Genomic DNA, 54,642 nt, shown 5'->3' on the forward strand with positions numbered 1-54,642 from the left:
ATGGTTGATGAAAAATGTTTGGTGCTGGGCATCGAGTCCTCGTGTGATGAAACCGGTGTGGCCCTGGTCCAATGGCAGGGTCAGGCCATGCCCACCTTGTTGTCACACGCGCTGTACAGCCAGATCGACATGCACCAGGCATTTGGCGGTGTGGTGCCCGAATTGGCCAGCCGCGACCACATCCGCCGGGTATTGCCGCTGACCAACGAGGTGCTGGAAGCCAGTGGTCGGACACTGGCCGATGTGGACATCGTGGCATACACCCGTGGTCCGGGGTTGGCCGGTGCCCTGTTGGTGGGGGCCGGTGTGGCGTGTGCATTGGGCGCGGCTCTGGACAAACCAGTGCTTGGTGTGCACCACCTGGAAGGGCATTTGTTGTCGCCTTTTCTCAGCGCAGACCCGCCGCAGTTTCCGTTTGTGGCCCTGCTGGTGTCTGGCGGGCATACACAACTGATGCGGGTGGATGGGGTAGGGCGTTACGAACTCTTGGGCGAGACGATTGACGATGCGGCGGGTGAGGCTTTCGACAAGTCCGCCAAGCTGATGGGCTTGGGGTATCCGGGTGGGCCGGCTCTGGCCAAAATGGCGGAGCAGGGTGACCCCACGGCCTACAAACTGCCGCGACCCTTGTTGCACAGTGGCAATCTGGATTTTTCGTTCGCGGGGCTCAAGACTGCGGTGTTAGTCCAGGCGCAACGTATGGTGGCGTCGGAGGCGGCCTTGGCGGCCGGTCTGCCCGCACCCAGTGCCCAGCCCAATGGTGGCAGCACCGAAGGTTTTGGGGCCTTGCCCTTGCAGCAGCGCAATGACTTGGCAGCATCTACACAGGCTGCCATCGTCGAAGTGCTGGTGAAAAAATCCCTGGCGGCGCTGAAACAAACCGGTTTGCAGCGTTTGGTGGTGGCCGGTGGTGTGGGAGCTAACCGCAGCCTGCGCGAGCAGCTGAATGCGGCCTGCGCCAAACGCCATGTGCGGGTGCATTACCCGGAGCTGCATTTGTGCACCGACAACGGTGCCATGATTGCCATGGCCGCTGCCATGCGCCTGCAAAGTGGCCTGCAGCAGGCTACCAGGACCTATGCGTTTGATGTCAAACCGCGTTGGCCGCTGGATAGCCTGTAAACAGTTTTACTGGATCGCCAGTTCAGCGGCGTTGCTGACGGGAACTTTCTTGACCAGCTTCAGGGTCAACACGCCGTGTTCCAGCTTGGCTTCGCTGGTGGCGGTGTCGATGTCCAGTGGCAATTCATACGCGGCGTTGTAACGGCGGGGTGCGCCTTCCTTGCTGCTGATGCGTACCACAGCGCCTTCGATGGCGATGCTCAGTTGGTCCTTGGCAATGCCGGGCACGTCCAGGGTCAGTGTGAAACTGGTTTCGTCTTGGGTGTAAGTTGCCGCTTTGTTGGTATTGGCGCGCAGTGCTTCGTCCATGAAACGCTCCAGCGTGCGACCGGTGTTGGCGTAGGCGTGGCGGTTCAGTTGGGGGCGGGCGGTGGTAGCGAAAAACATGGTGGGTACTCCTAGTACACTGCGCGGCTCTCACAGCGAGCGCCGCATGGATCTAAGCTGCGACTCTTCTTCCATTTTTCAAGAAAAAAATCAGATGTTTATTCTTAACCGTTGGGTCTTGAAAACCGTATCGGTGGCGCTATGTGCCCTGCCTTTTGCGATGGGTGCAGCCTCTGCGCAAGCGCCGGCTGCGTCCCCTATCAAACTGGCCATGGTCGAGGCCCTGACTGGGCCAAACGCCAATGCGGGTGAAGCCGTGTTTCGCAACCTGGCCTGGGCGGTGGAGCGTGTGAATGCGCGTGGTGGGGTGAAACTGCCTGCCGCTGCCGGTGGCAACCAGATGCTGGTGCTGGAGCGCTACGACAGCAAGGGCCAGAACGAAGAAGCCTTGTCGGTGCTTCGATCGGCCATCGACAACGGCGCGCGGATTGTGCTGCAAGGCAACTCGTCTGCCAATGCAGCGGCCTTGATTGACGCCATCAACAAGCACAACGAACGCGATCCGGCGCGCCGTGTGGTGTTCCTGAACTACTCCGCAGTGGACCCGGTGCTGACGAATGAGAAGTGCAGCTATTGGCATTTCCGTTTTGATGCCCATGCCGACATGCGAATGGCCGCCCTGATGGACGTCATCAAGGACGACAAGGCACTTAAGGGTGTGTACCTGATTGGCCAGGACTACAGCTTCGGTCAGTCTGTGTTGCGCGAGGCGCGCCGCCAGTTGGGCGTGCAGCGGCCGGATGTGGCCATTGTTGGTGAGGAGTTGCACCCCATGGCGCGGGTGAAGGACTTCCTGCCCTATGCCAACAAGATCAAGGCCAGTGGGGCAGGGGCCGTTATCACCGGCAATTGGGGCAATGACCTGACATTGTTGATCAAGGCCGCCAAGGATGTGGGTTTTGAAGGCAAGTTCTACACCTTTTATGGCAATGCACTCGGTGCGCCAGCCGCCATTGGCGAGGCTGGTATTGGCAAGGTGGTGGCCGTAGCCGACTGGTTGCCCAATGTGCAAACCGCCGGCAGCGAAGCCTTTTACAAGTCGTTCCGCGTGCGTTACCCCTTGGCAGCGGACGATTACGTCCACATGCGGATGCAGTTGCTGGTCGAAGCCCTGGCGCAGTCCTTGGAGGCTGCGGGCAGTACCGATATCGCAGCGGTTGCGGCGCAACTCGAAAAGGTCAAAGTGAGTCTGGGCGGCCAATCAGGCAGCATGCGCGCTGCGGACCACCAGTTCCAGCAGCCACTGGTGGTGGGGGTCATGGAGCGCCAGGGGACGCCGGGCGTCAAATTCGATGTAGAAGGCTCCGGCTACGGATTCCGGGTGGTCAAGACCCTGGCGCCCGAGGCAGCCGAGCTGCCCACCACCTGCAAGATGCAGCGGCCCTGAGCCTTGTGGGCACGGGACTGTGGACGGTTTGTACACAGTTTTCCGTATCGGGCTATAATCGACAGGCTTTGCATTCGGCAAGGCGCACGCCAGGAGCAGTTCCAGCACCTGGCGCAAGTTCAGAAACCAGGGACTCGCGGCTAATCAATGGTCAGCAGAGGTCCCGACATGACAGGAAATATAGCCATGATCGCATCCAGCATCAAAGCCGCTGTTGTCAAAGACAACGCCCGCAGCCCATCCGATACCGGCAGCCCAGAAGTGCAAGTTGCATTGCTGACCGCCCGCATCAACGAACTCATGCCCCACTTCAAGACCCACGCCAAGGACCACCACGGTCGTCGCGGCCTGGTTCGCATGGTTAACACACGTAAGAGCCTGTTGGCCTACCTGAACCGCGTAGACCACGACCGTTATGTTGCTCTGATCGCCAAGTTGGGTCTGCGTAAGTAAGCTGCGTATATTTAGCGCTGCATCAAATGACAGACGCCTGAGTTAGTTCACTAGCTCAGGCGTTTTTTACTTCGGAGACGGCAAAAACAGAGCGAAGCTGTGTCATTCCACGGAAATTGGCGGTTTTTTTGAACCGCAATGTGAGTTTCTCTGGAATGGCATCGTGTTCTGCGTTGTTGCCTCCGGGCTTGGCAGGTGGCCTTTACCTGCCAGCGGGTTCCCGCACTATCAGGAGATAAAACAATGAGCATTTTCAACAAAGTCACCAAGACCTTCCAATGGGGTCAACACACCGTCACGATGGAAACCGGCGAAATCGCGCGGCAATCCACCGGCGCCGTATTGTTGGACATGGACGGCACCGTCGTTTTGGCCACCGTGGTTGCCAAGACCGAAGGCAAGCCCGGCCAGGATTTTTTCCCCCTGACCGTTGATTACCTGGAAAAGAGCTACGCCGCAGGCAAGATCCCCGGCAGCTTCTTTAAACGTGAAGGCCGCCCCAGCGAATTTGAAACGCTGACCAGCCGCCTGATTGATCGCCCCATTCGCCCCCTGTTCCCCGAAGGTTTCTTCAACGAAGTGCACGTGGTGATCCACACAGTGTCGTTGAACCCTGAAGTGGACGCTGACATCGCTGCGATGATCGCAGTGAGCGCAGCTCTGTCCATCTCTGGCGTGCCGTTCAACGGCCCCATCGGCGCAGCCCGCGTCGGTTACGTCAATGGCGAATACGTGTTGAACCCTGGCCAGACCCAGCGCAAAGACTCCATCATGGATCTGGTCGTTGCCGGTACCGAAGCCGCTGTGCTGATGGTCGAGTCCGAAGCACAACAGCTGTCCGAAGAAATCATGCTCGGTGGTGTGGTTTACGGCCACGAACAAAGCGCGATCGCCATCAACGCGATCCACGAACTGGTGCGTGACGCTGGCAAGCCGGTCTGGGACTGGAAAGCTCCTGCCAAGGACGAAGCCCTGATCGCCAAGATCGACGGTCTGGCCAAAGCCAAGCTGGAAGCTGCTTACCAAATCCGCAACAAGCAAGCCCGTACGCAAGCTTGCCGCGCTGCCTACTCCGAAGTCATGGCTGCCCTGAAGGCCGACGGCGCTTCTTTCGACGCAGTGGCCATCGAAGGTCTGCTGTTTGAAATCGAAGCCAAGATCGTTCGCGGCCAGATTCTGGCGGGCGAGCCCCGTATCGACGGCCGCGACACACGCACTGTGCGCGCTATCGAAATCCGCAACAGCGTGCTGCCCCGTACCCACGGTTCCGCCCTGTTCACCCGTGGTGAAACACAGGCGCTGGTGGTGACCACCCTGGGCACCGAACGTGATGCACAGCGTATCGACGCACTCTCCGGCGAATACGAAGACCGCTTCATGCTGCACTACAACATGCCTCCGTTCGCCACTGGCGAAACCGGCCGTGTCGGTACCCCTAAGCGCCGCGAAATCGGCCACGGCCGTCTGGCCAAGCGCGCGCTGGCAGCCGTGTTGCCCTCCAAGGAAGACTTCCCGTACACCATGCGTGTGGTTTCCGAAATCACCGAATCCAACGGCTCTTCGTCGATGGCTTCCGTTTGCGGCGGCTGCCTGTCGCTGATGGACGCTGGTGTGCCTATGAAAGCCCACGTGGCTGGTATCGCCATGGGTCTGATCAAGGAAGACAACCGCTTCGCGGTGTTGACCGACATTCTGGGTGACGAAGATCACCTGGGTGATATGGACTTCAAGGTCGCCGGCACCACCAACGGTATTACCGCGCTGCAGATGGACATCAAAATCCAGGGCATCACCAAGGAAATCATGCAAGTCGCTTTGGCCCAAGCCAAGGAAGCGCGCATGCACATTCTGGGCAAGATGCAAGAAGCGATGGCTGAAGCCAAGACCGAAGTGTCCAACTTCGCACCGCGTCTGTTCACCATGAAGATCAACCCCGAGAAGATCCGTGACGTGATCGGCAAGGGCGGTTCCGTGATCCGTGCGCTGACCGAAGAAACCGGCACGCAAATCAACATCGACGAAGACGGCACCATCACCATCGCATCGGCTGATCCCGCCAAGGCAGAAGAAGCCAAACGCCGCATCGAGCAGATCACGGCTGAAGTCGAAATCGGCAAGGTCTACGAAGGCCCCATCACCAAGCTGCTGGACTTCGGTGCCCTGGTGAATCTGCTGCCCGGCAAAGACGGCCTGTTGCACATCAGCCAGATCGCACACGAGCGTGTGGAGAAGGTGTCCGACTACCTGACCGAAGGCCAGATCATCAAGGTCAAGGTCATGGAAACCGACGAGAAGGGCCGCATCAAGCTGTCCATGAAGGCCCTGTTGGACCGTCCAGTCCAAACTGCAGACCAAGGCTAAATCAACGATCTGCTAGCAATTCGATAGCTCCTCAGGTAATACCGACGGGGGCTATCGGTTGAAATGGCTATGAGAGTTATTGAAATTCCATCCTTTGGCGGCCCGGACGTTCTGCGTCTGGGGGATCGTCCGTTGCCGGTTGCCGGTGCGGGCGAGGTGCTGGTGCGCGTACGCGCGAGCGGCATCAACCGGCCAGACGTCTTGCAGCGTGCGGGCATGTACCCTGCGCCTGCCGGTGCGTCTGACATTCCAGGGTTGGAAATTGCTGGCGTCATCGAAGGCGGCGATGCTGAGGCCATGGCGCAAGCCGGCCTGAGCGTGGGCGACCGCGTGTGTGCCTTGGTGGCAGGTGGTGGTTACGCAGAATACTGCGTGGCGCCCATTGGCCAGTGTCTGCCGGTGCCCCGGGGGTTGAGTGATGTCGAGGCGGCTTCGCTGCCCGAGACATTCTTCACCGTGTGGAGCAATGTGTTTGACCGTGGTGGCTTGCAAGCCGGTGAAACCCTGCTGGTGCAGGGCGGCACCAGCGGCATTGGTGTCACGGCCATCCAGATCGCCAAGGCCTTGGGTGCCAAGGTGATTGCCACGGCTGGCAGCGACAAAAAATGTGCCGCCTGCCTGGCGCTGGGCGCGGACCATGCCGTCAACTACAAGACCCAGGATTTCCAGTCTGAGGCCTTGCGCCTGACCGAAGGCCGTGGTGTCGACGTGGTGCTGGACATGGTGGCTGGCAGTTATGTTGCCAAAGAGGTGCAATGCCTGGCTGAAGATGGCCGTCTGGTCATCATCGCCGTGCAGGGCGGTGTGCAGGCTGAATTCAATTCTGCCTTGGTGATGCGCAAGCGTCTGACCATCACCGGCTCGACTTTGCGTGCGCGCCCGGTGGCGTTCAAAGCTGCGATTGCCAAGGCCTGTTTGCAGCAGGTCTGGCCTTTGCTGGCTGCGGGACGCGTCAAGCCGGTGGTGCACAGCGTGTTTCCGGCGGTGGATGCAGAGCACACCAGCGGCAGTGGTGCGTCACGGGCGCATGCCCTGATGGAATCCAACCAGCATGTGGGCAAGATTGTTTTGACTTGGGAAGTACAAGCATGAAAAAACAGCTGATTGCAGGTAACTGGAAGATGAACGGCTCGTTGCAGTCCAACGCGGCCCTGGTGGCAGCGCTGGCGGCGGGGGCTGGCAGCGCCCAGTGTCTGGTCGCAGTCTGTGTGCCTGCGCCATATCTGGCACAGGTGCAACTGCTGGTAGCCGGAACCCGTATCGACCTGGGTGCGCAAGACGTGTCCCAGCATGAGTCGGGTGCCTTTACCGGCGAAATGTCGGCCGGCATGTTGCGTGAATTTGCGACCCGTTATTGCCTGGTAGGCCACTCGGAGCGCCGCCAATACCATGGTGAAACCGACGCCCTGGTTGCAACCAAGGCGCAGCGTGCGCTGGCCGCTGGCATCACGCCGATTGTGTGTGTGGGCGAGACGCTGGCCGAGCGTGATGCAGGGCGTACCGAAGAAGTGGTCAAACGCCAGTTGGCGGCGGTGATCCATACCAACGGCCATTGCATCAGTGAGATCGTTGTGGCGTACGAGCCGGTGTGGGCGATTGGTACCGGCAAGACCGCCAGCCCGGAAGAAGCCCAACAGGTGCACGCCGTGTTGCGCGCACAACTGCAGGCAGCAACCGCGCACGCGGACCGGGTGCACATTTTGTACGGCGGCAGCATGAACGCGGCCAATGCCGCGCAACTGCTGTCGCAGCCAGACATCGACGGCGGACTGGTCGGGGGCGCGTCCCTCAAGCCCGCAGACTTTTTATCCATCATTGCCGCAGCGCGCTGAACCAGCGCCTGCAGCGAATTTCCCGTTTTTAGGAGTAGAGAATGAATGTTGTATTGACGATTATTTTGACGGTTCAGATGTTGTCCGCCTTGGCCATGATCGGTTTGATCCTGGTGCAGCACGGCAAAGGTGCTGATATGGGTGCTGCATTTGGAAGCGGTGGTTCGGGTAGCCTGTTTGGCGCCAGCGGCAGTGCCAATTTTCTGTCGCGGACAACGGCTGTGGCGGCCACGGTCTTCTTTGTGTGCACATTGGCCTTGGCCTACTTTGGCAACCTGCGTCCGGCGACATCCTCCAGTGTTCTGGAGAGTGCTGCTGTTGTGGCTCCTGCCACCGCTGAGGCGGCTTCGGCACCTGCAGTTGCGGCCTCTGGCGTTGGCCAAATCCCTGCAAAATAATCACAGAGCAATCCCTGTTTTAATTGCCTTGTCCCCGGAGGGCGAGGGGTAAATTCAGGGTAAACTCTATGCTTGTCTGAAATGCAAAACACCTTCGGGTTCCTCACGCTACGCAGACAAAAAAAGCCGCCGTCGTGGTGAAATTGGTAGACACGCTATCTTGAGGGGGTAGTGGCGAGAGCTGTGCGAGTTCGAGTCTCGCCGACGGCACCAAATGGTATTTGACCTGCTTCGCACGTGAGCAGGCCTGAAATGGTGATAAGAAACGCACAAGATGAACCTCGATCAATATCTTCCTGCTCTCTTGTTCATCTTAGTAGGCGTCGCCATCGGCATCGCGCCACAAGCCATTGGCTACATCCTAGGCCCCAATAAGCCGGATGACGCAAAAAACTCCCCCTACGAATGCGGCTTCGAGGCGTTTGAAGACGCCCGCATGAAGTTTGACGTTCGTTACTACCTTGTTGCTATCCTTTTTATTCTGTTCGACTTGGAAACTGCGTTTCTGTTTCCGTGGGCTGTTGCGCTCAAGGAGCTGGGGTTGTTCGGTTTTCTGATCGGTTTGGAGTTTGTGGCTGTGCTGACCATTGGCTTTGTGTACATGTGGAAAAAAGGTGCCCTGGACTGGGAGTAACAAATGATTGAAGGTGTACTAAAAGAAGGCTTTGTCACCACCAGTTACGACTCGGTGATGAATTGGGCCCGGACCGGTTCGGTGTGGCCCATGACCTTTGGTTTGGCTTGCTGCGCCGTGGAGATGATGCACTCCGCCACAGCGCGTTACGACTTGGCCCGCTTTGGTGCCGAAGTGTTCCGTGCCAGTCCGCGCCAGTCCGATCTGATGATTGTGGCGGGCACGTTGACCAACAAGATGGCGCCAGCGTTTCGCAAGGTCTATGACCAGATGTCGGAGCCACGCCGCGTGATCAGCATGGGGTCGTGCGCCAATGGCGGTGGTTATTACCACTACAGTTATTCTGTTGTGCGCGGCTGCGACCGCATCGTGCCCGTGGATGTATACGTGCCCGGCTGCCCACCAACAGCGGAGGCGCTGATCTACGGCATCATGCAATTGCAACTCAAGATTCGCCGCACAGAAACCATCGCGCGGGCCTGAAGGGGTTTATGACAACATTTTCCGTAACGCCTGAGACCATTCAGGCGGCCATTGTTGCGGCCTTGGGTGACAAGTTGCAACGTACATCCATTGCACTGGGTGAGGTTGAAGCCGTGGTGTCTGCGGACAACTACCATGCTGCTGCGCAAATTTTGCGAGATGACTCTGGTTGCAAGTTTGAGCAGCTGATCGACTTGTGTGGCGTGGACTATTCCGAATACAAAGGCGGCGCCTACGAGGGTCCGCGTTTTTGTGTGGTCCTTCAGCTCTTGTCCGTCAGCCTGAACCAGCGTTTGCGCCTAAAGGTGTTTGCGACCGATGACGCCATGCCGCTGCTGCAGTCCGTTACCAATGTTTGGGCCGCTGCAGACTGGTATGAACGTGAAGCCTTTGACCTGTTTGGCATCATGTTTGATGGCCACAATGACTTGCGCCGCATCCTGACGGATTATGGTTTCATCGGCCATCCCTTCCGCAAAGACTTCCCCACTACGGGTTATGTGGAGATGCGTTATGACGCCGAGCAGGCGCGCGTCGTGTATCAGCCCGTCACCATTGAGGCGCGCGAAATTACGCCGCGCATCATCCGTGAAGACAACTATGGGGGCCTGCACTAAGCGCTTTGAACCATGGCTGAAATAAAGAACTACACCCTCAATTTCGGACCCCAGCACCCGGCAGCACACGGCGTGTTGCGCCTGGTGCTGGAGCTCGATGGCGAAGTGATCCAGCGGGCCGATCCGCATATCGGCAATTTGCACCGCGCCACCGAAAAACTGGCCGAGACCAAGACCTATATCCAGAGCCTGCCCTACATGGACCGTCTGGACTATGTGTCCATGATGTGCAGTGAGCATGCCTACTGCCTGGCCCTGGAGCGCATGCTGGGCATTGAAGTGCCGATCCGTGCGCAATACATCCGCGTGATGTATGCCGAGATCACGCGTCTGCTGAACCACCTGATGTACCTGGGTTCCCACGGCAACGATTGTGGTAGCTCCACCATCCTGATCTACACCTTCCGCGAGCGCGAAGACCTTTTCGACATGTACGAAGCGGCCAGTGGTGCCCGCATGCATGCGGCCTACATCCGTCCGGGTGGTGTGTACCGCGACCTGCCGGACACCATGAACCAGCACAAGGCAAGCAAGGTGCGCAACGCCAAGGCAGTTGAAGAACTCAACCGCAACCGCAAGGGTTCGTTGCTGGACTTCATTGATGACTTCACGCAGCGCTTCCCCAAGTGCCTGGAGGAATACCACACCCTGCTGACAGAAAACCGCATCTGGAAACAACGCTGTGTTGGCATCAGCCCGGTAACCCCCGAGCGTGCCTTGAACCTGGGTTTCACCGGTGCCATGTTGCGTGCCACTGGACAGGCCTGGGATTTGCGCAAGCAGCAGCCCTACGACGTGTACGACAAGCTGGACTTTGACATTCCAGTGGGTAGTACAGGTGATGTCTACGACCGCTACCTCGTCCGTATGGAAGAGATGAAGCAGTCCAACCGCATCATCAAACAGTGCGTCGATTGGCTGCGGGTCAACCCCGGTCCGGTCATCACCGATAACCACAAGGTTGCGCCGCCTTCGCGCGAATCCATGAAGACCAGCATGGAAGAGTTGATCCACCACTTCAAGCTCTTCACCGAGGGTTTCCACGTGCCCGAGGGCGAGGCCTATGCAGCGGTGGAACACCCCAAGGGCGAGTTTGGCGTCTATATCGTCAGCGAAGGTGCCAACAAGCCCTACCGCCTGAAGATCCGTGCGCCCGGTTTTCCGCACCTGGCGGGTCTCAATGAATTGGCCAAGGGCCACATGATTGCCGATGTGGTCTCCATCATCGGTACCCTGGATATCGTTTTTGGAGAGATTGATCGATGATCTCTGAATCTACCAAGGCACGTTTTGCCAAAGAAGTGGCAAAGTACCCCGCCGACCAAGCCCAATCCGCCGTGATGGCCTGCCTGGCCATCGTGCAGCAGGAGTTGGGTTATGTCAGCACCGACAGCGAAGCCCAGGTGGCCGAATACCTGGGTATGCCACCCATGGCCGTGCACGAGGTCACGACCTTCTACAACATGTACAACCAGCGACCCGTTGGCAAGTACAAGCTCAACGTGTGCACCAATTTGCCATGCCAGTTGCGCGAAGGCCAAAACACGCTGCACTATCTTGAAAAAAAGCTGGGTATCTCCATGGGGCAGACCACGCCAGACGGCATGTTTACGCTGCAACAGAGCGAATGCCTGGGCGCGTGTGCCGACTCTCCCGTCATGCTGGTCAATGACCGTTCCATGTGCAGCTTCATGACACCGGAGAAGCTGGACCAGTTGGTGGACGGTTTGCGGGCGGTGGAGAACAAATGATGACGGCCCAGCATATCCTTTCCCAGTTTCGCGCCACCGGCGTGCAAACCTGTTTCCATGATCGCCACATCAACCCCCAGATTTTTGCTGGCCTGAATGGTGCCAACTGGCGCCTGAAAGACTACGAGGCGCGGGGAGGTTACCAGGCCCTGCGTAAGGTATTGGGTATCGGTGGCGGCGAGCCCATGACGCAAGACCAAGTCATTGCAACGGTCAAGGAGTCCGCCTTGCGCGGCCGGGGCGGTGCGGGCTTCCCCACGGGACTGAAGTGGAGCTTCATGCCCCGCCAGTTCCCCGGTCAAAAGTACCTGGTCTGCAACTCGGACGAGGGTGAACCGGGCACGTGCAAAGACCGTGACATCATGGAGTTCAACCCCCATATCGTCATCGAAGGCATGGCCATTGCCGCCTTTGCGATGGGCATTTCGGTGGGTTACAACTACATCCACGGCGAGATCTTTTCGACTTACGAGCGCTTTGAAGAGGCGCTCGAAGAAGCCCGTGCGGCGGGTCTGCTGGGCAATAACATCCTGGGCAGCAACTTCAGCTTCCAGCTGCATGCGGCCCATGGCTTTGGTGCCTATATCTGTGGGGAAGAAACGGCTCTGCTGGAATCGCTGGAGGGCAAAAAAGGCCAGCCGCGCTTCAAGCCACCATTTCCTGCCAGCTTTGGCCTGTACGGCAAGCCGACCACGATCAACAACACCGAAACCTTTGCGGCGGTCCCCTGGATCATTCGCAACGGCGGACAAGCCTATTTGGAATGCGGCAAGCCGAATAACGGCGGCACCAAGATCTATTCCGTCAGTGGTGATGTGGAAATGCCCGGCAACTTTGAAGTGCCCATGGGTACGCCTTTTTCCAAGCTGCTGGAGCTCGCCGGTGGCGTGCGCGCCGGTCGCCAGCTGAAGGCCGTGATTCCTGGTGGATCCTCATCTCCCATCCTGCCTGCCTCCATCATGATGGACTGCACCATGGATTACGACTCCATCGCCAAGGCCGGCTCCATGCTCGGTTCAGGCGCGGTGATCGTGCTGGACGACAGCCGTTGCATGGTCAAGAGCCTGCAGCGCTTGAGCTATTTCTACATGCATGAATCCTGCGGCCAGTGCACACCCTGCCGCGAAGGCACCGGGTGGTTGTCTCGCGTGGTGGATCGCATTGAGACCGGCCATGGACGCCCGGCCGATATGGACCTGCTGGACAGCGTTGCCAACGACATCATGGGTCGCACGATTTGTGCATTGGGCGACGCTGCGGCCATGCCGGTGCGCGCCATGATCAAGCACTTCAGACACGAATTTGAGCACCACGTAACGCACAAGACCTGCATGGTCCCCGCCTACGTCTAAACGAGTGACAAGATGATCGAAATCGAACTCGACGGTAAGAAGGTTGACATTGTCGAAGGCAGCATGATCATGCATGCGGCCGAAAAGGCGGGCACCTACATTCCCCATTTCTGCTACCACAAGAAACTCAGCATTGCGGCCAACTGCCGCATGTGCCTGGTTGATGTGGAAAAGATGCCCAAGCCCATGCCGGCTTGCGCAACGCCCGTGACGCAGGGCATGATTGTCCGCACCAAGAGCGACAAGGCGATCAAGGCACAAAAGTCTGTCATGGAGTTTTTGCTGATCAACCACCCACTGGATTGCCCGATTTGCGACCAGGGCGGTGAGTGCCAGTTGCAGGATTTGGCTGTGGGCTACGGTGGTTCGTCCTCGCGGTACGAGGAAGAAAAACGCGTGGTGTTCCACAAGGATATCGGCCCGCTGATTTCCATGGAAGAAATGAGTCGCTGCATCCATTGCACACGCTGCGTGCGTTTTGGACAGGAGATTGCAGGCGCCATGGAGTTGGGCATGTCCCACCGTGGTGAGCACGCTGAGATTGAATCCTTTGTTGGCCTGACCGTTGATTCGGAATTGTCGGGCAACATGATTGACATTTGCCCGGTGGGTGCGCTGACCAGCAAACCTTTCCGTTACAGCGCCCGTACCTGGGAACTGTCGCGCCGCAAGTCGGTCAGCCCCCACGATTCCACCGGAACCAATCTGGTGGTCCAGGTGAAGAACAACACCGTTATGCGGGTTGTTCCCTTGGAAAATGAAGCCGTCAACGAATGCTGGATCGCCGATCGTGACCGTTTTTCCTATGAAGCCCTGAACAGCAGTGAGCGGCTCACCACGCCTATGCTCAAGCAAGGCGGCGAGTGGAAGAGTGTGGACTGGCAGACTGCGTTGGAGTATGTGGCCCATGGTTTGCAGGGCATCAAGTCTTCACATGGCGCAGGCTCCGTTGGTGCCTTGGTCAGCCCCCACAGCACGCTGGAAGAGCTGTACTTGGCCGGCGCCTTGGTGCGTGGTCTGGGTAGCGAAAACATTGATTACCGCCTGCGTAACGCCGACTTCAGCCACAGCGCGAGTGGCGCGCGTTACCTGGGCATGTCGATTGCAGATTTGTCCAATCTGGAGCGTGTGCTGGTTGTCGGGTCTAACTTGCGCAAGGACCATCCCCTGTTTGCCCAGCGCATTCGCCAGGCCAACAAACGCGGATGTGTGATCAGCGTGGTCAATACGAATACTTCCGATTGGGGCATGCCCATCCGCAATCACCTGCTGGCTCCTGCTGCGCAGTGGGTGCAGGCCCTGGCCGATATTGCGTCGGTCATTGCAGCAGAGAAGGGCGTTTCGGCCCCGCTCAGCGGCCAGGCAACCGATACCGCGAAAAGCATCGCCCAGTCCCTGTTGGGTGGCGAGCGCAAGGCAATTTTGTTGGGCAATGCAGCAGCACACCACGCACAGGCCAGCCAGATTCTCGCGTTGGCCAACTGGATTGGCGCACAAACAGGCGCTGCCTTTGGATACCTGACCGAAGCAGCCAACACCGTTGGTGCGCAATTGGCGGGTGCTCTGCCAGGCAACAAGGGTCTGAATGCTGCACAAATGTTGGCTGGCGGCTTGAAAGCCGCGATCCTATTGAACAACGAGCCCGAGTTTGATTCGGCTGCCGGAGCTGCTGCTGTTTCTGCCTTGAAGCAGTGCGAGATGGTCGTGACCCTGAGTCCGTTCAAGGCCAATATGGAATGCAGCGATGTGCTGTTGCCGATTGCGCCATTCACGGAAACTCCGGGCACGTTTGTCAGCGCTGAGGGACGTGTGCAAAGCTTTTATGCCGTCGTCAAGCCTTTGGGTGAGACACGTCCCGCCTGGAAGGTGTTGCGTGCCTTGGCCAATGTTTTGGGTCTGCCTGGATTCGAGTTTGAATCTGCGCAAGAGGTCTTGCAACACATGCATGCGCAAAACGAGGGTGGCGTACCAAGCCAGGTACCGGCTGAGCGGCTGAACAACAGCTGTGCATGGCAGGCGGCATCTGCAGCCAGCACGGCAGAGCCTTGCGTGGCTGGTATTTACCAGTTGGACAGCATTGTCCGGCGTGCCTCGTCCTTGCAACTGACAGCGGACGGCCGAGCGGCTCACCAGGCAGGTGTGGCGCAGGAGGTGCTGGCATGATCGACGCACTGTTCAACTTTGGTCTGGGCTTGGTTGCTGCGCCGTGGTGGGGCGAACTGGCTTGGCCCGTCATCTGGGCCTTGATCAAGATTCTTGCCATCGTGCTTCCGCTGATGGGCGTGATCGCCTACACCACCTTGTGGGAGCGCAAACTGTTGGGCTACATGCAAGTGCGCCATGGTCCCAATCGGGTGGGGCCGTTTGGCATGTTGCAGCCGATTGCAGATGCACTGAAGTTGATGACCAAGGAGATCCTGGTTCCGGCAGCGGCCAATAAAGGGCTGTACTTTCTGGGCCCTGTGATGACGATTGCGCCAGCTTTGGCCGCCTGGACCGTGATTCCCTTTGGCCCGGAAGTGGCCTTGTCCAACATCAATGCGGGATTGCTGTTTTTGATGGCGATTGCAGGAATGGAGGTCTACGGGATCATCATCTCTGGCTGGGCTTCCAATTCAAAGTACGCTTTTCTGGGGGCGATGCGGGCTTCCGCACAAATGGTCAGTTATGAGATCGCCATGGGCTTCTGCTTCGTTGTTGTCCTGATGGTGTCGTCCAGCATGAACATGACAGACATTGTGATGGGCCAAGGCCAGGGGCACTTCGCTGGGATGGGGTTGACCTTCCTGTCATGGAACTGGTTGCCGTTGCTGCCTATTTTTGTGGTCTATGTGATCTCCAGCATGGCCGAGACCAACCGCCATCCATTCGACGTGGTGGAAGGTGAGGCTGAAATTGTTGCCGGCCATATGGTTGAGTACTCGGGTATGTCGTTTGCGATGTTCCAGTTGGCCGAGTACGCCAATTTTTACCTGGTATCCCTTCTGGGCACACTGTTGTTCCTCGGCGGTTGGATGTCGCCCATCGACACACCGCTGTTGAACTGGATTCCCGGTTGGATATGGCTGGGTCTCAAGGCATTCATGTTCATGTCGTTCTTCATTTGGGTGCGTGCGACGTTTCCGCGCTTTCGCTTTGACCAGATCATGCGCTTGGGCTGGAAAGTATTCATACCCGTGACCCTGGTTTGGTTGGTCGTAGTAGGCGCATGGATGCAGTTGCCGGCTCCCTACAACATTTGGAAGTAAGAGCACATCTATGTCTGCAAATACCGTTGCCCAAAAACCGTTGGCGTTTTCGCTGAAGGATTTTCTGAGTAGCTTTTTGATGTGGGAGCTGTTCAAGGGCTTGGCCCTGACAGGGCGTTATGCGTTCCGCCGCAAAGTCACGCTCCAGTATCCGGAAGAAAAAACACCGTTGTCACCCCGCTTTCGCGGGCTGCATGCCTTGCGTCGTTATGAGAACGGCGAAGAACGTTGTATTGCCTGCAAGTTATGTGAAGCCGTATGCCCCGCCATGGCCATCACGATTGAGTCCGAAATGCGGGACGACGGTTCGCGCCGTACGACCCGGTATGACATCGATCTGAACAAATGCATCTTCTGCGGCTTTTGCGAAGAGAGCTGCCCGGTTGATTCGATTGTGGAGACGCAAGTATTTGAGTACCACGGTGAGTCGCGTTCTGACTTGTATTTCACCAAAGAGATGCTGCTTGCGGTGGGAGATCGCTACGAGGGGCAGATTGCGGCCAATCGACAGCTTGACGCCAAATACCGCTGATCCGTCGCAAGAAAGAATTTGAATCATGAGTGTCACGACTGGTCTGTTTTATGTGTTCTCCGCGGTCATGCTGTTGGCAGCATTCCGTGTGATCACAGCCCGTAACCCCATTCACGCCGTCCTGTTCCTGGTGCTGACGTTTTTCCAGGCATCCATGATCTGGATGCTGTTGAAGGCAGAGTTTTTGTCCATCACACTGATTCTGGTCTACGTCGGCGCGGTGATGGTGTTGTTCCTGTTTGTTGTCATGATGATGGACATCAATCTGGAAAACTTGCGCCGTGATTTCTGGAAGCATTTTCCCTTTGCGGCGCTCATTGGTGTGGTCATCGCCCTGGAAATGTCTGCCGTGTTGATGGGTGGGTTCCGCGTGGTCGAAGAGCCCAGTACAGCGGTGGTGGCGGGCGCATCCAATACCAAAGAATTGGGCAAGTTGCTGTACACGCAATATATCTATCCGCTGGAAGTCGCCGCTGCCATTCTGCTGGTTGCCATGATTGCCGCGATTGCACTGACCCTGCGTGCACGCAAGGATTCCCGATTCATCCATGTTTCCGACCAGGTGCGCGTCAAGGCCAAAGACCGACTCTCTGTGGTCAAGTACGCCGCAACCCAGGCAGCCGTTCCAACACCCGCAGCTGACGCCGCTTCAGAGGAGAAAAAAGCATGATCTTGACACTGGGTCACTTCCTGTCCTTGGGCGCCATTCTGTTTGCCTTGTCCGTCGTGGGTATTTTCCTGAACCGGCGCAATCTGATTGTTCTGCTGATGGCGATTGAACTGATGTTGCTGGCAGTCAATACAAATTTCGTTGCGTTTTCCCATTACCTGAATGACATGCACGGGCAGATATTTGTGTTTTTCATTCTGACGGTGGCCGCAGCCGAATCCGCTATTGGCCTGGCCATTCTGGTGCTGCTGTTCCGCAACAAGTCGAGTATCAGCGTGGACGAACTCAATACGCTCAAGGGTTAAGCAGATATGTACCCCCACGCTTTCCACTTCGTGTTTTCGCTGCCCCCCGAGGGGGCGCATCCCGCCCTTGGGGCGGCCCTTCGGGCGGTCTAACATATGAGCCAAACCCTGTCTGCTTCTACGCTGCTGTGGGTGCCCCTGGCGCCTTTGGTGGGTTCCATACTCGCTGGCGTGCTGGGAACCCAGTTCGGCGGCAATGTGATGGGCCGCCGTGCCAGCCACTCCGTGACGATTCTGGGCGTGTTAATCGCCTTCGTGTTGTCGGTCATGACACTGAAGTCGGTCGCCATGGATGGTGCCCGTCTGAATGAGACCCTCTACACCTGGATGGTGGTGGGTGGCCTGAAAATGGAGATCGGATTTCTGGTCGATGGCCTGACCGCGATGATGATGTGTGTCGTCACCTTCGTGTCCCTGATGGTGCACCTGTACACCATAGGCTACATGGAAGAAGACGAGGGGTACAACCGTTTCTTCTCCTACATTTCGTTGTTCACCTTCTCCATGTTGATGCTGGTCATGAGCAACAACATGCTGCAGTTGTTCTTTGGTTGGGAAGCGGTGGGCCTGGTGTCGTATCTGTTGATCGGCTTCTGGTACAACAAACCCACGGCTATTTTCGCCAACATGAAGGCCTTCTTGGTCAACCGTGTGGGTGACTTTGGTTTCATCCTGGGCATTGGTCTGATTGCTGCCTATGCTGGCACTCTGAACTACACCGAAGCTTTTGCCAAGTCTTCTGAACTGGCCAGCTTGACGCTGCCAGGCACGGAGTGGATGCTGATCACGGTCATCTGCATTTGCCTGTTTATCGGTGCCATGGGGAAGTCGGCCCAGTTCCCCTTGCATGTCTGGTTGCCTGACTCCATGGAAGGTCCTACACCGATCTCTGCCTTGATTCACGCGGCCACCATGGTGACAGCCGGCATCTTCATGGTGACCCGTATGTCGCCGCTGTTTGAACTGAGCGACACTGCATTGAGCTTCATCATGGTGATCGGCGCTATTACAGCCTTGTTTATGGGCTTTCTGGGCATCATCCAGAACGACATCAAACGTGTCGTGGCCTACTCCACGCTATCGCAGTTGGGTTATATGACGGTCGCGCTGGGAGCCTCCGCGTACTCCGTGGCGGTCTTCCACTTGATGACACACGCTTTCTTCAAGGCGCTGCTGTTCCTCGGAGCCGGTTCGGTCATCATGGGTTGCCACCACAACCAGGACATCCGTTGGATGGGTGGCCTGCGCAAGTACATGCCCATCACCTGGATCACGTCTCTGCTGGGTTCCTTGGCCTTGATCGGAACACCATTGTTCTCTGGCTTCTTTTCCAAAGACAGCATCATTGAAGCAGTGATGGAGAGCCATCTGCCCGGAGCAGGCTTTGCCAAGTTTGCGGTTATGGCGGGTGTGTTTGTGACGGCGTTTTACTCCTTCCGCATGTACTTCCTGGTGTTCCATGGCAAAGAGCGTTTTGACCAGAACCCGGACGCACACCACGACGACCACCATAGCGACCACGGACACCATGGTGATCACCATGTGCCGCACGAGTCGCCTTGGGTGGTGACTGTGCCTCTCATTCTGCTGGCGATACCGTCTGTGCTGATTGGTTATTTGACGATTCAGCCCATGCTGTTTGGCGATTTCTTCAAAGATGCCATTTTTGTGAACGCGCAATTGCACCCGGCGATGAAAGAGTTGGGCGAGGCATTCCATGGCCCCGTCGCAATGGCCGTGCATGGATTGTCTACCTTGCCTTTCTGGTTGGCCGTGGCCGGTGTGGCTTTGTCTTACGTGTTCTACATGCTCAAGCCTGAGTGGCCCGCAGCAATCAAGAAGACCTTCCTGCCGGTTTTCAACCTGCTGGAAAACAAGTACTACCTGGATTGGATCAACGAGAACATTTTGGCCCGAGGCGCCCGCGGGCTGGGCACCGTTTTGTGGAAGGGTGGAGACCAAGCCATCATCGATGGCACCGTGGTGAACGGTTCCTGGAAACTGGTGGGTTGGATTTCGGGCTCGGTGCGCAAGGTTCAGACCGGTTTCCTGTACCACTACGCCTTGGTCATGATCCTGGGGATCTTTGTGCTCATGACGTATTTTGTTTGGCTCAAGTAGGAGAAGAAGAACATGGGATTGTTGAGCCTGGCGATTTGGACGCCGATTGCGTTCGGTCTGGTTTTGCTGGCGCTGGGGCGTGACGAACAAGCGCGGGCCGTGCGCTGGTTGGCGCTGGTTGGCGCAGTAGTTAGTTTCCTGGTGACCCTGCCGCTGTACGCGCAGTTTGATACGTCCACCGCTGCCATGCAGTTTGTGGAAAACGCCGCCTGGATTGACCGCTTCAACGTCAAGTACCACTTAGGTGTGGATGGCATCTCGTTGTGGTTTGTGCTGTTGACCGCCTTTATCAATGTGATCGTAGTGATTGCCGGTTGGGAGGTCATCACCCGCCGTGTCAACCAGTACATGGCTGCGTTTCTGATTCTCAGCGGCCTGATGATTGGTGTGTTTTCCACATTGGACGGTCTGCTGTTCTACGTGTTCTTCGAAGCCACACTGATCCCCATGTACCTGATCATCGGCATTTGGGGTGGTCCGAACAAGATTTACGCGGCGTTCAAGTTCTTTCTGTACACGTTGATGGGCTCGCTGTTGATGCTCATCGCACTGATATTCCTGTACACCAAATCGGGCGGCAGTTTTGATCTGGCCACCTGGCATGCCCTTCGCCTCGACAGTCGTAGCCAGACACTGCTGTTTTTTGCCTTCTTTGCTGCGTTTGCCGTTAAGGTTCCAATGTGGCCGGTGCACACCTGGTTGCCCGATGTGCACGTCGAAGCCCCTACGGGCGGCTCTGCCGTGTTGGCGGCCATCATGTTGAAGCTGGGTGCCTATGGTTTTCTGCGTTTCTCGCTGCCAATAGCACCTGACGCGGCCCACGAGTGGGCCTGGTTGATGATTGCCTTGTCTTTGACTGCTGTGGTCTACGTGGGTCTGGTAGCCATGGTCCAGGAAGACATGAAGAAGCTGGTGGCCTATTCCTCGGTCGCCCACATGGGGTTTGTGACTCTGGGCTTCTATATCTTCATCGACCTGGGCATGTCGGGCGGTTTGGTGCAGATGATTGCCCACGGTTTTGTGTCGGGCGCCATGTTCCTGTCCATCGGTGTGTTGTATGACCGCGTGCATTCGCGCGAAATTGCAAGTTATGGTGGCGTGGTCAACACCATGCCCAAGTTTGCGGCTTTCTCGCTTTTCTTCGCCATGGCCAATTGCGGTTTGCCCGGTACTGCCGGTTTTGTCGGCGAGTGGATGGTGATATTGGCTGCCATCAAGTTCAACTTCTGGATTGGCGCTGCGACCGCCACGGCCCTGATTTTTGGTGCCGCCTACACCTTGTGGATGTTCAAGCGGGTGTACCTGGGCCCGGTTGTCAACGACGATGTGAAGGCCTTGAAAGACATCGACGCCCGCGAGTTTCTGATGCTGGCGTTGCTTGCTGCCGCCGTGTTGTGGATGGGGGTGTACCCCAAGCCTTTCACCGACGTCATGGACGTTTCGGTAGCGCAGCTGCTCAAGCACGTTGCGATTTCCAAGTTGTGAACTGATCAAACTGAACTGAGAGACGAAAGATGATTGACAAAATCAGTTGGATCGTAGCCTTGCCCGATTTGGTGCTCTTGGTGATGGCCTGTGTCATCGCCTTGATGGACCTCGGCGTCAAGACCGCCTTGCGGGGTAAAACCTATGTGCTGACACTGGCGACTTTGGCTGTGGTGGCGTATCTGCAGGCAGAACGGGCCCTCAGCGGCGCTACGCTGTACGGCTTTGGCAATATGGTGGTCAGCGATGCCATGGGCAACTGGCTGAAGTGTTTTGCGACCATCGCCGTGATGGTGACCCTGGTCTATGCGCGTGGTTATTCAGCGCACCGTGGCATGTTGCGCGGTGGTGAACTTTTCACCCTCAGCATTTTTGCACTGTTGGGCATGTCAGTCATGATCTCCGGCAACAACCTGTTGGTGATCTACATGGGTCTCGAATTGCTGACCCTGTCCAGTTATGCGCTGGTTGCGCTACGGCGTGACAATGCAACAGCCACCGAAGCGGCGATGAAGTATTTTGTGCTGGGGGCCATGGCCTCCGGTTTCCTGTTGTATGGCATGTCCATGGTGTACGGGGCTACCGGTTCGCTGGATATCACCGCCATCTTCAAGGCCATCGCTTCCGGTCAAATTCGCCACCAGGTGTTGGTGTTTGGACTGGTGTTCATCGTGGCGGGTCTGGCCTTCAAGCTGGGCGCGGTTCCTTTCCATATGTGGATTCCCGACGTCTACCAGGGCGCACCCACGGCCATCACCTTGATGATTGGTGGTGCTCCCAAACTGGCGGCGTTTGCGATGATCATGCGACTACTGGTGGAGGGCATGCTGCCCCTGGCCATGGATTGGCAACAGATGTTGCTGATGCTCTCGGTGGGATCTTTACTCGTTGGTAATCTGGCTGCCATCGCGCAGACCAATGTCAAACGCATGCTGGCGTTCTCCACCATTTCACAAATGGGTTTTGTGTTGCTGGGCATCATGTCGGGCGTGGTCAGCGGGGATTCGCTCACGTTCACCGCCAACGCCTATAGCTCGGCGATGTTCTACGTCATCACTTACGTCTTGACCACACTCGCGAGTTTCGGCATCTTGCTGCTGTTGTCGCAAGAAGGTTTTGAAAGTGAAGAAATCGCCGATCTGGCAGGCCTGAACCAGCGCAGCCCCTTGTATGCCGGTGTGATGGCGGTATGCCTCTTGTCGCTCGCGGGTATTCCTCCACTGGTGGGTTTCTATGCCAAGCTGGCGGTCCTGCAGGCCTTGGTGGCGTCGGGTCAGGCTTTCCATCTGGGGATCGCCGTATTTGCCGTGTTGATGTCGCTGATTGGCGCCTTCTATTACCTGCGCGTCATCAAGGTCATGTACTTTGACGAACCCATCACCGCCAGCAGCGTGGTGGCGCCACTGGATGTACGGGTGGTGTTGTGTATCAACGGTGGCCTGGTGCTGGTGTTGGGCTTGTTGCCCGGTGGCTTATTGGCCCTGTGCGGTAATGCCATTCGCCAGATGCTGGGCACCTGACCGAGGCTGTACCCCGTGAAAGTGCTGGATCTGCAGTGCACGCTGGGGCATGTATTTGAAGGCTGGTTTGGCTCCGAGGCGGATTTTGTGGAACAGCACCAGAAGTCACTGGTGCATTGCCCACTGTGCGGTGATCCTGCGGTTTCCAAAAAACTGAGCGCACCACGCCTCTCACTCTCAGGTTCGCGCGAAGCACCACAATCCCCCAGCGAAAAAAGCGCCGCACCCAGCGATGCACTGCAGGCGCTGGTCAAAAAACTGGTTTCTGAAACGACCGACGTGGGCAGCGATTTTGCAGAAGAAGCCCGCAAAATCCACTATGGTGAGACAGAGTCGCGCGGTATTCGAGGCACCGCAACGGTGGACGAAACACAGGCCTTAGCGGACGAAGGCATTGAGGTCCTGGCCTTGCCCCTACCGATGGTGCCCAAAGAGCGATTGCAGTAGCGTTTCAGGCGCTTACATTCACAATCCGGCCGGTTGCCTGTCCCTGTGAATTGACGACGGCAGCGGCATGTACATCGGTCTTGAGGGGATTGCCGTTTTCGGCACGCTTTTCACTGGTGGCGCTGTACATCTGTTCAATCAATTTTTGCACTTTCAGCGGTACTTCGCTGGTGCTGCTGGCGCGCGGTTGGGAGTAGGTTGCCGCCTCCTGCTGGATACGGGCAGAGACTTTGCGAACATTCTGTTGGCTGTCCTGTGCTTGCCGCTCGGCTTCGTCGGCTTGGGCGCGCAGATCTCTGGCATTGGCTTCGGCTTGGTCGGCTTCGCGCCGCGCCTGCGCCAGCCGCGCCCGCCCCAGACTCGCCTGGGTCGACGGGGTTGTACTGTTGGTGGCGGTAATGGCAACCATGGCCAAGCCTCAATGGCAGCGCGCCTGTCAGGCGGTCACGTTGAGGCTGCGCCCTGTGACCTGTCCCTGCGCGTTAATGACAGGTTTGGGTGGTGGCTGTACTTCCTTGCGGGCCTCGGTCTCACGGGGTTTGTTCTCACGCTCTGGTTCGGGACGGGCTTGCTCGGTGCGCTTGGGCGGGGGCGCTGCTTGCACAGCAGGCTTGTTGACGGAGTTGACTTCCATAACGATCTCCCAGTGTGGATAAGTCCATTTTACGGGTGCAATGCAGCAAATTCAACCCCGGTTTTCCGGGCCGTACCCGGCGGCGCCATGCACTTTCAGGCGTTGAATTGCAGTGCCGCCAGCCCGGCATAGACGCCGCCGTGTGTCACCAGTTCGGCATGTGTGCCCTGTTCCACCAGCCGCCCGTGGTCCAGCACCACGATCTGATCGGCCTTTTGCACCGTTGCCAGCCGGTGCGCGATGACCAATGTGGTGCGGTCGCGCATCGCAGATTCCAGTGCCGCCTGCACCATGCGTTCGCTCTCGGCGTCCAGCGCGCTGGTGGCCTCGTCCAGCAGCAGCAGCGGCGGGTTTTTCAGCATGGCACGGGCAATGGCGATGCGCTGGCGCTGGCCGCCGGACAGGCGCACGCCCCTTTCTCCCAAAAAGGTGTTGTAACCATCGGGCAGGGCGGTGATGAACTCGTCCGCGAAGGCCGCAGTGGCGGCGGCTTTGACCTCGTCGTCCGTTGCGGTGGGTTTGCCATAACGTATGTTCTCCAGTGCGCTGCTGGAAAAGATGACCGCATCTTGCGGCACGATGCCAATGCGCTGGCGCAAGGCCTCCAGCGACATGTCGCGGGTGCTCACACCATCCAGCACAATGCGCCCCCGGGCCGGGTCATAAAACCGCAGCAGCAACTGGAACACCGTGCTTTTGCCGGCCCCGCTGGGTCCCACAATGGCGACCGTCTGGCCGGGTTGGATGTCCAGCGAAAAATCCGACAGCGCCTTTTGCTGCGGTCTGGAGGGGTAGTTGAAGTCGATTGCTTCAAATTTGATAGCGCTACCACTAGCAGGAACGGGGGCTAGAGCCGGATTCTGCGGTGAGCGTATGGGCGATTGGGTACCCAGCAGCTCCATCAGGCGCTCGGTAGCGCCCGCTGCGCGCAGCAAGTCGCCGTAAACCTCGCCCAAGATCGCAAAGGCACTGGCCAGGATGATGACGTAGACCACGGTTTGCCCCAGATGCCCGGCCGTGATGCGGCCGGCCACCACCGCTTGTGTGCCCTGGAACAGCCCCCACAGCAGTGCAGCCGACGTGGCAATGATGATGAAGGCCACAAGCACCGAGCGTGCCTTGGAGCGGCGCACCGCGGTATCAAAAGCGTTGTCGGTCGAGGTGGTGAAGCGCTGCGTCTCCCGCCCCTCGGCCGTATAGCTCTGCACCACGGGAATGGCGTTCAGAATCTCCGCGGCAATGGAGCTGGAGTCGGCAATGCGGTCCTGGCTGGCTCTGGAGAGCTTGCGCACGCGCCGGCCAAACCACACACTGGGCAGCACGATGAGCACCAGCACACCCAACACCTGGAACATGACAAAGGGGTTGGTCCACACCAGGATGCCCAAAGCTCCAATCCCCATAACCAGGTTGCGCAGGCCCATGCTCAATGAAGAACCCACCACGGTCTGCACCAGGGTGGTGTCGGCGCTCAAGCGTGACAACACCTCACCCGTTTGTGTGGTCTCGAAGAATTCAGGGCTTTGTTTCAGCACATGGCTGTAGACTGCATTGCGCAGGTCGGCCGTAACCCGTTCTCCCAGCCAACTGACCATGTAAAACCGTGCTGCAGACGACAGGCCCAGGGCAACAGCGACACCAAACAACAAGGCGAAGTGCTCGCGCATGGCCATGATCTGATCGCCCTGGTTGCCCTTCACCAGGCCACCGTCTATCAGGCCGCGCAAGGCCAGTGGAAAGGCCAGGGTGGCCAGCGCCGCCGTAACCAGAAATACAAAGGCCAGAACGATGCGGCCCCGGTAAGGCCGTAAAAAAGGGATCAGACCAGACAGAGACTTCGGATTCTGGGATTTGGCGCGTTCTGTGGTCATGGCGGACTAAATGGGGTCAAAAGCTCGGGATGCAAGCACGCACCGCGGGCCCCGATGATAGGCGGGCGGGCCAGCGTGGCGCGGGCGACTCTGCTATTCTTGGGCGGCGCAGAGGTCAACCAATGAACCCTGCACGCCGTTGAAGGACTGCGGCGCATGTGCTTGAGCCCCATCTAACCCAAGAGGATAAAGAAATGAAACGTACGATTTTGGCTATTTTGTCAGCTGCTGCCACCCTGGCGGTGACCAGTCCTGCATTTGCTGATGAGGCGTTGGCGAAATCCAAGAACTGCATGGCCTGCCACGCTGTCGACAAAAAAGTTGTTGGCCCCGCCTACAAGGATGTCGCCAAAAAGTACGCCGGTGATGCCAAGGCGGCCGACATGTTGGCCTCCAAGATCATCAAGGGTGGTTCCGGTGTTTGGGGCCCAGTACCCATGCCAGCCAATGCGCAGGTCAGCGATGCCGAAGCCAAAAAGCTGGTCTCCTGGATCATGGCCATGAAATAAGTCCCACAGGCACCCCCAAAAGCCCGCAGCCTGCGGGCTTTTTTGTGGGCGTCAACCTGGCTCGTCTCAGAGGCGCATGGGTGCGGCATACCCCGTCATCTCCAGATAACCGCGCCCCACGGGTTTGTTGTTGCTGTCCCATACCTCACACAGACCTTCCCAGTAGATGGCGCCTGTGGACATACGGCTGTCCAGTTCCTGGTTGTCCAGCACGGCGCGTACGGTGTAAAAGTCTGCCGGGGTGCGCACCACCCATTCCACCGGGTAGCTGGCCTGGCTCACTGGGCTCTTCCAGATGCGTTGGGGTTTGAACACCACTTCACCGCGGCGGAACGTAAACAACTGGTCTTTCGCACGGAAAGAGCCACCATCCCAGACGGCATTGCCCGCCTTGTCACGCAAGCGAAATGCCGTCAATGCACTGCCGTCGAACAGGTTGATGCCCATCCAGTCCCACCCCACGGCCTGAGGCGGCATGACTGCCTGGCTCCATTCATGGTCCAGCCAGGCGGTGCTACCCGCGCCTACGGTGTGGCGCTTGCCGCGCAGTGTCAGCTCCCCGCTGACCCGCAAGTGGGGCAGACTGTAGTAGTAGCTGCTGTGTTCGGGGTCTGGCCCTTTTTGTGACAAACCCTTGGCACCCTGCAACAACACGGGTTGGGTGGCGGCCAGCGTCAAAGTCAACGAAAAATCGGCAGACTTGACCTTCGCCTGCAAATGGCCATCCGCCTGGCGCAGCAGTGACCAGTCTTGCAACGTGACGCCTGTATCGGTCGTGCTCGCCGACGCCGTATCCATTGGGTTTTGTCCCGGCTCCGCACCCGATGCCCGCGCCATGCGTTGGTCGTGCCACAGCTTTTTGCCCTGGATGTCGGTGATGGCTGCATGCGCAAAAATGAGCTGCTTGGCCGCCAGCCTGGACTGCATGCCCTGGGTCTTGGCGACCCGGCTGCGAAAGAAGGTGACCTGAAACCCGAACAGCGGTTCGCTCCCGTCGCCGTTGATATACCCCGTGGCGTACCACCACTCGGTGGTGGTGTCGGGGTGGGCACCGGCATCCCGGGGGAACTGCAGCCGTTTGGGCGCCAATGCATGGACAGCGGGGTGCAAGGCCAATCCCACCCCCACCCCGAGACCCGTACCCAAAAAACTGCGACGCGGCCAAGCCGGTGGAGACGTGTTCACGCTGCGGCATCCTGGCCCATGGCGCGCTGCACGCGCTGTTCAGCTTGTGTGCAGTCCCCCAGATTACTGCTGACCCACTCGGCGCTGTGGTAGCTAGGCAGGTAGCGTTCACCGGCATCACACAACAGCGACAGTATGGAACCGGCCTCTCCCGTGTTGCGCATTTCCTGGGCCAGCGTCAGCATGCCTATGAAGTTGGTACCGGTGGACGGCCCGACCTTGCGCCCCAACAGGGTGGACAGCGCACGCATGGCCGCAATCGACTCCACGTTGGGCACTTCGATCATGCGGTCCACCAGGGTGCGGATGAAACTGGCCTCCACCCGCGGGCGGCCTATGCCTTCGATGCGCGAACCCACACCCGTCACGCTGGCGTCGCCGCTGCGGTGGTAGGCCCCGAACACCGAGCCCGTGGGGTCCGGCACACACACCTGGGTGGCAAAACGCTGGTAACGGATATAGCGGCCAATGGTGGCACTGGTGCCACCCGTGCCCGCACCCACCACCACCCAGCGGGGGATGGGGTGGCGTTCACGCGCCATCTGGCTGAACATGCTTTGGGCAATATTGTTGTTGCCCCGCCAGTCGGTGGCGCGCTCGGCATAGGTGAACTGGTCCATGTAATGTCCGCCGGTTTGTTGTGCCAGCGCCTGGGCTTGCGCGTACACCTCGGCTGCGCTGTCCACCAGGTGGCAGCGGCCACCGTAGAAGGTGATCTGTGCAATTTTTTCGGGCGATGTGCTACGCGTCATCACTGCAATGAAAGGCAAGCCCAGCAGCCGCGCAAAGTAAGCCTCGCTGACCGCCGTGGAGCCGCTGGAGGCCTCTACGATGGTCGAGCCTTCACGCACCCAGCCATTGCACAACGCATACAGAAACAACGAGCGGGCCAGACGGTGCTTCAGGCTGCCCGTGGGGTGGGTGGACTCGTCCTTCAGGTACAGGTCTATGCCGTGGCGTGCGAAGGCGGGCAGGGGCAGCGGTATCAGGTGGGTGTCCGCGCTGCGCAGGTAATCGGCCTCTATCAGGGCGATGGCCTGGTTCAGCCAGCTCGTTTGGGGTGTGGCGTTTTGCATGGCTAGGGGTTCCTGGGTGGAGGGAGGCGCCGGATGCACTGGCAAGGCTCTGTTCGGTAACTGACAGACCCTGCCTGCGCCGCACCGTAGTGTGCAGGTTGGCGCAACACCGGCCCGTGCCCAACTTTACAAGATTTCATCTGTGTGCATATTGCAGACACGGGACCCCAGAACAATAAGACCGTGAAACATTCTTTACACCTGATCGCCGCAGCCTTGGCCTTGTCGGGCTGCGCAAAGCCAGTCCTGTCGCCCGTAGCCCTGCCGGACACATCCGTGCCAACACAATGGTCGGCAGCGGCGGCCCAGCCTGTTGCGCAAGAGGCTGTTCCCTTGCTGGCCGCCTGGTGGCAACGCTTCAACGACCCCACGCTGAGCGCTCTGGTCACACAAGGCCTGCTGCGCAATACGGATGTACGCTCAGCGCAGGCGGCCTTGCAACAATCGCGCGCCATGCGGGACGTCAAGAACGCCGGCCTGGGCCCCAATGCAGGGGGCTCGGCATCGGCGCAGCGCAGCCGGGCCGGCAGCAACGATGCCACCGACTCCTTCCAGCTGGGTTTTGACGCCAGTTGGGAGCCCGATGTATTTGGTGGCAAACGCAGTGCATTGCGTGCCGCAGAGGCTGACACCCAAGCCACCCAGGCCAGTTTGGCCCAGGTGCAGGTGTCCCTTGCAGCAGAAATCGCTGTGACCTACATCGAACTGCGCGGACTGCAGGCCCGGTTGGCCATTGCCCGCAGCAACCTGGCCGCGCAGACCGAGACCATGCAGATCACGCAGTGGCGCGCGCAGGCCGGCCTGGTGTCGTCGCTGGACGTGGAGCAGGCGCTCGCCGCCAGAGAGCAGACGGCCGCCCAAATCCCTGCACTGTCCACCAGCGTGGCCCAGTCCATCAGCAGCTTGGCCGTGCTGACCGGCCAGGCACCAGGCGCTTTGCAGAACAGCTTGATGGCAAATGCTGCGACAAATGTTGTTGCAGCAGCCGACGCCATTCCGCAAGCGCCTGCAGGTATCGCCGTGGCCATACCCGCACAAACCTTGCGCCAGCGGCCGGATATCCGCGCCGCGGAGTACCGCATCGCTTCAGCGCTGGCCCAGGTTGCACAGGCGGATGCGGCGCGGTACCCCAGTTTTCAGATATCGGGCTCTTTGGGCTTGCGTGCACTGACGCTGGGCGCCTTGACCAATGGCGCGTCGTTGATGCAATCCCTGCTGGCTGGTGTATCGGTGCCGTTGTTTGACGGTGGCGCTGCACGGGCCCAGGTACGCGCCCAAGAGGCCTCTCTGGAGCAGGCCCGCGTGGCCTATGAAGCCACTGTGCTGCAGGCGCTGAAGGATGTGGAAGACGCGCTAGTGGCGCTGCAAAACGACAACGAGCGCGCCCAGCGCCTGCAGGCCGCATCCACCGCGGCCGCCAATGCAGACCTGATGGCACGCCAGCGTTATGCCAGCGGCCTCATTGACTTTCGCGCCGTGCTGGACGCCCAGCGCACGCTGCTTTCCACACAGGACAGCGTTGCCGCTATCCGGGCCAGCATAAGCGCCGACCACGTTCGCCTCTACAAGGCCCTGGGCGGTGGCTGGACGCCTGAAACTGAACCCTCCGCACCGTGAAGAAGCGCGACACCCCATGACCATCCCTGACAACACAACACCAACAGCAACAACCAAGAGCGGCCCTACTGCGACCGATATGCAGGCCATACTGGGCGATGAGCACACCCGCAGCTGGTGGCAAAAGCCCAGCCTGTGGATCGCCCTCGCTGCACTGGTCTTGCTGGCCGCTGGTGTGGCCTATTGGCAGAAGCAAAAAAATGCCGACGCCCAACCGGTCTATGTGACCGAGCCCGTGCGCAAGGGCAACCTGACCCTGACCGTTCTGGCCAATGGCACGTTGCAACCCACCCGCGCAGTCAATATCGGCAGTGAACTCTCCGGCACCGTCAAGCGCGTAGCCGTGGATGTGAATGACCGTGTAACCAAGGGCCAGCTCCTGGTGGAGCTGGACACTGCCAAGCTGTCGGACCAGGTGCTGCGCTCGCGGGCCGGTTTGGCCGCTGCGCAGGCCCAGCAGGCACTGAGCACGGCTTCCCGCAAAGAGGCCCAGGCCGGTCTGGCGCGGTTTGAAGAAGTGGCCCGCCTGTCCGGGGGCAAGGTGCCGTCGGCCACCGAGCTGGACACCGCCCGAGCCAATGTGGAGCGGGCTGTTGCGTCCGAGGCCAGTGCCATCGCCAACGTGGCCGAGGCCCGTGCAACCGTCTCCACCGATGAGACCAATCTGTCCAAGGCCTCTATCCGCTCACCTATAGACGGTGTGGTGCTGACCCGCACCGTGGACCCGGGCAATGCCGTGGCTGCCTCGTTGCAAGCGGTGACGCTGTTCAGCATTGCTGAAGACATTGCCAAGCTGCGCCTGGAGGTCAGTGTGGACGAGGCCGATGTGGGCTCCGTACAGCCGGACCAAAAGGCCAGCTTCACCGTCAGCGCTTACCCGGCGCGACGTTACCCCGCCAAGACCACCCGTGTGGCCATTGGCTCCACCAAGACGGACAACGTGGTCACCTACACCACCACCCTGGCCGTGGACAACACCGACCTGAGCCTGCGCCCGGGTATGACGGCATCTGCCACCATCATTTCCACCGAGCGCACTGGCGTGCTGCTGGTGCCCAACACAGCCCTGCGGTTTTCCCCCTCGCGCGATGACAAAGAGGTCGGCGCAGGCGCACCTGCGGCTTCGTCCGGTGGAGGTGTGGTCTCCAAGCTGGTGCCGCGCATGCCACGGGGTGGCGGTGGACGCAAATCCGCCGGTGGGGCAGGTGTAGCGGCCAAACAGGTCTGGGTGCTGAAGGATGGGCAAGCGGTTGCCATACCGGTCACGGTAGGCATCACAGATGGCCGCATGACCGAGATCAGTGGTGACGGCATACAGGAAGGCCTGGCCGTCATAACAGACCAGCGCGCGGCAGGGGCTGAAAAGTGACCGAACAAGCAACCGAACCGCTCATCCGCCTACGCGGCATCACCAAGACCTATGGTGAGGGCACGACCGCATTCCAGGCACTGAAGGGTGTCAACCTCGACATTGAGGCAGGTGATTTTGTCGCCGTCATGGGCCCCAGCGGCTCAGGCAAGTCCACGGCGATGAACACACTCGGTGGTCTGGACACACCCACCACTGGTGAATACCTGTTCCAGGGCATGCATGTGGAAACGCTGACGCGCGACCAGCGTGCGCGGCTGCGGCGACGCTTCCTTGGTTTTGTGTTCCAGGGCTTCAACCTGCTGGCGCGTACCTCGGCGCAAGAGAATGTGGAGCTACCTTTGTTGTACCGAGGCGAATCGGCGGCCAACCGCCACGCCATGGCGGCCAAAGCATTGGAGTCGGTCGGCCTCAAGGGCTGGGAACACCACACACCGGCCGAGCTCTCCGGCGGGCAGCAGCAACGTGTGGCCATTGCCCGCGCCATCGTTACCGAACCGGCCGTGTTGCTGGCCGATGAGCCCACCGGCAACCTGGATACCCAGCGCAGCCGAGAGATCATGGAGCTGCTGTGGGGCCTCAATGTCAACCACGGCATCACCGTGCTGATGGTCACGCACGAGCCCGACATGGCGGCGTATGCCCGACGCATTGTGCGATTTGTGGACGGTGTGGTGGCCAGCGATGAGCGCAACCCGCACCCTGCTGGCATGAAAGATGGCCTGCAAAACGCTGCCACGCAAGAGGCCACCGCGCCCCAGGTGCACTGATGTTGCTCAACACCCTGATGCTGGCACTGCGCTCGATACGGCGCAACCTGATGCGCTCCTTCCTGACGATCCTTGGAATCGTCATTGGCGTCAGCGCCGTGATCACCATGGTGACGCTGGGCAATGGCGCCACGCTGGCCGTGCAAAACCAGATCTCCGGCCTGGGCACCAACCTCTTGCAGGTGCGCCCTGGTCAGCGCATGGGCCCGGGTGGCGGTGGCACGGCGCTGGCCTTCAAAGAGTCGGACGCTGAAGCCGTTGCCAGCCAGATCGGTGGCATCGCCGCCGTGGCACCCGAGGCGCGCACCAATGCCACGCTGGTGGCCGCTGGCCGCAACTGGAGCAGCAATGTCATCGGCAGCACCAACGACTGGTTGCTCACCGGCAACTGGAAGCTGGCCAGCGGCCGCGAGTTCTCTGAAGCCGAATTGCGCGGCGGAGCGGCGGTGTGCCTGATTGGTGAGACCGTGCGGCGCGAGTTGTTTGCCGGCCAGGCCGTGTTGGGCGCGCAGTTGCGGGTCAAACAAATTTCGTGCGAAGTCATTGGCCTCTTGGCATCCAAAGGGCAGGGCGCCTTTGGCAACGACCAGGACGACATGGTGCTGCTGCCCATACGCACACTGCAGCGGCGCATCACCGGCAATAACCGCGTCAACACCTTGCTGGTGTCCATGCAGGACGGCAGCGACCCCACGCGGGTCACCGCCGGCATCACGCAACTGCTGCGCGAACGGCGCAAGCTGGCCAGTGGTGACGAGGACAACTTCAATGTGTTGGATACCAAACAACTGGCCGACACACTATCCGGCACCACCAAGGTGCTGACCATGCTGTTGGGCGCCGTGGCCGCAGTGAGCTTGCTGGTGGGTGGTATCGGCATCATGAACATCATGCTGGTCAGCGTGACCGAGCGCACGCGCGAAATCGGCCTGCGCCTGGCCATTGGCGCGCTGGAGCGCGAGGTGCTGTTGCAGTTCCTGATAGAAGCCGTGGTGCTGGCAGCACTGGGTGGCTTGATCGGCATCGTGATCGCCACCGGTGCATCCATTGGCCTGGCCGCCTTGATGGAGGTGCCCTACACCTTCAACCTGGCAGTGAACGTGATGTCGTTTGTGTTCTCTGCCGTCATTGGCGTGGTGTTTGGCTACTTCCCGGCGCAGCGGGCGGCACGCATGGACCCGATTGATGCACTCCGCCATGAATAGATTGCTATTAAGTTTATAGCTATACAACTATATTTTTCGGGGGCTACAGCCATTATTTGCTTGTATGGTTTTGCATAAAGACCTCAAAAGCCGCCACCGCCATTGGCCGGGCAAACCAGTAACCCTGGCCAAAATCGCAACCTGCGGCCAGCAGCAAATCACGTTGCTCTTGTGTCTCCACCCCTTCGGCCACCACCCGCATACCCAGGTCATGGGCCAGCAAAATGATGGCCTTGCACAGTGCCAGGTCGGTGGAGGCGGGCTTGAGGTTGCGAACGAAAGACTGGTCGATCTTGATGAAGTCGATGTCAAATTTCTGCAGATAGGTCAGCGACGAATAACCGGTGCCAAAGTCGTCCAGCGACACGGCCATGCCCGCCGCGCGCAGTGCGCCCAGTTGTTGGGTCACATCCTCATTGGTATCCAGCAACAGGCCTTCGGTGATCTCGACCGCAATGCTGGAGCCACTTAAACCCAAAGACTGCAGGTGCAGGCTCCAGGCATCGAGGGTCTTTTCTGACCGGTGGAACTGCACCGGCGATTTGTTGATGCTGATCTGAAAATCGCTGCCATAGGGGCCACGCCACTGCACCACCTGCTGCGCTGCTTGCTGGAACACCCACTCGCCAATACCAATGATCAGGCCCGTGGACTCGGCAATGGGAATGAACTGCGCCGGGCTTACCGTGCCCCGCTGGGGGTGGTGCCAGCGCAGCAGGGCCTCGGCCTTGTGGATATGGCCCGTGGCCAGGTGCACGATGGGCTGGTACAACAACTCAAACTGCTGCTGTTGCAGCGCCGTGCGCAGGTCTGCCGCCAGGCGGGCACGCAACTGCGCGGCCTCTTGCAAGGCGGGTGTGTAAAAGCTGAAACGGTTGCGCCCCGCGCCCTTGGCCACATACAGCGCCTGGTCGGCGTGTTTGAGCAACTCTTCCACCACGGTGGCGTTGTGTGGGTACTGGGCCACACCAATGCTGGCGGACACAAAAACCTGCTCGCTGCCGAGCTGGAAGGCGCTGGCCAGGCGGGCCAGAATGTTGTGCAGCACCACCTCCACCTGCCGGGCATCGTGTGCACCACACAGCACCACGGTGAACTCGTCGCCGCCCATGCGCGCCACCGTGTCGTCGGGCCCTACGCAGTCCAGAATGCGCTGCGCGGCCTGTACCAGCAGCAGGTCGCCGTTGTCGTGGCCCAGTGTGTCGTTGACCTCCTTGAAGTGGTCCAGGTCGATGAACAACACGGCAAGGTCCTGTTGCGACTGCTGGCAGTGCTGTATGGCGGCGTCCAGCCGCTGGCGCAGCATGCGGCGGTTGGGCAGGCCGGTCAAGCTGTCGTAGTGGGCCTGCTTCCAGATCAGTGCCTCGGCGTTTTTGCGGTCTGAGATGTCGGTGTGGGTGCCCGTCATGCGCAGGGGTTTGCCCTGAGCGTCGCGGCTGATCACCATGCCGCGGGTCAGCACCCATTTCCAGGTGCCGTCCTTGCACAGAATGCGGTGCTCGTTGGTATAGGTTTCGGTCTCGCCGTCGAAATGCGCGTCGCGGTCGCGCTGCATCTGGGCCACGTCGTCGGGGTGGGTGCGGCCGTCCAGCGCGTCGGACCGGTTGGGAATCTCGTCTTCGGCAAACCCGTAAATCTCTTTGCAGCGGCGGGAGTAAAACTCAACGCCGGTCTGCACATACCAGTCCCATACGCCGTCGCCGGTGCTCTCCAGGGCCAGCTTCCAGCGTTCTTCACTTTCTGTCAGCGCCACCTGGGCCAGATGGCTGGCGGTGATGTCTTCTATCGTGCCTTCGTAGTAGAGCAGGGTGCCATCGGCGTCGCGCACCGCGTGTGCGGCCTCGCGCACCAGAATCTGGCCGCTGCGCCGCGGGCTCTGCACTTCGGACACAAAGTTGATGATGGCACCATCTCGGTCCAGCAGATCGCGCAATTCCTTGCGCCGCCGCGGGTCCACGTACCAGGCGTCGGAATCGGTGTTGATGGCCTCCAGCCATTGGGCTTCGGTTTCGTAACCATTCATGCGCACCAGCGCCGAGTTGGCGCGCAGCACCGCGCCGCTGGGGCTGGTGCGGTAGGCACCAATGGGCAAAAACTCGAACAGTGTGGACATATCCGCTGTCTACCAATCTTCTTTCACCGCCAGCACGGCGTCACGCCCGGCCGCCGCACGCCCGGCCAGCCAGGCCGTCAGTGTGCCAGCCACCACCACCGCAGCCGCCAGTGCCAACAGTCTAAGCGTGGGCAAGCTTAATTCCATACTCCAGTGGAAGCTTTGCGGGTTGACCACATGCACTAATACTACTGCCACCGCCAGCCCCAGGGCTATGCCGGCGATCGCGCCCAGCGTGGTCCAGGCCATGCCTTCGGCGGCCACCACCCGCAGCACCTGGCGGCGTGTCAGGCCCAGGTGTACCAAGAGGCCAAACTCCTTGCGCCGCGCCAGCACCTGGGCGCTGAAGGATGCGGCCACGCCAAACAGGCCTATGCCAATGGCCACGGCTTGCAGCCAGTAGGTCACTGCGAAGCTGCGGTCAAAGATTCGCAGCGTGGTGGCCCGTATCTCGCGCGCCGAGCCAAAGTCCATCAGGCGGCCGGCTTCACCACCCGGCGTGCCGGCCTGTGTGTTGGCCAGCTGGCGCAGTGATTGCTCGATGGCGGGGACATCGGCGTCGGGCTCCAACCAGAAGGCCAGGTCGTTGACCCGTCGGTCGCCGCTGAGCCGCTCAAAATCTGCTTGGTCGATGGCGATGGTGCCAAACTGGCGGGCATAGTCGCGCCACACGCCTGCTATGAAAAACGTAGCGTTACCGTTATATTTCTCGGGGGCTAGAGCCCTAAAATGCTCAGAAAGTGCCGGGTAAACGGTGCCAGGTCTGGCGCCGTGTAAGTCGGCCATGGCTTCGCTGACGTAAATGCCAATCTGGCCCGGTGGCACGGGCAGTGGCTCGCCTATCAATGGCAAGCCGTGTTTGGCTGCCGTTTTGCGCTCCAGGAATCTGGGCGGCAGAGCGCTCTGCTTCGTGTCCCCCGCCCGCTGCACGGGCTCCTCCTTTACCTGCGCAGAACGCTCTGTCGCCCAGATTCCCAGCGGTCTGGCGATCAACGAGACGGCAGGCAGTGTGGGGTCCGGCAGAAACTGCTGGTTGCGTTGGGTGGTCAGCCGCACCACACCGGGCAGGCGGGCCGCGGCCTGCACAAAGGCGGGCTCGAAGTAGGCCGTGTCTTGTGTGCTTGCGCTGGCCGCGCTGCGCACGTACAGCTCGGCGGGCAGCACGGTGTCCAGCCACTGGGTGATCGATGTGCGAAAGCTGGCCACCATCACCGTCAGCGCCACAGCCAGGCTGAGTGCAGCCACCACGCCGCTCACTGCCACCGCCGCACTGCCGCGCACGCGGCGCGCGCGCTCTACCGCCAGCAGCGGCAGGGCCTGGCGTGCCACCAGGGGTGCCACCCGGTCCAGCACCACACCCACCAGCCAGGGCAGGCCGGTGATACCGCCCACCAGGATCAGACCCACGCTCACATAGGCGGCCAGGGGCACACCGCCTATGGGCGGCAGCAGCGCCAGCAGTCCGCCGGCCAGCAGCAGACACACCGCCAGCACCACATGGTTGGGGTTGGACTGGGCCGTGCCCAGGCCTTTGAGCGTCTGCGCCGCCGGCAGGCCCTGCGCCCAGCGCGCCGGCCACCAGGCGCCCACCAAGGCGGCTGCCACGCCCAGCGCCGCAAACACAACCGCCGCCAGCGGGTTCCACTGCAAGGCCGGCGTGGCGCCAGAAAAATAGCCACCGCCCAGATCACCCCCCAAAAGCCGCAGGGCCAGTGCCGCCAGGCCACTCCCTAGTGCGATGCCCAGGGCGCTGCCCACCAGACCCAGCACCAGTGCTTCCAGCAGCACCAGGTGCAGGCGTTGCCGCCCAGTAAGCCCCAGTACACCCAGCAGCGCCAATTGGGGCGCACGCCGGCTCACGCTCAGGGCCAGCACCGAAAACACCAAAAAACCGCCGGTGAACAGCGCCACCAGTGCCAGCACTGTCAGGTTGACCCGGTAGGCGCGCGACAGGGTGGACATACGCTCCAGCGTGTCGCCCGGCTCCACCAGTTGGGCATTGCTCGGCCAGTCGGGAGCGGCCTGCACTGTGCGCACAAAGGCTGCGCGGTCCACACCTGCGCGCAGGCGTATGTCCAACCGGGTCAGGCGGCCGTTTTTTTCAAAAAGGTCTTGTGCCGCGGCAATGTCCATCACCGCCAGTGGTGGGCCCGCCGCGCGCACGCTGCCTGCTATCCGCACGGTCTTGGTCTGCAGGCCCCACTGCAGTTGCACCGTGTCGCCCGCGATGCGGCTGCGGGCGCTGGCGTTCAAAAAAACGTTGTCTGGCGCAAAAATGTCCAGCCGGTCGGCCGTAGCAGAGGGCAGGGGTATCAGATCGGGGTTGAGCTGCCCCACCTGTATGGCGTCCACACCCACCAAACGCAATTGCACCCGGGAGGATTCGCCGAGTTTGGAAGTCGCAGCCTGGGTGTCCTGTGCATTGAGCGCATAACTGCTGAGCTCCAGCACCGGGCTGGCCAGCGCCACATCGGGGTGTCGGGCCATGCGCGCCAGCAAGGCTTCGTCAATGCCTGCAGTGGCACCGGTGCGGGCACGTAGCTCCAGATCAGGCTGGCCACCCACTGAGCGCACGGCCTGCGCAAACTCGTCCAGGGCCGATGCATTGATCACATGCACCGCAAACGCCAGCGCCACACCCAGCATCACCGACACCACGGCCGCCGCATTGCGCCAGGGGTGTTTGCGCAACTCTTGCCAGGAAAAGGTGGTCAGCAGGGGCCAAAGCGGAGAAGACATGGCGCGATTGTGATGGGAAACCCAGGGCTGCAGGCGCGGCGCACTATAGTGCGGGCTGGTCAAAAGGGCACTGGCAAGGATAAAAAGACGATGAAGGTCATGGTACTGGGGGGTTATGGGAATTTTGGGGCGCGCATCAGCCGCGCCCTGGGCGGGGATGACCGCATCGAATTGCTGGTGGCCGGGCGTGATGGCAAGCAGGCTGCCGCATTTGCCGCCGCGCTGCCAGGCCGGGCGCAGGGTGTGGCCGTGGACATGCACAGCGCGGGTTTTGCCCAAGCGTTGCAAAACCACGGTGTGGGCTTATTGATCCACACCGCGGGACCCTTCCAGGGGCAGGACTATGCCGTGGCGCGCGCCTGTGCGCAGGCCGGCGTGCACTACATCGACCTGGCCGATGGTCGCCGTTTTGTGTGCGACTTTCCAAGGGCATTACACGCTGCGTTTGTGGACACGGGCCGTGTGGCCATATCCGGCGCCAGCACCGTACCCGCCTTGTCGTCAGCCGTGGTGGATGCGCTGTGCAAGGGCTGGCAGCGTGTGGACAGTATCGATATCTGCATTGCCCCGGCGCAGACAGCGCCGCGCGGCGTCGCCACTTTGCGTGCGGTGCTGAGTTACTGCGGCGGCCCCATCCAGGTCTGGAACGGCGGGCAGTGGCAGACCCATATTGGCTGGGCCAACCCGAAGCGTGTGGCGTTTCAGCGCCTGCGCCCCCGGCTGGGTGCGCTGTGTGATATCCCTGACCTGGAGCTTTTTCCGGCCCGATACCAGGTGCGGGAACGCATGGATTTTCGCGCAGCAGTAGAGGTGGGCCTGGCCCAACGGGCGTTTGCCGTGCTGGCCTGGCTGCGGCAAATTGGTCTGTTGAAGAATCCTTCAAGCTTGGCCGGTCTTCTCAACACCACCGCCAAGCTGTTTGACCCCTTGGGTTCTGCACTTGGCGGCATGGTGGTGCGCGTGGCGGGGCTGGATGCCGCTGGTAATCCCGCCAAACGTGCCTGGCATATTGCCGCCGACAACGACCATGGCCCCGAGATCCCCTGCATGGCCGCCATCTTGTTGGCGCGGCGCCTGGCCGGCGGTGAACCCATGGCCTGCGGTGCCTACGCCTGTGTGGGCTTGAACACGCTGGCCGACTTCGCGCCTGAGTTCGCCAAATGGGGCATGGTGACCGACGTGGTGGAAGAGGGCTGAGCCTGTGTCGCACCGCAGTTTTGACTTTGCCATGCCTGCACCTGCCGCGGTGGTTTTTGACGCCTTCCATTACCACCACTGGCGCCACCGCTGGGACAGTCTGGTTAGTGCCACTGCGGTGGAGGGGGGCGCGCCGTGCCCCTATGTGGGTGCGGTCACGCAAAACGCGGGCGGCGGCTGGATGCGCAACCTGTCCATGCGCACGCAGTTTGTGGCCTATGACCGGCCGCGCCTAGCCGCCGCGTCCATGCTGGGCCAGTCGTTTCCCTTTACACGCTGGGCTGCGTCCATGCGCCACAAGGATCTGGATAACGGGCAGTCTGTGCTGGTGTACACCTACACCTTTGAGGTGGGGCCGCGTTTTTTCGCCTGGATCATCCGGCCCTTTGTGGAACGCATGTTTGAGTACCAGACGCGCAAACGTTTTGGGCGCCTGCGCACCTATTTGGCAAGCCACGCGGGCGACATCACGCGTTGGCAGCAGGAGCAATAAAACATGGTGAAAAACGCTGAGCCCTTGGAGCAACGGTACCTGCGCCTGAGCCTGGTTATTGTCTGGCTGTGGACGGCGGTAGTGAGTGTGTGGGAGCTGCAAGGCCAAAGCCGTGGGCTTTTATTTGCAGGCGGTGTTTCAGACACGGGTGTGGCCAACGTCCTGGTGTTGGCAGGCGCCGCGCTGGACGCGATCTTGGGCTTGTGGCTGTTGCTGCGCCCCACGCGCCCAGCCTATCTGCTCGCTCTGGCCACCATGGTGGTGATGACACTGGTCGCCACGCTGCTAAGCCCTTACCTGTGGCTGCACCCGCTTGGCCCCTTGAGTAAAAACATTCCCATCGCCGTGGTGCTGTGGCTGCTGGCGCGCAAACCCGTATGAACACCTATTTGATTGTGAAGTGGCTGCACATCCTGTCCAGCGTGGTGCTGGTGGGCACGGGGTTTGGCACCGCGTTTTACCTGTTTTTTGCCAACCGCAGTGGCGTGGTTGCGGCGCAGGCCGTGGTGTCGCGCCTGGTGGTGCGGGCAGACTGGTGGTTCACCACACCGGCCATTGTGTTGCAGCCCGCCACCGGCCTGTGGCTCATGCACCTGATGGGTCTGCCCCTGAGCACTCCCTGGATTGTGTGGACGCTGGCCCTGTACGGCATGGCAGGCGTATGCTGGATTCCAGTGGTGTGGTTGCAGCTGCGCATGACCGCCATGGCGCAAGCCGCCCACGCCAGTGGCCAGGAGCTGCCCGCGTTGTACTGGCGGTATGCCCGCTGGTGGGAGTGCCTGGGTTACCCTGCGTTTGTGGCCATGCTGGCCATCTTCTACCTGATGGTCGCCAAGCCCGACCTGTAAGCGCCCAATGCCTCACCTCGAAATCGGATACCGCATGAAGCACAGCATTCAATCGTTGATGGTTGCAGCAAAACTTGTCTTGTTGCTGGCCCTGGGCTGCAGCGCCGCCCACGCTGCAGAGCTGCGGGTGTTGACCCACGCCTCATTTGCCCTGCCCAAACCCCTGCTCGCGCAGTTTGAAAAAGAAGCCGGCGTGACACTGCGCATCACCAAGGCGGGCGATGCCGGTGAGATGCTGAACAAGCTGATACTGACCCGCGCCAAGCCGGTGGCCGATGTCGTGTTTGGCATTGACAACGTGCTGGCCGCCAAGGCGCTGGGTGCGCAGGTGCTAGATGGTGTGGAGAGCCCGCCATCGGTCAAGCCACTGGGCGGTGTCAATACCGTCACGCTGCCTGCCGGCCTGGTTCCTGTGGACTATGGTTATGTCACGCTCAATTACGACAAGGCCTGGTTTGCCAAAAAGGGCCTGGCACTGCCGCGGTCGCTGGACGACCTGACCCAACCCGCCTACGCCAAGCTGCTGGTGGTGCAGAACCCAGCCACATCCAGCCCCGGCAACGCCTTCCTGCTGGCCACTATTGGCGCCATGGGTGAAGACAAAGCCTTTGCCTGGTGGGCGCGCATGCGTGCCAATGGCGTCAAGGTGGCCAAGGGCTGGAGTGAAGCCTATTACACCGACTTCACCCACAGCGGCGGCTCGCGCCCGCTGGTGGTGAGTTATGCCAGCAGCCCGGCGGCCGAGCTGTTCTACAGCAAGAACAAGCTGACCGAGCCGCCCACGGCCAGCCTGGCCTTGGCGGGAGCGGTGTTCCGCCAGGTGGAGGGTGTGGCCCTGGTCAAGGGTGGCAAGGAGCGCGCGGCGGCTATCAAGTTTATCGAGTTCTTGCGCGCGCCCGCCGCGCAGCAGGGCCTGCAAACCGAGATGTGGATGTTCCCCGCCGATGCCACTGTGCCGCGTGTGGAAGCCCTGCGCCAGGCCGTAGAGCCCACCCGGCACGACAGCCCCGGCGCACAAGCCATTGCCGACAAGGGCGCCGAGTGGGTGCGGCGCTGGACCAAGGTTGTGCTGAAGTAATCCACCACCATGGTGTCAACAAACCGCACACGCCTGGCCCTTGCCGCCTTTCCGCTGGCATTTTTGCTGGTGGTGCTGGTGGCACCCGCGCTGCGCCTGTTGTTGGAAGGCGGGCAAGTCTCACTGTTGGCGCCGCTGCAAGAAGCCTATTTGCGTTGGCGTCTGGCCTGGTCTTTTCTGCAAGCGGCAGTTTGTTGCGTGGTGGCCTTGGGCCTGGGTCTGCCGGTGGCCTGGGTGCTGGCGCGGTTTGACTTTGCGGGCCGCACGCTGGTGCTGCGCGCGCTGATGCTCCCGTTTGTGGTGCCCACCCTGGTGGCGGCTATGGGTGTGCTGGCGCTGCTGGGGCCGCAGGGCCTGCTGCACAGCTGGGGCGGACCCGATTTGCAGGGTGGCCCGTGGCTGCTGATCTACGGCAATCTGTTTTTCAACCTGTGCCTGGTGGTGCGTGCCGCCACCGAGGCACTGGGCCAGGTCAGCGCATCGCGCGTGGCGGCAGCGCGCACGTTGGGTGCCACGCCGTGGCGGGTGTTTGTGCGGATTGAGTGGCCGGCCATTGCGCCCTGGCTGGCGTCTGCCATGTGCCTGGTGTTCCTGTACTGCGCCTGCGGGTTTGGTCTGGCGCTGGTGCTGGGCGGGCAGGAATATGCGACGGTGGAGGTGGAGATTTACACCCTGGTCGCGCACGAGCTGCAGCTGGCACAGGCCGCGTCGCTTGCGCTGTGGATGCTGGCGCTGACTGGTTTGGTGGCACTGGCCTATGCCCTGATCGAGCGGCGCCTGGCCGCTCCGGCGCGGGCGGACACCATCGCCCGACGCAGGCCGCAGGGTGTGCTGCAGTGGGCCAGCCTGTGGGCGGCGCTGGCCGTGTTGGCCCTGTTCTGCGCGGCACCCTTGCTGGCCATTGTGTGGCGCGCACTGGCCGCGGGCGCGGTGGCCTGGAGCGTCTTGTGGGACGCCGCCACGCTGGCCGCGTTGTGGAACAGCCTGCGCTTCACCGTGCTGGCCGTGCTGCTGGCAACCGCGCTGGGCCTGGCCCACGCACTGGCTGCACGCAAGTCTTTGCTGCTGCGCACGCTGGTGTTTTTGCCCTTTGTGGTGTCACCTGTCATGGTGGCCTTTGGCCTGCTGCTGCTGTACCCCACGTGGACCGCCAGCTTTGGCTTGCTGGTCTGTGCCTATGCCTTGCTGGCCTATCCGTTTGTGGCCAAGTCGATAGCAGCGGGGCTGGACAGCATGCCCGTGCACCTGGCCCAAGCCGCGCGGTCTTTGGGTGCCACGCCCTGGCATGTGTTCAGCCGCGTGACGCTGCCACTGCTGCGCCCAGCCCTGCGCAGGGGCATGGCGTTTGCCGCCGCTACTGCGGTGGGCGAGTTTGCGGTCACGCTGTTCTTGTCGCGCCCCGAGTGGGCCACGCTGACCACCCTGGTGTACGAATACCTGGGCCGCCCCGGCGCCACCAACCGCGATGCGGCGCTGGTGCTGTCCTGCCTGCTAATGGGGCTGGCGCTGCTGGCTTTTGTGTTGATTGAGTGGGCGGCCCCGCCCCGTGACCGGGATGTTTTGCTCCATGCTTGAGTTGTTTTCCATTTCCAAAGACTGGCAGGCCCGCGTGCTGCTGCGCGATGTCAGCCTGAGAGTGGCTCCCGGCGAGACGGTGGCCACTCTCGGCCCGTCCGGCAGCGGCAAGAGTACGCTGCTCAAAATCATCGCCGGGCTGGAGCCGCTGGACGCGGGCCGCGTTGTGTTTGATGGTGAAGACATCACCCAGCAACCACCCGAACGCCGCCGCTTCGCGCTGATGTTCCAGGACTTTGCGCTGTTCCCCCACCTGGACGTGCAAGACAACGTGGCCTTTGGCCTGGTAGAGCAGGGCCTGCGCAAGCCGGAGGCCCGAACGCAAGCGCGGGCCATGCTGCAGCGTTTTGGCCTGCAGGACTTTGCCCATGCGCGTGTGACGCAGCTATCGGGTGGCGAGCAGCAGCGCGTGGCCCTGGCCCGCGCGCTCATCACCCGCCCGCGAGTGTTGCTGCTGGACGAACCGTTCTCTGCGCTGGATGCCGAGATGCGCCTGCAACTGCGTGAAGAGTTTCGCCAGCGTATTGCGGAGTTCAATATGGCAGCGATTCTGGTGACGCACGACGAGGCCGAGGCGCGGGCCATGGGGACGCGGGGGTATCGGGTGGTGCAGGGTGGGCTGCAGGTTGTTTGGTGAGGTGCTTGTATGGAAAATGTGTCGCTAGCCCCCGTGGAATATGACGGTATCGCTATGGTTGTTGTAGCGTTTGCCTGCGGTTGTTAGCGTTGCACGCCAAGATGTGGGCGGGGCTGGCAGACCGGGTATCCGTTCTCTTGGCCCACGCTCGCGGGCGGCTGTTGCGGGTGTGCGGGCGTTGATTCGTTAACGCTTTGGTTGGCAGGAATGCTTTGTGGCAACCGCGAATCGGGCCGATGAACGGATACCCGGTCCGCCAGCCTTGGGGTGTTGTTGGCGGGGATAAGATTCGGTGGGGCGCAGCGGCGCTTTAGTCGGTTGCGGGGCGGAAGCGGGCATTCGTCGAGCACCTCCAATTTGACGGTTTTGCAGGGTTTGTTGCCTTTGTCATACCTGTAAAAAATCACGCAACTGTGGAAAAGCAAATGAAATCAACGTCTTGCAGGAGACTTGTCTCCGTTTGATCCAGCAGCACCCAGTTTTAATCAGTGCCTTTGCAGAGTCTGTCCTCATTTTATTTTGGGTCACGATTGGACCTGTTGGCAAACCAGTTATAAATCAACGACTTATAAATACTGGGAGTGAAATCATGGTTCAAGACGGCTCTGTTGATAAGACAGCTTTCACTGAGATAACACGTTATGCGGTCTGATGCGTGTGTGTGGCTTCCGATTGCGTTTATCGGGACGGCCGTTTCTATGTTGATCATCATCCCTCTCGGTTGTGGTCTTTGGCAATGGCTAAAAGTGAAGGATCGCACCAGTTCCTATTTCCTGCTGTCCGGCTCGTTGTTGTTGATGGTTGGACCTGTTCAATACTTCAGTTTTCGCTCGTTGGGCACCGTTGGACTAATCATGGAGCTCAGTGCTGGCGTTGGTGCGATATTGGTCCTTACAGGGTTCTTTCGTGGTTCCTCTGTATATACACTCCCCAAATGGCTGCCGGTTCTTGTCTTTTCAATTCTTGGTGTGTTTGGCTACTTTGTGATCGGGTGCCTATGACCAAGTCCATTGTCAGCTGCGTTGGCCCCGCTTGCTCTAGGCACTCCACCGCGAGCCAGCGTCAGACGGGCGTCCTGCATAACAGGTTGCTCGTCGCGGACACGCAACCGAGGGCTGCCGCTGCGCGGCACGGGTTGCGCGCCGGGCAGCGTCAACAATAGACGGCCCTTTCATGTTCACGCGCGCCAGCTTGTAAACCCATGACTGAATCCGAACTCTCCCAACAAGTCGAGTGGTTCCACGAGTTTGCCAAGCAGTCAGTTGAGCAATTGGTACTGCAAGCAACTGAAGAGAACCGAAGGCTATTTGTGCAGTACGTGTGTACCTGCCTGCCCAATCACTCCCCGCCAGAAGGTCAATCGTCTGAAGAGTTCGCTCGCACCGTTGTCGAACTCAGAGAGAACGAACGCCAATGGAATCAGGCCCTTATGTCAGTGCTGATCAAGGCGGATGATCTGTACAAAGCACAAGAGTGGCAAAGTGCAGTCACAAAGCTGAAGTCATTCGCTCAGTCTTGCCCGTGGAAGCGCTTTGAAGAAATAGCCATCGATCAAGCCTGCAACTACAAGCCTCAATAAACATGCCACTCTCATTCAAGGCCGTACCGTGCGTACAGCCGTCTAACAAGTCGTTCGTCACGGAAAAGCCGCGGCTGAATGCCGCTGCGCGGCGTGTGCTGCCCGCCGTACAACGCCAACGTTAGCCTGCGCGATGCGTTCCGATATCGAATACATCCTTGTGCATGCGGCACTGGTCGGACTTTCGGCAATGCTTCTCGTGTCGGTCTTTGCCATTCGCCTTCAGCGGGTCAACGGACCGGTGACCTCTCTGACCTTTGGCAGAGCCTTTGCCATCGCAGGTTTGAGCTTGACGCTTGCTCTCGCCGCCGCCGCAGCGGTCGGAATACTAGTCATGTTCGGCCCTCCGCATTTCACAGGTGACTTCATTGGTCTTCCCTGGTATACGATGTTCCCGGCGTGGCTTCTCGCCGCGTTTGTAGGCGTGTGGGTCTACATGCGACTCTCCCGTTCACTTGTCCGCGGACCCGTCTAATGAACATGGACACACAGGCTAACAGGTTGCTCGTTGCGGGCACGCAGCAGCAGGTTGCCGCTTTGCGGCGTGCGCTGCGTGCCGGTCAGAATCGACGTTACACCTCGACATGAAGTACCTCCCAATTTGGCTGGCATGGCTGGCTGCTCTGGCTTCAAACGGGTTCATCGTCTATTTGTGGGTTGTCTTTGGACTCGCGGCAGCAGGCGGACAGGGGTCTGATGCACGAGGTTTTATTGAATCAACAGTGGCTGGCGTAGGCTTGTCATTTTTGATCTCAGCTATTTTGATGGCGAGAGACAAACTGGCAGCTGGCATCGTCAGCGTGTTTTCCATGATGCCGTTGGTCATTGCATTTACAGTTGCTTATGGGAAGTTCATCAAGGTGTAACAGGTTGCTCGGCTCGGACACGTAGCCGCGGAATGCCGCTTCGCGGCGCTTGCTGCGTGCCGGGCAGCGCCAACGTTGCCACTGACTGCTTGGGAGCGAAGTGGAAGTCGGCTATGTGTCTTAAGCACGCGTTCGATTTCCCACGTAATGCTGCCGCCCGTCTTGCGTGAGTTCTTTGGCTGGCAGTACAGTTGCAGCAATGCTCAAACTTAGGCCTATGCCCCATGCTCGCCACCCTAAAAGCCCAAGCCCGGCAACTCAAGCAACACACGCTCACGGTGTACTACGCCGCGCGTGATCCGCGCACGCCGGCCTATGTGCGGGTGCTGGCCCTGCTGGTGGCGGCGTATGCGCTCAGCCCCATCGACCTCATTCCCGATTTCATTCCCGTCATTGGGATTTGCTGAACGTGCCGATGGGTCTGGCGTTGGTAGTGCGGCTCACGCCGCCCGAGGTGTTGGAGTCTGCACGGGCCTAAGCGCTGCAGGCCGCCAGCAAGCCGGTCAGCTACGCAGCCGCAGTGAACTTCGTTTTGCTGTAGCTGGTGGTGGCATGGCTTGCCCGCACGGCGGATAACTGGTGTTTTAGGTCTCCAGCCCCTGTGGAATATATCGATTGAGCTATTTATTTTGTAGCTATTTGATAGAAAAAACCTTTGAAGGTATGTGCCTGTTGGGATAGAGGATATGTTAAACATGCAGTTGACGAAATATTCCATGGAGGCTATATTCGTATATGACTTGGGACGTTGAATACACCGACGAATTTGGTGAATGGTGGGGCAGTCTCACCGAGGAAGAGCAAGTGTCCTTGGCTGCTTCGGTGCAACTGCTGGAAGAGCGAGGTCCAGCGTTGGGACACCCCCATAGCAGCGGCATCAATGGCTCCAAACACGGCCACATGCGCGAGCTGCGTACGCAACATGGCGGTCGACCTTTTAGAACGCTATACGCTTTTGACCCGCGCCGAATGGCCATTTTGTTGATAGGTGGCGACAAGACGGGCGACAACCGTTGGTATGAAATACATGTCCCCGTTGCGGACCGACTGTATGACGAACACCTGGAACAACTTCGACGAGAAGGAGAGAGATAGATGGCTAAGAAATTTTCTGAACTGCGCGCCAACATGAGTGCACCCGCACGTGAAAAGTCGGACAGCAAGGCCAAAGTGATGTTGGCGGAAATGCCTCTGCATGAGCTTCGTCAAGCGCGTGGCCTGTCTCAGAAGATGCTGGCTGAGGTGCTGCATGTGCAGCAACCGTCTATTGCCAAAATCGAGAAACGGACAGACATGTACTTGTCCACTTTGCGCAGCCACATCGAAGCAATGGGCGGTGAGCTGGATGTGATTGCGCGGTTTCCGGATGGATCGGTAAAGATCAATAACTTTTCTGACTTGGGTAGTACTGCATCTTCGCGATAGGCGGGGTTGCAGTCCCAACTGCAAACCAACAATCCCATGCTCGCCGCCCTAAAAGCCCAAGCCCGGCAACTCAAGCAACACACGCTCACGGTGTACTACGCCGCGCGTGACCCGCGCACACCTGCCTATGTGAGAGTGCTGGCCCTGCTGGTGGCGGCCTATGCGCTCAGCCCCATAGATCTCATTCCCGATTTCATTCCCGTTATTGGTTATCTGGACGATCTGCTGATCGTGCCGCTGGGCCTGGCCCTGGTGGTGCGGCTCACGCCGCCCGAGGTGTTGGAGTCTGCGCGGGCCCAAGCGCTGCAGGCCGGCAGCAAGCCGGTCAGCTACGCAGCCGCAGCATGTTTTGTGCTTCTGTGGCTGGTGGTGGCGTGGTTTGCTGTACGGTGGGGCTTAAGCGTTTTTGGCCACTACCCCCCGTGAAATATGGTGTATGCGCTATTGATTTGGTAGCGTCTGTGGGATGGTGGTAGCCTTCAACCGCCGCGAGCCAAAGGTGTTGGCATAGATCCACGTGAACTCTGCCCCGATCAGAAATATCTGGGCCGAGTAATACACCCACAGCATCACCACCACCAGCGAGCCCGCCGCGCCAAAGCCTGTGACCACGCCGCTGCGCCCGATGTAGAGGCCGATCAGGGATTTGCCCAGCGTGAATAGCAGGGCGGTGACCACCGCACCCACCCACACGTCGCCCCATTTGATTTGCACCGTCGGCATGGTTTTGTAGATTAAGGCAAACAGGATCGCCACCACGACAAAACTGCTCAGCGAATCGGCGACCGTGGCCAGCAGTTGCCATTCACCAAACAGCGGCCCCCACCAGCGGCCGGCTACGGCCAGCGCCGCGCTGAATACCAGCGAGACGACCAGCAGAAACCCCAGCGCCATGACCATGCCAAAAGACAGCACGCGTGAGCGCACCAAAGCGATCCAGCCGCCCACCCTGTTGCGTGCAGGTACTTTCCAGATGCGGTTTAAGGTGTCTTGTAATTCGCCAAATACGGTTGTCGCGCCTATCAACAACAAGCAGACGCCGATGATGGTGGCGGTCACTCCCTCTGCAGGCTTGCGCACACTGGTCAGCATCTCCTGCACGGCCAGCGCGCTGCCTTCGCCCATCAGGGAGCGCAGTTGCGCTTCTATCTCACCGCGTGCTGCGTCTTGGCCAAACACCAGACCGGCGATGGCAATCACGATGAGTAACAGTGGCGCCAGCGAAAACAGGGTGTAGTAGGCCAGTGCGGCGCCCATGCTGGGCACGTAGTCGTCTGACCAGGCTTCAAACATCTGACTAAACATGCCCCACACTTTGTTCATGGGGGCACATCATCCATGCGCGAGGCGGGTGCTTCCGTGCTGTGGCGCACGGAGCCAGCGCCGCGCGGGCGCTCGGTCAAGTCTGGCGGGCTGCCCAGTCCATGGCTGCCTTGCCGCCCGCTGCGGCCATGGCACTGACAAAGGTACCCCAGAGCACATCGATCAGCGACAAGGTCCACGGCCAGCCGCGCAAAGTGGCAAGGTTGGTGAGGTCGTAGGTGGCGTAAGCAAAGAAGCCGAACAGGGCGGCCATGGTGATGGTCTTGGCCCAATCTGCGCCGCCCGTTTGGGGGCTCACCGCAAAGATGACGACGCCCAGCGCATAGAGCAGGTAGAACAACACCGCAACCGGGATATTGGGCGTGTCCGCCATCAGGTGCCCAATGCCTTGCTGGTACAGCGGCTTGGCGATCAGCCCCAGCCACACCATGTCCATTGCAACCATGGCGATGGCTGTGCCAGCGTAAGCGGCCAGATACTTGGTGTTCATGGTGGGTACTCTTTCTTGCGAGCAGGGTTTGCTGCGTTGTTGATTATACGAAGCATATACAATACGTATACGTTTCATATGGAGTTAACGGATGGGTATCGTCAAAATTTCGGATCAGATGCACGAGAACTTGCGGGTGGTGGGCACTGCGCTGAGCCGGTCTATCAATGCACAGGCAGAACACTGGATGCGGGTTGGCATGCTGACCGAGATGCACCCGGAATTGGACCACCGCGAAATCTGCCAACTGCTGATTCGGGCCGAACTTAATGGGGGGCTGGACATTGCCGGGGCGGTCAATCCCCCGCCGAGCAAGCGCGCGGCATCTACGGTTGAAAAGCACTGATGGCTTTCGACGTAGTCATCAAGTCCGCCGAAGGCATATCCAAGGCGCGGCGGGCCGGCCAGCTGGCTGCAGAGGTGCTGGCCATGATCGAGCCCCACGTGGTGCCGGGGGTCAGCACCGAGGCACTGGACCGCCTGTGCCACGACTACATCGTGCAGGTGCAGGGCGCCATTCCGGCCAACGAGGGTTATCTCGGCTACACCAAGACCATACTCACGTCAGTCAACCAGGTGGTGTGCCATGGCCTCCCGTCGCCCGACCAGATTCTGAAAAAAGGCGACATCGTCAACATTGACGTGGCGGTCAACAAGGACGGCTGGTTTGGTGACACCAGCCGCATGTTTTTTGTGGGCGAACCCAGCCCGCTGGCCCGCCGCCTGGTGGAAACGACCTACGAAGCCATGCTGGCCGGCATCCAGCAGGTCAAGCCCGGCGCGACGCTGGGCGATGTGGGCCATGCCATCCAGTCGGTTGCGCACCGGGAGCATTTCAGCGTGGTGCGCGAATACTGCGGACACGGCATAGGGCAGGTCTACCACGAAGACCCGCAGGTGTTGCACTACGGGCAGCGCGGGCACGGGCTCAGGCTGGAGGTGGGCATGGTGTTCACGATAGAGCCCATGCTCAACGCAGGCAAACGCGACACCAAACAACTGGCCGATGGCTGGACCGTGGTGACCAAGGACCGGTCACTCTCAGCCCAGTGGGAACACATGGTGGCGGTGACGCCTGAAGGGTACGAAGTGCTGACCGCCTGGCCTGGCGGCACAGGAGCCTACGCGCCAGTATCTGCCCGCGTTGTGGCGTAGATGTGCCAGACCGCCATGAACATGGCGGCAATCGCAGGGCCGATCACAAAGCCGTTGATGCCAAACACCACCATGCCGCCCAGCGTGGTGATCATCACCACGTAGTCGGGCATACGGGTGTCTTTGCCCACCAGAATGGGGCGCAGCAGGTTGTCGACCAGGCCAATCACCAGCACACCCCAGGCGCACAGCGCAATGCCTTGCCAGATGCCACCCGTTACGAAGAAGTACAAGGCCACCGGCAGCCACACCAGCCCTGCGCCTATGGCCGGCAACAGCGATAAAAATGCCATCAGCACCGCCCACAACAAGGCGCCGCCCACGCCCAGTACCCAAAATGCCAGACCGCCCAGCGCGCCCTGGATAACTGCCACCAGCAGGTTACCTTTGACCGTGGCACGGATCACGGTGGTGAACTTGCTGATCAACTCTCTTTTGTGCTCTGGTGCCAGTGGCACCGCATTGCGCAGGGTGCGGGCCAAGCTCTCGCCATCGCGCAGCAAAAAGAACGCCAGGTACAGGGAGATAAAGAGACTGGTGATGAATTCAACCGTCAACTGGCCAATGCCCAGCGCCTGTGTAGCCAGAAACTGACTGCCCTGCGCCAGCGCGGCGCTGACGCGGCGCTGCAGGGCCGAGAAGTTGACCAGGCCAAAGCGGTCCAGCAGCGCGCCCACCCAGTCGGGCAGGGCGTTGAACACATCGCGGAAGTAGCGGGTGGGGTTGACCTCGCCCGACTGCACCAGTGTGTAGAAGTGGGAAACCTCTTGCGCCAGGGCGGCCATCAGCAGCGCAAACGGAAGAATCAGCACCACCAGAATCAAGGCCATGGTGAGCAGGGCAGTCGGCGTGCGCTGCCACTTGTACCGGGCCAATAGCCGCCGGTGCACGGGCATGAACAACAGCGCAATGATGGCGCCCCACATGATGGCACCGTAAAACGGCACCAGTATCCAGCCCAGCGCCAGAGTTGCCACCACCATCAGCGGCAGCAGGGCGCGGTTCTGGCTTACACCGTGGGCTTGTTCGTCGCTGGGGGTCATGGGTGGTCTCACGGAGTAGCCGGGATTGGCCTCGCCATCGTACCCGCTCAAACCAAGGCTATGCTTGCGCCCAAAACTGCAAACGACCCCATGCCCACAGAACTCAGCATTCGCCCAGCCACGCTTCATGATGTACCCCATCTGGTGGAGCTGGCCACCAATACCTTTCGCGACACCTACCGCCTGCTGGATGATCCGGATGACATAGAGGCTTATGTTGCGGAAGCCTTCACGGCCGACAACTTCACGGCCCTCGTGCAAGACCCGTCTTCCGTGTTGTTGGTGGCTCTGGCCGGGGAGGGGCAGTACGTGGGTTACGCCCACATCGCCCACACCCAGCCACCGCCCTGTGTAACGGGACCGGCACCGGTGGAGTTGTCGCGCCTCTACCTGAGCGAAAGTGTCATTGGCAATGGCTATGGCGCTGCGCTGATGCAAGCCGTGCACGCCGTGGCCCGGCGCGCTGGCTGCCAGACGGTCTGGCTGGGCGTCTATGACCGCAATGAACGTGCGCGCAAGTTCTACACGCGCTGGGGTTTTGTGGATGTGGGGACCAAGGATTTTTTGTTTGGTGGAAAGTTATATGCGGACCCCATCATGGCGGCGGCGGTGCCAGATTTTTGAATCGTCTGAGCAGGAGTTCCCCCGTGATGATGAAGGCAGCATCTCTATGCTCGAACGCTACTCAATGCTTATCACAGTGATCGGCTGCCATTCAAACGGTTATATCTGCGTCATTTTTTAGTGGCTATTGCTTGATAGCCTCAATGGCGATGCTGATGGTCACCTCGTCCCCCACATTGGGCGCGTATTTGCCAGCGCGGAAGTCGGAGCGTTTGATAACGGTGGATGCATCTGCACCAATGGCATCGCGCTTGAGCATGGGGTGCACGGTGTTCACATAACTGGCGACCTTGAGAGTGACGGGTTTGGTCACGTCCTTGATCGTCAGGTCACCCTCTATCGCCGTGGGTTTGTCGCCGTCAAACACCACCTTGGTGGATTTGAAGGTGGCGGTGGGGTATTTGGCCGTGTCCAAAAAGTCTTCACCCTGGATGTGTCCATTGAAAACGGCCAGACCGGTGTCCACACTCTTCATGTCGATGACCACGTCGACCGAGCCGGTCTTTGCAGCCTTGTCCAGCACGACGGTGCCGGTCGTCTTGCTGAAGCGGCTCAGTTGGGTAGACAAACCCATGTGGCTGTACGAGAAGCGGGGGAAGGTGTGGCCGCTGTCGATGGTGTAGGTCTCGGGCGCGGCAACTGCCGGGGCGTGGACGCCGCAAACAAGGGCGAGGACGGCGGCGCTGAGGAATGCTGTGGGTTTCATGGTGTGTTTCGCTTTGGGTTTTAGATTTTTGCCACGCCAGCCAGGGCCAGCTTGAATTTGATTTGTACGTCGTCGGCCACCATGGAGGTGTCGGCCCACTCGTTTTCGCCAATCTTGAAGGCCAGGCGCTTGATGGTGAAGACGCCGTTGGCCGTGGTGGTGCCGCCGCTTTGGGCCAGCGACACGGGGACGATGGCATCGCGCACATTGCCCTTGATGGCCAGCTTGCCGGCTACCTCAAACTTGCCGCCACCCAGGCTTTTAATGGCCGTGGATTGGAACGTGGCCTGTGGAAACTTGACCGTGTTGAACCAGGTGGCCTTGGGCAGCTCGGCATCGGTCTCAGCCGCTCCCAGTGTGGCGCTGGCAATGTCGATGGTGAAAGCAATATTGCCGCTCTCTGGCTTGGCCGGGTCAAACGCGATTTGCGCATCGAACTTCTTGAAGCGACCTTCCAGCGGCACGCCCATTTGTTTGGTCACAAAGCTGATGTCGCTTTGCGGTTGCAGCAGTTTCTGTTGGGCCTGTGCGGATGTGCCTGCCAGAGTGGCCAGCAGCACCCAGGCCGCGGTGCGTGCAAGGCTTGAATAGTTCATCTTCATCATTGGGGTATTCCAGTTCTGTATCGTTTGTTCAGGCAAGGGCCTGGGCGGCTGCTCAACGCTTGCCGGGCAACATGCGCAGCAGCAGGCCATCGCGGTCCACCACGTGGTGCTTGAGTGCAGCGGCCACATGCAGGGCGGCTATGCCGGCAAGTGCATAGGCGCTGTAGGCGTGCCACGGCTTGATGGTCTCTGCCAGTGCCTTGTTGGCTTCCACCAGGTCGGGCAGTGGCAACACGCCCAGCAGCACGATGGGAAAGCCCGCCGCTGAGCTGTAGGCCCAGCCCAGCAGTGGCACGGCAAAGAACAGTGCATACAACATGCCGTGGGTTGCGTGGTAGGCCCGTGTCTGCCAGCCCGGCATGGCAGATGCAATCGCAACCGGTAGCGCGGGTGGGCGTTGGACCAGCCGGGTGGCCAGGCGGGCCACCGATAGCAGCAGGATAAAAACTCCGGCCCACTTGTGCCAGTTGTACAGCTTCAACCGCTGGGGTGAAAACGGCAGGTCCGCCATATACAGGCCCACGGCAAATATCGATGCCAGGGCCAACGCCAGTATCCAGTGCAGAGCCATGGCCACCGGGTGGTAGCGGGCTTCAGCGGACGCGGAGTGCATGTTGCTTATTGCGCGGGTTTGTAGTCGGCAATGGCCTTGGCCAGCTGTTTGGTCTCGTCACAGTTGGCGCAGCTGGTTTGCAGCTTGGCCAGTTGGGCCTCGGCCTTGGCCTTTTGACCGGTCTTCAGGTAAGAGATGCCAGAGTAATTGAGCGCGCCCTTGTGGGTGGGGTCCAGCGCCAGGGCCTTGTCA

60 protein-coding genes and 1 tRNA gene (1 of these 61 only partly in view) are annotated in these 54,642 nt (G+C 60.0%); 46 read left to right on the top strand and 15 right to left on the bottom strand.

Annotated features, from left to right (window positions below; all coding sequences use genetic code 11):
• Positions 1 to 1,122, top strand: coding sequence for a tRNA (adenosine(37)-N6)-threonylcarbamoyltransferase complex transferase subunit TsaD (gene tsaD, locus HZ993_RS00005; protein ID WP_209395238.1), 1,122 nt, complete (start codon positions 1 to 3; stop codon positions 1,120 to 1,122).
• Positions 1,123 to 1,128: 6 nt separating this feature from the next.
• Here the strand turns inward: tsaD and HZ993_RS00010 are convergent, their stop codons facing one another.
• Positions 1,129 to 1,509, bottom strand: a complete 381-nt coding sequence (locus tag HZ993_RS00010; protein WP_209395239.1) for an Hsp20/alpha crystallin family protein — start codon at positions 1,507 to 1,509, stop codon at positions 1,129 to 1,131.
• A 94-nt stretch (positions 1,510 to 1,603) separates the two neighbouring features.
• On the opposite strand from HZ993_RS00010, the gene HZ993_RS00015 reads away from it, so the two are divergent.
• From HZ993_RS00015 to HZ993_RS00120, 22 genes are all read left to right on the top strand, one after another.
• A complete protein-coding gene (locus HZ993_RS00015; RefSeq protein ID WP_245213760.1) occupies positions 1,604 to 2,896 on the top strand; it encodes a branched-chain amino acid ABC transporter substrate-binding protein in 1,293 nt (430 codons plus the stop codon).
• Positions 2,897 to 3,082: 186 nt separating this feature from the next.
• Positions 3,083 to 3,349, top strand: a complete 267-nt coding sequence (gene rpsO, locus HZ993_RS00020) for a 30S ribosomal protein S15 (RefSeq protein WP_209395240.1) — start codon at positions 3,083 to 3,085, stop codon at positions 3,347 to 3,349.
• Between the two features lie 243 nt (positions 3,350 to 3,592).
• Complete coding sequence (pnp, locus tag HZ993_RS00025; RefSeq protein WP_209395241.1) at positions 3,593 to 5,710, top strand: polyribonucleotide nucleotidyltransferase; 2,118 nt, start codon at positions 3,593 to 3,595, stop codon at positions 5,708 to 5,710.
• 69 nt (positions 5,711 to 5,779) lie between these two features.
• Positions 5,780 to 6,802 carry an NAD(P)H-quinone oxidoreductase gene (locus HZ993_RS00030; RefSeq protein ID WP_209395242.1) on the top strand — a complete coding sequence of 341 codons (1,023 nt, stop codon included), beginning with the start codon at positions 5,780 to 5,782 and terminating at the stop codon, positions 6,800 to 6,802.
• Positions 6,799 to 7,542 (top strand): triose-phosphate isomerase, encoded by a 744-nt coding sequence (gene tpiA, locus HZ993_RS00035; RefSeq protein WP_209395243.1) that lies wholly within the window; start codon positions 6,799 to 6,801, stop codon positions 7,540 to 7,542. Before HZ993_RS00030 ends, tpiA begins: the two co-directional genes overlap by 4 nt.
• A gap of 41 nt (positions 7,543 to 7,583) precedes the next feature.
• On the top strand, positions 7,584 to 7,940 hold the full coding sequence (secG, locus tag HZ993_RS00040) for a preprotein translocase subunit SecG (protein WP_209395244.1): 357 nt from the start codon (positions 7,584 to 7,586) through the stop codon (positions 7,938 to 7,940).
• 128 nt (positions 7,941 to 8,068) lie between these two features.
• A tRNA-Leu gene (locus HZ993_RS00045) sits at positions 8,069 to 8,153 on the top strand.
• 61 nt (positions 8,154 to 8,214) lie between these two features.
• A complete protein-coding gene (locus HZ993_RS00050) occupies positions 8,215 to 8,574 on the top strand; it encodes an NADH-quinone oxidoreductase subunit A (protein ID WP_209395245.1) in 360 nt (119 codons plus the stop codon).
• Between the two features lie 3 nt (positions 8,575 to 8,577).
• Positions 8,578 to 9,057, top strand: coding sequence for an NADH-quinone oxidoreductase subunit B family protein (locus HZ993_RS00055; RefSeq protein ID WP_209395246.1), 480 nt, complete (start codon positions 8,578 to 8,580; stop codon positions 9,055 to 9,057).
• Positions 9,058 to 9,065: 8 nt separating this feature from the next.
• Positions 9,066 to 9,674, top strand: a complete 609-nt coding sequence (locus HZ993_RS00060) for an NADH-quinone oxidoreductase subunit C (RefSeq protein WP_209395247.1) — start codon at positions 9,066 to 9,068, stop codon at positions 9,672 to 9,674.
• A gap of 12 nt (positions 9,675 to 9,686) precedes the next feature.
• Entirely contained in the window at positions 9,687 to 10,940 is a 1,254-nt protein-coding gene (locus tag HZ993_RS00065; RefSeq protein WP_209395248.1) for an NADH-quinone oxidoreductase subunit D, read from the top strand.
• Positions 10,937 to 11,425: an NADH-quinone oxidoreductase subunit NuoE gene (nuoE, locus tag HZ993_RS00070; RefSeq protein WP_209395249.1), complete on the top strand. Its 489-nt coding sequence runs from the start codon at positions 10,937 to 10,939 to the stop codon at positions 11,423 to 11,425. The genes HZ993_RS00065 and nuoE overlap by 4 nt, the downstream gene beginning before the upstream one ends.
• Complete coding sequence (nuoF, locus tag HZ993_RS00075) at positions 11,422 to 12,777, top strand: NADH-quinone oxidoreductase subunit NuoF (protein ID WP_209395250.1); 1,356 nt, start codon at positions 11,422 to 11,424, stop codon at positions 12,775 to 12,777. Before nuoE ends, nuoF begins: the two co-directional genes overlap by 4 nt.
• Before the next feature lie 12 nt (positions 12,778 to 12,789).
• Positions 12,790 to 14,940 carry an NADH-quinone oxidoreductase subunit NuoG gene (nuoG, locus tag HZ993_RS00080; RefSeq protein WP_209395251.1) on the top strand — a complete coding sequence of 717 codons (2,151 nt, stop codon included), beginning with the start codon at positions 12,790 to 12,792 and terminating at the stop codon, positions 14,938 to 14,940.
• Positions 14,937 to 16,025, top strand: a complete 1,089-nt coding sequence (nuoH, locus tag HZ993_RS00085) for an NADH-quinone oxidoreductase subunit NuoH (RefSeq protein ID WP_209395252.1) — start codon at positions 14,937 to 14,939, stop codon at positions 16,023 to 16,025. The genes nuoG and nuoH overlap by 4 nt, the downstream gene beginning before the upstream one ends.
• A gap of 10 nt (positions 16,026 to 16,035) precedes the next feature.
• Positions 16,036 to 16,557, top strand: a complete 522-nt coding sequence (gene nuoI / locus HZ993_RS00090; RefSeq protein ID WP_209395253.1) for an NADH-quinone oxidoreductase subunit NuoI — start codon at positions 16,036 to 16,038, stop codon at positions 16,555 to 16,557.
• 25 nt (positions 16,558 to 16,582) lie between these two features.
• On the top strand, positions 16,583 to 17,227 hold the full coding sequence (locus HZ993_RS00095) for an NADH-quinone oxidoreductase subunit J (RefSeq protein WP_209395254.1): 645 nt from the start codon (positions 16,583 to 16,585) through the stop codon (positions 17,225 to 17,227).
• Entirely contained in the window at positions 17,224 to 17,532 is a 309-nt protein-coding gene (gene nuoK, locus HZ993_RS00100) for an NADH-quinone oxidoreductase subunit NuoK (RefSeq protein ID WP_209395255.1), read from the top strand. Before HZ993_RS00095 ends, nuoK begins: the two co-directional genes overlap by 4 nt.
• A 96-nt stretch (positions 17,533 to 17,628) precedes the next feature.
• On the top strand, positions 17,629 to 19,653 hold the full coding sequence (gene nuoL / locus HZ993_RS00105) for an NADH-quinone oxidoreductase subunit L (protein WP_209395256.1): 2,025 nt from the start codon (positions 17,629 to 17,631) through the stop codon (positions 19,651 to 19,653).
• Between the two features lie 12 nt (positions 19,654 to 19,665).
• Positions 19,666 to 21,138 (top strand): NADH-quinone oxidoreductase subunit M, encoded by a 1,473-nt coding sequence (locus HZ993_RS00110; RefSeq protein ID WP_209395257.1) that lies wholly within the window; start codon positions 19,666 to 19,668, stop codon positions 21,136 to 21,138.
• A 29-nt stretch (positions 21,139 to 21,167) separates the two neighbouring features.
• Positions 21,168 to 22,658 carry an NADH-quinone oxidoreductase subunit NuoN gene (gene nuoN, locus HZ993_RS00115; RefSeq protein ID WP_209395258.1) on the top strand — a complete coding sequence of 497 codons (1,491 nt, stop codon included), beginning with the start codon at positions 21,168 to 21,170 and terminating at the stop codon, positions 22,656 to 22,658.
• Positions 22,659 to 22,673: 15 nt separating this feature from the next.
• The gene (locus tag HZ993_RS00120) at positions 22,674 to 23,105 is read left to right on the top strand and encodes a DUF1178 family protein (protein ID WP_209395259.1); all 432 of its coding nucleotides are present in this window, start codon (positions 22,674 to 22,676) and stop codon (positions 23,103 to 23,105) included.
• A 4-nt stretch (positions 23,106 to 23,109) separates the two neighbouring features.
• Here HZ993_RS00120 and HZ993_RS00125 read toward each other — a convergent pair whose 3' ends face one another.
• The 3 genes from HZ993_RS00125 to HZ993_RS00135 all read right to left on the bottom strand — a co-directional run bounded on the left by HZ993_RS00125 (position 23,110) and on the right by HZ993_RS00135 (position 25,610).
• Entirely contained in the window at positions 23,110 to 23,514 is a 405-nt protein-coding gene (locus HZ993_RS00125; protein WP_209395260.1) for a hypothetical protein, read from the bottom strand.
• 27 nt (positions 23,515 to 23,541) lie between these two features.
• Positions 23,542 to 23,739, bottom strand: coding sequence for a hypothetical protein (locus HZ993_RS00130; protein ID WP_209395261.1), 198 nt, complete (start codon positions 23,737 to 23,739; stop codon positions 23,542 to 23,544).
• Positions 23,740 to 23,834: 95 nt separating this feature from the next.
• Positions 23,835 to 25,610 carry an ABC transporter transmembrane domain-containing protein gene (locus HZ993_RS00135; RefSeq protein WP_209395262.1) on the bottom strand — a complete coding sequence of 592 codons (1,776 nt, stop codon included), beginning with the start codon at positions 25,608 to 25,610 and terminating at the stop codon, positions 23,835 to 23,837.
• Between the two features lie 194 nt (positions 25,611 to 25,804).
• On the opposite strand from HZ993_RS00135, the gene HZ993_RS00140 reads away from it, so the two are divergent.
• Positions 25,805 to 26,119 (top strand): c-type cytochrome, encoded by a 315-nt coding sequence (locus tag HZ993_RS00140; RefSeq protein WP_209395263.1) that lies wholly within the window; start codon positions 25,805 to 25,807, stop codon positions 26,117 to 26,119.
• 66 nt (positions 26,120 to 26,185) lie between these two features.
• Here the strand turns inward: HZ993_RS00140 and HZ993_RS00145 are convergent, their stop codons facing one another.
• Together HZ993_RS00145 and HZ993_RS00150 are read right to left on the bottom strand one after the other, a co-directional pair.
• Positions 26,186 to 27,235 (bottom strand): lipocalin-like domain-containing protein, encoded by a 1,050-nt coding sequence (locus HZ993_RS00145; RefSeq protein WP_371817009.1) that lies wholly within the window; start codon positions 27,233 to 27,235, stop codon positions 26,186 to 26,188.
• A gap of 65 nt (positions 27,236 to 27,300) precedes the next feature.
• Positions 27,301 to 28,380 carry a PLP-dependent cysteine synthase family protein gene (locus HZ993_RS00150; RefSeq protein ID WP_209395264.1) on the bottom strand — a complete coding sequence of 360 codons (1,080 nt, stop codon included), beginning with the start codon at positions 28,378 to 28,380 and terminating at the stop codon, positions 27,301 to 27,303.
• Positions 28,381 to 28,563: 183 nt separating this feature from the next.
• Here HZ993_RS00150 and HZ993_RS00155 point away from each other — a divergent pair, with 183 nt between their 5' ends.
• The 4 genes from HZ993_RS00155 to HZ993_RS00170 are packed head-to-tail and all read left to right on the top strand — an operon-like array spanning position 28,564 to position 33,341.
• Positions 28,564 to 29,997 carry an efflux transporter outer membrane subunit gene (locus HZ993_RS00155; protein ID WP_209395265.1) on the top strand — a complete coding sequence of 478 codons (1,434 nt, stop codon included), beginning with the start codon at positions 28,564 to 28,566 and terminating at the stop codon, positions 29,995 to 29,997.
• A 16-nt stretch (positions 29,998 to 30,013) separates the two neighbouring features.
• Entirely contained in the window at positions 30,014 to 31,366 is a 1,353-nt protein-coding gene (locus HZ993_RS00160) for an efflux RND transporter periplasmic adaptor subunit (protein WP_209395266.1), read from the top strand.
• Positions 31,363 to 32,136, top strand: a complete 774-nt coding sequence (locus HZ993_RS00165; RefSeq protein ID WP_209395267.1) for an ABC transporter ATP-binding protein — start codon at positions 31,363 to 31,365, stop codon at positions 32,134 to 32,136. The genes HZ993_RS00160 and HZ993_RS00165 overlap by 4 nt, the downstream gene beginning before the upstream one ends.
• Complete coding sequence (locus HZ993_RS00170; RefSeq protein ID WP_209395268.1) at positions 32,136 to 33,341, top strand: ABC transporter permease; 1,206 nt, start codon at positions 32,136 to 32,138, stop codon at positions 33,339 to 33,341. The genes HZ993_RS00165 and HZ993_RS00170 overlap by 1 nt, the downstream gene beginning before the upstream one ends.
• 52 nt (positions 33,342 to 33,393) lie before the next feature.
• Here the strand turns inward: HZ993_RS00170 and HZ993_RS00175 are convergent, their stop codons facing one another.
• Entirely contained in the window at positions 33,394 to 35,454 is a 2,061-nt protein-coding gene (locus HZ993_RS00175; RefSeq protein WP_245213762.1) for a bifunctional diguanylate cyclase/phosphodiesterase, read from the bottom strand.
• Positions 35,455 to 35,463: 9 nt separating this feature from the next.
• On the bottom strand, positions 35,464 to 38,193 hold the full coding sequence (locus HZ993_RS00180) for an FtsX-like permease family protein (protein WP_209395269.1): 2,730 nt from the start codon (positions 38,191 to 38,193) through the stop codon (positions 35,464 to 35,466).
• 90 nt (positions 38,194 to 38,283) lie between these two features.
• On the opposite strand from HZ993_RS00180, the gene HZ993_RS00185 reads away from it, so the two are divergent.
• The 15 genes from HZ993_RS00185 (at position 38,284) to HZ993_RS00255 (ending at position 48,317) form a co-directional block, all read left to right on the top strand.
• Positions 38,284 to 39,390, top strand: a complete 1,107-nt coding sequence (locus HZ993_RS00185; RefSeq protein WP_209395270.1) for a saccharopine dehydrogenase family protein — start codon at positions 38,284 to 38,286, stop codon at positions 39,388 to 39,390.
• Positions 39,391 to 39,421: 31 nt separating this feature from the next.
• The gene (locus HZ993_RS00190; protein WP_245213763.1) at positions 39,422 to 39,883 is read left to right on the top strand and encodes an SRPBCC family protein; all 462 of its coding nucleotides are present in this window, start codon (positions 39,422 to 39,424) and stop codon (positions 39,881 to 39,883) included.
• Positions 39,884 to 39,886: 3 nt separating this feature from the next.
• Positions 39,887 to 40,264 carry a DoxX-like family protein gene (locus HZ993_RS00195; RefSeq protein ID WP_209395272.1) on the top strand — a complete coding sequence of 126 codons (378 nt, stop codon included), beginning with the start codon at positions 39,887 to 39,889 and terminating at the stop codon, positions 40,262 to 40,264.
• Positions 40,261 to 40,731 (top strand): DUF2269 domain-containing protein, encoded by a 471-nt coding sequence (locus HZ993_RS00200; protein WP_209395273.1) that lies wholly within the window; start codon positions 40,261 to 40,263, stop codon positions 40,729 to 40,731. Before HZ993_RS00195 ends, HZ993_RS00200 begins: the two co-directional genes overlap by 4 nt.
• Before the next feature lie 34 nt (positions 40,732 to 40,765).
• Positions 40,766 to 41,809, top strand: coding sequence for a thiamine ABC transporter substrate binding subunit (locus HZ993_RS00205; protein WP_209395274.1), 1,044 nt, complete (start codon positions 40,766 to 40,768; stop codon positions 41,807 to 41,809).
• A gap of 9 nt (positions 41,810 to 41,818) precedes the next feature.
• Positions 41,819 to 43,384 carry an iron ABC transporter permease gene (locus HZ993_RS00210; protein WP_209395275.1) on the top strand — a complete coding sequence of 522 codons (1,566 nt, stop codon included), beginning with the start codon at positions 41,819 to 41,821 and terminating at the stop codon, positions 43,382 to 43,384.
• Positions 43,377 to 44,021: an ABC transporter ATP-binding protein gene (locus HZ993_RS00215; RefSeq protein WP_209395276.1), complete on the top strand. Its 645-nt coding sequence runs from the start codon at positions 43,377 to 43,379 to the stop codon at positions 44,019 to 44,021. Before HZ993_RS00210 ends, HZ993_RS00215 begins: the two co-directional genes overlap by 8 nt.
• A gap of 698 nt (positions 44,022 to 44,719) precedes the next feature.
• A complete protein-coding gene (locus HZ993_RS00220; protein WP_209395277.1) occupies positions 44,720 to 45,022 on the top strand; it encodes a hypothetical protein in 303 nt (100 codons plus the stop codon).
• 200 nt (positions 45,023 to 45,222) lie between these two features.
• Positions 45,223 to 45,600: a hypothetical protein gene (locus HZ993_RS00225; protein ID WP_209395278.1), complete on the top strand. Its 378-nt coding sequence runs from the start codon at positions 45,223 to 45,225 to the stop codon at positions 45,598 to 45,600.
• A 133-nt stretch (positions 45,601 to 45,733) separates the two neighbouring features.
• Positions 45,734 to 46,075, top strand: coding sequence for a hypothetical protein (locus HZ993_RS00230; RefSeq protein WP_209395279.1), 342 nt, complete (start codon positions 45,734 to 45,736; stop codon positions 46,073 to 46,075).
• Positions 46,076 to 46,184: 109 nt separating this feature from the next.
• Positions 46,185 to 46,466: a hypothetical protein gene (locus HZ993_RS00235; RefSeq protein ID WP_209395280.1), complete on the top strand. Its 282-nt coding sequence runs from the start codon at positions 46,185 to 46,187 to the stop codon at positions 46,464 to 46,466.
• Between the two features lie 224 nt (positions 46,467 to 46,690).
• Positions 46,691 to 46,873 carry a YkvA family protein gene (locus HZ993_RS24220; RefSeq protein WP_245213764.1) on the top strand — a complete coding sequence of 61 codons (183 nt, stop codon included), beginning with the start codon at positions 46,691 to 46,693 and terminating at the stop codon, positions 46,871 to 46,873.
• 328 nt (positions 46,874 to 47,201) lie between these two features.
• Positions 47,202 to 47,561 carry a type II toxin-antitoxin system RelE/ParE family toxin gene (locus tag HZ993_RS00245; protein ID WP_209395281.1) on the top strand — a complete coding sequence of 120 codons (360 nt, stop codon included), beginning with the start codon at positions 47,202 to 47,204 and terminating at the stop codon, positions 47,559 to 47,561.
• Positions 47,562 to 47,891: an XRE family transcriptional regulator gene (locus tag HZ993_RS00250; RefSeq protein ID WP_209395282.1), complete on the top strand. Its 330-nt coding sequence runs from the start codon at positions 47,562 to 47,564 to the stop codon at positions 47,889 to 47,891. It abuts the gene before it with no gap.
• Between the two features lie 36 nt (positions 47,892 to 47,927).
• Entirely contained in the window at positions 47,928 to 48,317 is a 390-nt protein-coding gene (locus HZ993_RS00255) for a YkvA family protein (protein WP_209395283.1), read from the top strand.
• Positions 48,318 to 48,332: 15 nt separating this feature from the next.
• Here the strand turns inward: HZ993_RS00255 and HZ993_RS00260 are convergent, their stop codons facing one another.
• Together HZ993_RS00260 and HZ993_RS00265 are read right to left on the bottom strand one after the other, a co-directional pair.
• The gene (locus HZ993_RS00260; RefSeq protein WP_209395284.1) at positions 48,333 to 49,214 is read right to left on the bottom strand and encodes a YihY/virulence factor BrkB family protein; all 882 of its coding nucleotides are present in this window, start codon (positions 49,212 to 49,214) and stop codon (positions 48,333 to 48,335) included.
• A 76-nt stretch (positions 49,215 to 49,290) separates the two neighbouring features.
• Positions 49,291 to 49,704: a DUF2177 family protein gene (locus HZ993_RS00265; RefSeq protein ID WP_209395285.1), complete on the bottom strand. Its 414-nt coding sequence runs from the start codon at positions 49,702 to 49,704 to the stop codon at positions 49,291 to 49,293.
• 91 nt (positions 49,705 to 49,795) lie between these two features.
• Between HZ993_RS00265 and HZ993_RS00270 the strand changes: the two genes are divergently transcribed.
• Both HZ993_RS00270 and map read left to right on the top strand, forming a co-directional pair.
• The gene (locus HZ993_RS00270) at positions 49,796 to 50,050 is read left to right on the top strand and encodes a ParD-like family protein (protein WP_209395286.1); all 255 of its coding nucleotides are present in this window, start codon (positions 49,796 to 49,798) and stop codon (positions 50,048 to 50,050) included.
• Positions 50,050 to 50,859: a type I methionyl aminopeptidase gene (gene map / locus HZ993_RS00275; protein ID WP_209395287.1), complete on the top strand. Its 810-nt coding sequence runs from the start codon at positions 50,050 to 50,052 to the stop codon at positions 50,857 to 50,859. The genes HZ993_RS00270 and map overlap by 1 nt, the downstream gene beginning before the upstream one ends.
• Here map and HZ993_RS00280 read toward each other — a convergent pair.
• The gene (locus HZ993_RS00280) at positions 50,826 to 51,902 is read right to left on the bottom strand and encodes an AI-2E family transporter (RefSeq protein WP_209395288.1); all 1,077 of its coding nucleotides are present in this window, start codon (positions 51,900 to 51,902) and stop codon (positions 50,826 to 50,828) included. The genes map and HZ993_RS00280 overlap by 34 nt on opposite strands.
• 90 nt (positions 51,903 to 51,992) lie before the next feature.
• Between HZ993_RS00280 and HZ993_RS00285 the strand changes: the two genes are divergently transcribed.
• Complete coding sequence (locus HZ993_RS00285; RefSeq protein WP_209395289.1) at positions 51,993 to 52,526, top strand: GNAT family N-acetyltransferase; 534 nt, start codon at positions 51,993 to 51,995, stop codon at positions 52,524 to 52,526.
• 124 nt (positions 52,527 to 52,650) lie between these two features.
• Here the strand turns inward: HZ993_RS00285 and HZ993_RS00290 are convergent, their stop codons facing one another.
• From HZ993_RS00290 to HZ993_RS00305, 4 genes are all read right to left on the bottom strand, one after another.
• Positions 52,651 to 53,232, bottom strand: a complete 582-nt coding sequence (locus HZ993_RS00290) for a YceI family protein (RefSeq protein ID WP_209395290.1) — start codon at positions 53,230 to 53,232, stop codon at positions 52,651 to 52,653.
• Between the two features lie 20 nt (positions 53,233 to 53,252).
• Positions 53,253 to 53,828, bottom strand: coding sequence for a YceI family protein (locus HZ993_RS00295; protein WP_209398191.1), 576 nt, complete (start codon positions 53,826 to 53,828; stop codon positions 53,253 to 53,255).
• 61 nt (positions 53,829 to 53,889) lie between these two features.
• Positions 53,890 to 54,450, bottom strand: coding sequence for a cytochrome b (locus HZ993_RS00300; protein ID WP_209395291.1), 561 nt, complete (start codon positions 54,448 to 54,450; stop codon positions 53,890 to 53,892).
• A 5-nt stretch (positions 54,451 to 54,455) separates the two neighbouring features.
• Positions 54,456 to 54,642, bottom strand: partial view of a tetratricopeptide repeat protein gene (locus HZ993_RS00305; RefSeq protein ID WP_209395292.1) — the final stretch only. Its footprint extends 281 nt past the window's final position; the window shows 187 of its 468 coding nt (coding positions 282-468); its start codon lies beyond the right edge, outside the window; it ends in the stop codon at positions 54,456 to 54,458.

It is taken from the genome of Rhodoferax sp. AJA081-3 (assembly GCF_017798165.1).
Lineage (GTDB): Bacteria > Pseudomonadota > Gammaproteobacteria > Burkholderiales > Burkholderiaceae_C > Allorhodoferax.

Bases quoted from the DNA above. Each gene is read 5' to 3' on its own strand.
- tsaD (WP_209395238.1), top strand. From the start codon at position 1: ATGGTTGATGAAAAATGTTTGGTGCTGGGCATCGAGTCCTCGTGTGAT.
- HZ993_RS00010 (WP_209395239.1), bottom strand. From the start codon at position 1,509: ATGTTTTTCGCTACCACCGCCCGCCCCCAACTGAACCGCCACGCCTAC.
- HZ993_RS00015 (WP_245213760.1), top strand. From the start codon at position 1,604: ATGTTTATTCTTAACCGTTGGGTCTTGAAAACCGTATCGGTGGCGCTA.
- rpsO (WP_209395240.1), top strand. From the start codon at position 3,083: ATGATCGCATCCAGCATCAAAGCCGCTGTTGTCAAAGACAACGCCCGC.
- pnp (WP_209395241.1), top strand. From the start codon at position 3,593: ATGAGCATTTTCAACAAAGTCACCAAGACCTTCCAATGGGGTCAACAC.
- HZ993_RS00030 (WP_209395242.1), top strand. From the start codon at position 5,780: ATGAGAGTTATTGAAATTCCATCCTTTGGCGGCCCGGACGTTCTGCGT.
- tpiA (WP_209395243.1), top strand. From the start codon at position 6,799: ATGAAAAAACAGCTGATTGCAGGTAACTGGAAGATGAACGGCTCGTTG.
- secG (WP_209395244.1), top strand. From the start codon at position 7,584: ATGAATGTTGTATTGACGATTATTTTGACGGTTCAGATGTTGTCCGCC.
- HZ993_RS00050 (WP_209395245.1), top strand. From the start codon at position 8,215: ATGAACCTCGATCAATATCTTCCTGCTCTCTTGTTCATCTTAGTAGGC.
- HZ993_RS00055 (WP_209395246.1), top strand. From the start codon at position 8,578: ATGATTGAAGGTGTACTAAAAGAAGGCTTTGTCACCACCAGTTACGAC.
- HZ993_RS00060 (WP_209395247.1), top strand. From the start codon at position 9,066: ATGACAACATTTTCCGTAACGCCTGAGACCATTCAGGCGGCCATTGTT.
- HZ993_RS00065 (WP_209395248.1), top strand. From the start codon at position 9,687: ATGGCTGAAATAAAGAACTACACCCTCAATTTCGGACCCCAGCACCCG.
- nuoE (WP_209395249.1), top strand. From the start codon at position 10,937: ATGATCTCTGAATCTACCAAGGCACGTTTTGCCAAAGAAGTGGCAAAG.
- nuoF (WP_209395250.1), top strand. From the start codon at position 11,422: ATGATGACGGCCCAGCATATCCTTTCCCAGTTTCGCGCCACCGGCGTG.
- nuoG (WP_209395251.1), top strand. From the start codon at position 12,790: ATGATCGAAATCGAACTCGACGGTAAGAAGGTTGACATTGTCGAAGGC.
- nuoH (WP_209395252.1), top strand. From the start codon at position 14,937: ATGATCGACGCACTGTTCAACTTTGGTCTGGGCTTGGTTGCTGCGCCG.
- nuoI (WP_209395253.1), top strand. From the start codon at position 16,036: ATGTCTGCAAATACCGTTGCCCAAAAACCGTTGGCGTTTTCGCTGAAG.
- HZ993_RS00095 (WP_209395254.1), top strand. From the start codon at position 16,583: ATGAGTGTCACGACTGGTCTGTTTTATGTGTTCTCCGCGGTCATGCTG.
- nuoK (WP_209395255.1), top strand. From the start codon at position 17,224: ATGATCTTGACACTGGGTCACTTCCTGTCCTTGGGCGCCATTCTGTTT.
- nuoL (WP_209395256.1), top strand. From the start codon at position 17,629: ATGAGCCAAACCCTGTCTGCTTCTACGCTGCTGTGGGTGCCCCTGGCG.
- HZ993_RS00110 (WP_209395257.1), top strand. From the start codon at position 19,666: ATGGGATTGTTGAGCCTGGCGATTTGGACGCCGATTGCGTTCGGTCTG.
- nuoN (WP_209395258.1), top strand. From the start codon at position 21,168: ATGATTGACAAAATCAGTTGGATCGTAGCCTTGCCCGATTTGGTGCTC.
- HZ993_RS00125 (WP_209395260.1), bottom strand. From the start codon at position 23,514: ATGGTTGCCATTACCGCCACCAACAGTACAACCCCGTCGACCCAGGCG.
- HZ993_RS00130 (WP_209395261.1), bottom strand. From the start codon at position 23,739: ATGGAAGTCAACTCCGTCAACAAGCCTGCTGTGCAAGCAGCGCCCCCG.
- HZ993_RS00135 (WP_209395262.1), bottom strand. From the start codon at position 25,610: ATGACCACAGAACGCGCCAAATCCCAGAATCCGAAGTCTCTGTCTGGT.
- HZ993_RS00140 (WP_209395263.1), top strand. From the start codon at position 25,805: ATGAAACGTACGATTTTGGCTATTTTGTCAGCTGCTGCCACCCTGGCG.
- HZ993_RS00150 (WP_209395264.1), bottom strand. From the start codon at position 28,380: ATGCAAAACGCCACACCCCAAACGAGCTGGCTGAACCAGGCCATCGCC.
- HZ993_RS00160 (WP_209395266.1), top strand. From the start codon at position 30,014: ATGACCATCCCTGACAACACAACACCAACAGCAACAACCAAGAGCGGC.
- HZ993_RS00170 (WP_209395268.1), top strand. From the start codon at position 32,136: ATGTTGCTCAACACCCTGATGCTGGCACTGCGCTCGATACGGCGCAAC.
- HZ993_RS00175 (WP_245213762.1), bottom strand. From the start codon at position 35,454: ATGTCCACACTGTTCGAGTTTTTGCCCATTGGTGCCTACCGCACCAGC.
- HZ993_RS00180 (WP_209395269.1), bottom strand. From the start codon at position 38,193: ATGTCTTCTCCGCTTTGGCCCCTGCTGACCACCTTTTCCTGGCAAGAG.
- HZ993_RS00185 (WP_209395270.1), top strand. From the start codon at position 38,284: ATGAAGGTCATGGTACTGGGGGGTTATGGGAATTTTGGGGCGCGCATC.
- HZ993_RS00190 (WP_245213763.1), top strand. From the start codon at position 39,422: ATGCCTGCACCTGCCGCGGTGGTTTTTGACGCCTTCCATTACCACCAC.
- HZ993_RS00195 (WP_209395272.1), top strand. From the start codon at position 39,887: ATGGTGAAAAACGCTGAGCCCTTGGAGCAACGGTACCTGCGCCTGAGC.
- HZ993_RS00200 (WP_209395273.1), top strand. From the start codon at position 40,261: ATGAACACCTATTTGATTGTGAAGTGGCTGCACATCCTGTCCAGCGTG.
- HZ993_RS00205 (WP_209395274.1), top strand. From the start codon at position 40,766: ATGAAGCACAGCATTCAATCGTTGATGGTTGCAGCAAAACTTGTCTTG.
- HZ993_RS00210 (WP_209395275.1), top strand. From the start codon at position 41,819: ATGGTGTCAACAAACCGCACACGCCTGGCCCTTGCCGCCTTTCCGCTG.
- HZ993_RS00215 (WP_209395276.1), top strand. From the start codon at position 43,377: ATGCTTGAGTTGTTTTCCATTTCCAAAGACTGGCAGGCCCGCGTGCTG.
- HZ993_RS00220 (WP_209395277.1), top strand. From the start codon at position 44,720: ATGTTGATCATCATCCCTCTCGGTTGTGGTCTTTGGCAATGGCTAAAA.
- HZ993_RS00225 (WP_209395278.1), top strand. From the start codon at position 45,223: ATGACTGAATCCGAACTCTCCCAACAAGTCGAGTGGTTCCACGAGTTT.
- HZ993_RS00230 (WP_209395279.1), top strand. From the start codon at position 45,734: ATGCGTTCCGATATCGAATACATCCTTGTGCATGCGGCACTGGTCGGA.
- HZ993_RS00235 (WP_209395280.1), top strand. From the start codon at position 46,185: ATGAAGTACCTCCCAATTTGGCTGGCATGGCTGGCTGCTCTGGCTTCA.
- HZ993_RS24220 (WP_245213764.1), top strand. From the start codon at position 46,691: ATGCTCGCCACCCTAAAAGCCCAAGCCCGGCAACTCAAGCAACACACG.
- HZ993_RS00245 (WP_209395281.1), top strand. From the start codon at position 47,202: ATGACTTGGGACGTTGAATACACCGACGAATTTGGTGAATGGTGGGGC.
- HZ993_RS00250 (WP_209395282.1), top strand. From the start codon at position 47,562: ATGGCTAAGAAATTTTCTGAACTGCGCGCCAACATGAGTGCACCCGCA.
- HZ993_RS00255 (WP_209395283.1), top strand. From the start codon at position 47,928: ATGCTCGCCGCCCTAAAAGCCCAAGCCCGGCAACTCAAGCAACACACG.
- HZ993_RS00260 (WP_209395284.1), bottom strand. From the start codon at position 49,214: ATGAACAAAGTGTGGGGCATGTTTAGTCAGATGTTTGAAGCCTGGTCA.
- HZ993_RS00265 (WP_209395285.1), bottom strand. From the start codon at position 49,704: ATGAACACCAAGTATCTGGCCGCTTACGCTGGCACAGCCATCGCCATG.
- HZ993_RS00270 (WP_209395286.1), top strand. From the start codon at position 49,796: ATGGGTATCGTCAAAATTTCGGATCAGATGCACGAGAACTTGCGGGTG.
- map (WP_209395287.1), top strand. From the start codon at position 50,050: ATGGCTTTCGACGTAGTCATCAAGTCCGCCGAAGGCATATCCAAGGCG.
- HZ993_RS00280 (WP_209395288.1), bottom strand. From the start codon at position 51,902: ATGACCCCCAGCGACGAACAAGCCCACGGTGTAAGCCAGAACCGCGCC.
- HZ993_RS00285 (WP_209395289.1), top strand. From the start codon at position 51,993: ATGCCCACAGAACTCAGCATTCGCCCAGCCACGCTTCATGATGTACCC.
- HZ993_RS00290 (WP_209395290.1), bottom strand. From the start codon at position 53,232: ATGAAACCCACAGCATTCCTCAGCGCCGCCGTCCTCGCCCTTGTTTGC.
- HZ993_RS00295 (WP_209398191.1), bottom strand. From the start codon at position 53,828: ATGAACTATTCAAGCCTTGCACGCACCGCGGCCTGGGTGCTGCTGGCC.
- HZ993_RS00300 (WP_209395291.1), bottom strand. From the start codon at position 54,450: ATGCACTCCGCGTCCGCTGAAGCCCGCTACCACCCGGTGGCCATGGCT.